At 67.0% G+C, this 55448-nt stretch carries 57 protein-coding genes (2 of these 57 running past the window's edge); 36 read left to right on the forward strand and 21 right to left on the reverse strand.

Going from position 1 to position 55448, the window contains the following annotated elements:
• A protein-coding gene (locus PPZ50_RS13805) for a DUF1345 domain-containing protein (RefSeq protein ID WP_066689447.1) crosses the window boundary here: on the forward strand, positions 1 to 216 show its end. 423 nt of this gene lie to the left of the window's left edge; the window shows 216 of its 639 coding nt (coding positions 424–639); its start codon lies beyond the left edge, outside the window; it ends in the stop codon at positions 214 to 216.
• Positions 217 to 346: 130 nt separating this feature from the next.
• Here PPZ50_RS13805 and ispG read toward each other — a convergent pair whose 3' ends face one another.
• Positions 347 to 1471 carry a flavodoxin-dependent (E)-4-hydroxy-3-methylbut-2-enyl-diphosphate synthase gene (gene ispG, locus PPZ50_RS13810; protein WP_066689448.1) on the reverse strand — a complete coding sequence of 375 codons (1125 nt, stop codon included), beginning with the start codon at positions 1469 to 1471 and terminating at the stop codon, positions 347 to 349.
• An 84-nt stretch (positions 1472 to 1555) separates the two neighbouring features.
• Here ispG and PPZ50_RS13815 point away from each other — a divergent pair, with 84 nt between their 5' ends.
• The 16 genes from PPZ50_RS13815 (at position 1556) to PPZ50_RS13890 (ending at position 17369) form a co-directional block, all read left to right on the forward strand.
• Positions 1556 to 2734 carry an acyltransferase family protein gene (locus PPZ50_RS13815; protein WP_164523837.1) on the forward strand — a complete coding sequence of 393 codons (1179 nt, stop codon included), beginning with the start codon at positions 1556 to 1558 and terminating at the stop codon, positions 2732 to 2734.
• A gap of 19 nt (positions 2735 to 2753) precedes the next feature.
• On the forward strand, positions 2754 to 3698 hold the full coding sequence (locus PPZ50_RS13820) for an isoaspartyl peptidase/L-asparaginase family protein (RefSeq protein ID WP_066689509.1): 945 nt from the start codon (positions 2754 to 2756) through the stop codon (positions 3696 to 3698).
• Positions 3695 to 4090, forward strand: a complete 396-nt coding sequence (gene gloA2 / locus PPZ50_RS13825) for an SMU1112c/YaeR family gloxylase I-like metalloprotein (RefSeq protein WP_066689450.1) — start codon at positions 3695 to 3697, stop codon at positions 4088 to 4090. Before PPZ50_RS13820 ends, gloA2 begins: the two co-directional genes overlap by 4 nt.
• Before the next feature lie 45 nt (positions 4091 to 4135).
• Complete coding sequence (locus PPZ50_RS13830; protein WP_066689451.1) at positions 4136 to 4978, forward strand: S1/P1 nuclease; 843 nt, start codon at positions 4136 to 4138, stop codon at positions 4976 to 4978.
• A 97-nt stretch (positions 4979 to 5075) separates the two neighbouring features.
• The gene (locus PPZ50_RS13835; protein WP_066689452.1) at positions 5076 to 5372 is read left to right on the forward strand and encodes a hypothetical protein; all 297 of its coding nucleotides are present in this window, start codon (positions 5076 to 5078) and stop codon (positions 5370 to 5372) included.
• Positions 5373 to 5453: 81 nt separating this feature from the next.
• Positions 5454 to 7139 (forward strand): GGDEF domain-containing protein, encoded by a 1686-nt coding sequence (locus tag PPZ50_RS13840; RefSeq protein ID WP_272815328.1) that lies wholly within the window; start codon positions 5454 to 5456, stop codon positions 7137 to 7139.
• A gap of 63 nt (positions 7140 to 7202) precedes the next feature.
• The gene (locus PPZ50_RS13845; RefSeq protein ID WP_066689454.1) at positions 7203 to 8894 is read left to right on the forward strand and encodes a long-chain-fatty-acid--CoA ligase; all 1692 of its coding nucleotides are present in this window, start codon (positions 7203 to 7205) and stop codon (positions 8892 to 8894) included.
• A gap of 342 nt (positions 8895 to 9236) precedes the next feature.
• Positions 9237 to 10544 (forward strand): tRNA (N6-isopentenyl adenosine(37)-C2)-methylthiotransferase MiaB, encoded by a 1308-nt coding sequence (miaB, locus tag PPZ50_RS13850; protein ID WP_126013210.1) that lies wholly within the window; start codon positions 9237 to 9239, stop codon positions 10542 to 10544.
• The gene (locus PPZ50_RS13855; RefSeq protein WP_066689455.1) at positions 10541 to 11113 is read left to right on the forward strand and encodes a hemerythrin domain-containing protein; all 573 of its coding nucleotides are present in this window, start codon (positions 10541 to 10543) and stop codon (positions 11111 to 11113) included. The genes miaB and PPZ50_RS13855 overlap by 4 nt, the downstream gene beginning before the upstream one ends.
• Before the next feature lie 107 nt (positions 11114 to 11220).
• Positions 11221 to 12279, forward strand: a complete 1059-nt coding sequence (locus PPZ50_RS13860) for an NAD(P)-dependent alcohol dehydrogenase (protein WP_066689456.1) — start codon at positions 11221 to 11223, stop codon at positions 12277 to 12279.
• 223 nt (positions 12280 to 12502) lie between these two features.
• Positions 12503 to 13504, forward strand: a complete 1002-nt coding sequence (locus PPZ50_RS13865; RefSeq protein WP_066689457.1) for a PhoH family protein — start codon at positions 12503 to 12505, stop codon at positions 13502 to 13504.
• A gap of 51 nt (positions 13505 to 13555) precedes the next feature.
• Positions 13556 to 13828: a type II toxin-antitoxin system VapB family antitoxin gene (locus PPZ50_RS13870; protein WP_066689458.1), complete on the forward strand. Its 273-nt coding sequence runs from the start codon at positions 13556 to 13558 to the stop codon at positions 13826 to 13828.
• The gene (locus PPZ50_RS13875) at positions 13812 to 14207 is read left to right on the forward strand and encodes a type II toxin-antitoxin system VapC family toxin (RefSeq protein WP_066689459.1); all 396 of its coding nucleotides are present in this window, start codon (positions 13812 to 13814) and stop codon (positions 14205 to 14207) included. The genes PPZ50_RS13870 and PPZ50_RS13875 overlap by 17 nt, the downstream gene beginning before the upstream one ends.
• A complete protein-coding gene (gene ybeY / locus PPZ50_RS13880) occupies positions 14204 to 14716 on the forward strand; it encodes an rRNA maturation RNase YbeY (protein ID WP_066689460.1) in 513 nt (170 codons plus the stop codon). Before PPZ50_RS13875 ends, ybeY begins: the two co-directional genes overlap by 4 nt.
• A 10-nt stretch (positions 14717 to 14726) precedes the next feature.
• Positions 14727 to 15635, forward strand: a complete 909-nt coding sequence (locus tag PPZ50_RS13885; RefSeq protein ID WP_066689461.1) for a hemolysin family protein — start codon at positions 14727 to 14729, stop codon at positions 15633 to 15635.
• 390 nt (positions 15636 to 16025) lie between these two features.
• Entirely contained in the window at positions 16026 to 17369 is a 1344-nt protein-coding gene (locus PPZ50_RS13890) for a PQQ-dependent sugar dehydrogenase (protein WP_066689462.1), read from the forward strand.
• 70 nt (positions 17370 to 17439) lie between these two features.
• Here the strand turns inward: PPZ50_RS13890 and PPZ50_RS13895 are convergent, their stop codons facing one another.
• Together PPZ50_RS13895 and PPZ50_RS13900 are read right to left on the reverse strand one after the other, a co-directional pair.
• A complete protein-coding gene (locus PPZ50_RS13895) occupies positions 17440 to 17742 on the reverse strand; it encodes a polyhydroxyalkanoic acid system family protein (protein WP_066689463.1) in 303 nt (100 codons plus the stop codon).
• Between the two features lie 23 nt (positions 17743 to 17765).
• Positions 17766 to 18098, reverse strand: coding sequence for an SMR family transporter (locus PPZ50_RS13900; protein WP_066689464.1), 333 nt, complete (start codon positions 18096 to 18098; stop codon positions 17766 to 17768).
• 445 nt (positions 18099 to 18543) lie between these two features.
• Here PPZ50_RS13900 and lnt point away from each other — a divergent pair, with 445 nt between their 5' ends.
• The 4 genes from lnt (at position 18544) to PPZ50_RS13920 (ending at position 23586) form a co-directional block, all read left to right on the forward strand.
• On the forward strand, positions 18544 to 20118 hold the full coding sequence (lnt, locus tag PPZ50_RS13905) for an apolipoprotein N-acyltransferase (RefSeq protein ID WP_272815329.1): 1575 nt from the start codon (positions 18544 to 18546) through the stop codon (positions 20116 to 20118).
• 75 nt (positions 20119 to 20193) lie between these two features.
• Positions 20194 to 21405, forward strand: coding sequence for a methionine adenosyltransferase (metK, locus tag PPZ50_RS13910; protein WP_066689466.1), 1212 nt, complete (start codon positions 20194 to 20196; stop codon positions 21403 to 21405).
• A gap of 88 nt (positions 21406 to 21493) precedes the next feature.
• Positions 21494 to 22315: a hypothetical protein gene (locus PPZ50_RS13915; protein WP_157092696.1), complete on the forward strand. Its 822-nt coding sequence runs from the start codon at positions 21494 to 21496 to the stop codon at positions 22313 to 22315.
• A 209-nt stretch (positions 22316 to 22524) separates the two neighbouring features.
• Positions 22525 to 23586 (forward strand): hypothetical protein, encoded by a 1062-nt coding sequence (locus PPZ50_RS13920; protein ID WP_157092697.1) that lies wholly within the window; start codon positions 22525 to 22527, stop codon positions 23584 to 23586.
• A 215-nt stretch (positions 23587 to 23801) separates the two neighbouring features.
• Here PPZ50_RS13920 and PPZ50_RS13925 read toward each other — a convergent pair whose 3' ends face one another.
• Complete coding sequence (locus PPZ50_RS13925) at positions 23802 to 24386, reverse strand: phosphatase PAP2 family protein (protein ID WP_066689469.1); 585 nt, start codon at positions 24384 to 24386, stop codon at positions 23802 to 23804.
• Positions 24387 to 24456: 70 nt separating this feature from the next.
• Between PPZ50_RS13925 and trmB the strand changes: the two genes are divergently transcribed.
• A complete protein-coding gene (trmB, locus tag PPZ50_RS13930; protein WP_066689470.1) occupies positions 24457 to 25137 on the forward strand; it encodes a tRNA (guanosine(46)-N7)-methyltransferase TrmB in 681 nt (226 codons plus the stop codon).
• Between the two features lie 6 nt (positions 25138 to 25143).
• On the opposite strand, the gene PPZ50_RS13935 is transcribed toward trmB, so the two are convergent.
• From PPZ50_RS13935 to PPZ50_RS13945, 3 genes are read right to left on the reverse strand one after another with little or no spacing between them, the layout of a single operon-like run.
• Positions 25144 to 25299 (reverse strand): hypothetical protein, encoded by a 156-nt coding sequence (locus tag PPZ50_RS13935; RefSeq protein ID WP_164523833.1) that lies wholly within the window; start codon positions 25297 to 25299, stop codon positions 25144 to 25146.
• Between the two features lie 52 nt (positions 25300 to 25351).
• Positions 25352 to 26656 carry a nicotinate phosphoribosyltransferase gene (gene pncB, locus PPZ50_RS13940; RefSeq protein ID WP_066689471.1) on the reverse strand — a complete coding sequence of 435 codons (1305 nt, stop codon included), beginning with the start codon at positions 26654 to 26656 and terminating at the stop codon, positions 25352 to 25354.
• Positions 26650 to 27333: an NUDIX hydrolase gene (locus PPZ50_RS13945; RefSeq protein WP_066689472.1), complete on the reverse strand. Its 684-nt coding sequence runs from the start codon at positions 27331 to 27333 to the stop codon at positions 26650 to 26652. Before PPZ50_RS13945 ends, pncB begins: the two co-directional genes overlap by 7 nt.
• Before the next feature lie 55 nt (positions 27334 to 27388).
• Here PPZ50_RS13945 and PPZ50_RS13950 point away from each other — a divergent pair, with 55 nt between their 5' ends.
• Complete coding sequence (locus PPZ50_RS13950; protein ID WP_066689473.1) at positions 27389 to 27973, forward strand: cysteine hydrolase family protein; 585 nt, start codon at positions 27389 to 27391, stop codon at positions 27971 to 27973.
• Positions 27974 to 28079: 106 nt separating this feature from the next.
• Complete coding sequence (locus PPZ50_RS13955) at positions 28080 to 28709, forward strand: response regulator transcription factor (RefSeq protein ID WP_272815330.1); 630 nt, start codon at positions 28080 to 28082, stop codon at positions 28707 to 28709.
• 5 nt (positions 28710 to 28714) lie between these two features.
• Here the strand turns inward: PPZ50_RS13955 and PPZ50_RS13960 are convergent, their stop codons facing one another.
• Together PPZ50_RS13960 and PPZ50_RS13965 are read right to left on the reverse strand one after the other, a co-directional pair.
• A complete protein-coding gene (locus PPZ50_RS13960; protein WP_272815331.1) occupies positions 28715 to 31954 on the reverse strand; it encodes an ATP-binding protein in 3240 nt (1079 codons plus the stop codon).
• Positions 31955 to 32027: 73 nt separating this feature from the next.
• Positions 32028 to 33131 (reverse strand): GNAT family N-acetyltransferase, encoded by a 1104-nt coding sequence (locus tag PPZ50_RS13965; protein WP_066689476.1) that lies wholly within the window; start codon positions 33129 to 33131, stop codon positions 32028 to 32030.
• A gap of 118 nt (positions 33132 to 33249) precedes the next feature.
• Between PPZ50_RS13965 and PPZ50_RS13970 the strand changes: the two genes are divergently transcribed.
• From PPZ50_RS13970 to PPZ50_RS13985, 4 genes are all read left to right on the forward strand, one after another.
• On the forward strand, positions 33250 to 33711 hold the full coding sequence (locus PPZ50_RS13970; protein WP_066689477.1) for a DUF2721 domain-containing protein: 462 nt from the start codon (positions 33250 to 33252) through the stop codon (positions 33709 to 33711).
• Positions 33708 to 34109, forward strand: coding sequence for a DUF4345 domain-containing protein (locus tag PPZ50_RS13975; protein WP_066689478.1), 402 nt, complete (start codon positions 33708 to 33710; stop codon positions 34107 to 34109). The genes PPZ50_RS13970 and PPZ50_RS13975 overlap by 4 nt, the downstream gene beginning before the upstream one ends.
• A gap of 451 nt (positions 34110 to 34560) precedes the next feature.
• Complete coding sequence (locus PPZ50_RS13980; protein WP_066689479.1) at positions 34561 to 36459, forward strand: ribonucleoside-diphosphate reductase subunit alpha; 1899 nt, start codon at positions 34561 to 34563, stop codon at positions 36457 to 36459.
• A 140-nt stretch (positions 36460 to 36599) separates the two neighbouring features.
• Positions 36600 to 36842, forward strand: coding sequence for a hypothetical protein (locus tag PPZ50_RS13985; protein WP_066689480.1), 243 nt, complete (start codon positions 36600 to 36602; stop codon positions 36840 to 36842).
• Positions 36843 to 36931: 89 nt separating this feature from the next.
• Here PPZ50_RS13985 and PPZ50_RS13990 read toward each other — a convergent pair whose 3' ends face one another.
• The gene (locus PPZ50_RS13990) at positions 36932 to 37207 is read right to left on the reverse strand and encodes a DUF2171 domain-containing protein (RefSeq protein ID WP_066689481.1); all 276 of its coding nucleotides are present in this window, start codon (positions 37205 to 37207) and stop codon (positions 36932 to 36934) included.
• Positions 37208 to 37260: 53 nt separating this feature from the next.
• Between PPZ50_RS13990 and PPZ50_RS13995 the strand changes: the two genes are divergently transcribed.
• The gene (locus PPZ50_RS13995) at positions 37261 to 37461 is read left to right on the forward strand and encodes a hypothetical protein (RefSeq protein ID WP_066689482.1); all 201 of its coding nucleotides are present in this window, start codon (positions 37261 to 37263) and stop codon (positions 37459 to 37461) included.
• A gap of 133 nt (positions 37462 to 37594) precedes the next feature.
• A complete protein-coding gene (locus PPZ50_RS14000) occupies positions 37595 to 38644 on the forward strand; it encodes a ribonucleotide-diphosphate reductase subunit beta (protein ID WP_066689483.1) in 1050 nt (349 codons plus the stop codon).
• Between the two features lie 533 nt (positions 38645 to 39177).
• Here the strand turns inward: PPZ50_RS14000 and PPZ50_RS14005 are convergent.
• The gene (locus PPZ50_RS14005; protein WP_241215437.1) at positions 39178 to 39525 is read right to left on the reverse strand and encodes an HNH endonuclease; all 348 of its coding nucleotides are present in this window, start codon (positions 39523 to 39525) and stop codon (positions 39178 to 39180) included.
• 125 nt (positions 39526 to 39650) lie between these two features.
• Here PPZ50_RS14005 and PPZ50_RS14010 point away from each other — a divergent pair, with 125 nt between their 5' ends.
• Positions 39651 to 39962 (forward strand): hypothetical protein, encoded by a 312-nt coding sequence (locus PPZ50_RS14010; RefSeq protein ID WP_066689484.1) that lies wholly within the window; start codon positions 39651 to 39653, stop codon positions 39960 to 39962.
• A 682-nt stretch (positions 39963 to 40644) separates the two neighbouring features.
• Here the strand turns inward: PPZ50_RS14010 and PPZ50_RS14015 are convergent.
• On the reverse strand, positions 40645 to 41274 hold the full coding sequence (locus PPZ50_RS14015) for an outer membrane protein (RefSeq protein ID WP_272815332.1): 630 nt from the start codon (positions 41272 to 41274) through the stop codon (positions 40645 to 40647).
• A gap of 305 nt (positions 41275 to 41579) precedes the next feature.
• Here PPZ50_RS14015 and PPZ50_RS14020 point away from each other — a divergent pair, with 305 nt between their 5' ends.
• Positions 41580 to 42884: an NAD(P)/FAD-dependent oxidoreductase gene (locus PPZ50_RS14020; protein ID WP_272815333.1), complete on the forward strand. Its 1305-nt coding sequence runs from the start codon at positions 41580 to 41582 to the stop codon at positions 42882 to 42884.
• A 305-nt stretch (positions 42885 to 43189) separates the two neighbouring features.
• On the opposite strand, the gene PPZ50_RS14025 is transcribed toward PPZ50_RS14020, so the two are convergent.
• Positions 43190 to 43492 carry a hypothetical protein gene (locus PPZ50_RS14025; protein ID WP_066689487.1) on the reverse strand — a complete coding sequence of 101 codons (303 nt, stop codon included), beginning with the start codon at positions 43490 to 43492 and terminating at the stop codon, positions 43190 to 43192.
• Positions 43493 to 43503: 11 nt separating this feature from the next.
• Positions 43504 to 46353 carry a M16 family metallopeptidase gene (locus PPZ50_RS14030; RefSeq protein ID WP_272815334.1) on the reverse strand — a complete coding sequence of 950 codons (2850 nt, stop codon included), beginning with the start codon at positions 46351 to 46353 and terminating at the stop codon, positions 43504 to 43506.
• Positions 46354 to 46536: 183 nt separating this feature from the next.
• Between PPZ50_RS14030 and PPZ50_RS14035 the strand changes: the two genes are divergently transcribed.
• Positions 46537 to 46692, forward strand: coding sequence for a hypothetical protein (locus PPZ50_RS14035; RefSeq protein ID WP_157092699.1), 156 nt, complete (start codon positions 46537 to 46539; stop codon positions 46690 to 46692).
• Positions 46693 to 46766: 74 nt separating this feature from the next.
• Positions 46767 to 47228, forward strand: coding sequence for a hypothetical protein (locus PPZ50_RS14040; RefSeq protein ID WP_066689489.1), 462 nt, complete (start codon positions 46767 to 46769; stop codon positions 47226 to 47228).
• A 4-nt stretch (positions 47229 to 47232) separates the two neighbouring features.
• Here PPZ50_RS14040 and PPZ50_RS14045 read toward each other — a convergent pair whose 3' ends face one another.
• Positions 47233 to 48231 carry a hypothetical protein gene (locus tag PPZ50_RS14045; protein ID WP_272815335.1) on the reverse strand — a complete coding sequence of 333 codons (999 nt, stop codon included), beginning with the start codon at positions 48229 to 48231 and terminating at the stop codon, positions 47233 to 47235.
• Complete coding sequence (locus tag PPZ50_RS14050; RefSeq protein ID WP_272815336.1) at positions 48228 to 49004, reverse strand: glycosyltransferase family A protein; 777 nt, start codon at positions 49002 to 49004, stop codon at positions 48228 to 48230. Before PPZ50_RS14050 ends, PPZ50_RS14045 begins: the two co-directional genes overlap by 4 nt.
• A gap of 77 nt (positions 49005 to 49081) precedes the next feature.
• Between PPZ50_RS14050 and PPZ50_RS14055 the strand changes: the two genes are divergently transcribed.
• Both PPZ50_RS14055 and PPZ50_RS14060 read left to right on the forward strand, forming a co-directional pair.
• Entirely contained in the window at positions 49082 to 50137 is a 1056-nt protein-coding gene (locus PPZ50_RS14055; RefSeq protein ID WP_272815337.1) for a glycosyltransferase, read from the forward strand.
• Positions 50134 to 50904, forward strand: a complete 771-nt coding sequence (locus tag PPZ50_RS14060; RefSeq protein WP_272815338.1) for a glycosyltransferase family 2 protein — start codon at positions 50134 to 50136, stop codon at positions 50902 to 50904. Before PPZ50_RS14055 ends, PPZ50_RS14060 begins: the two co-directional genes overlap by 4 nt.
• Positions 50905 to 51174: 270 nt before the next feature.
• Here PPZ50_RS14060 and PPZ50_RS14065 read toward each other — a convergent pair whose 3' ends face one another.
• The 5 genes from PPZ50_RS14065 to PPZ50_RS14085 form a co-directional block, all read right to left on the reverse strand.
• Positions 51175 to 51657 carry a HEAT repeat domain-containing protein gene (locus PPZ50_RS14065; RefSeq protein ID WP_066689494.1) on the reverse strand — a complete coding sequence of 161 codons (483 nt, stop codon included), beginning with the start codon at positions 51655 to 51657 and terminating at the stop codon, positions 51175 to 51177.
• The gene (locus PPZ50_RS14070; RefSeq protein ID WP_066689495.1) at positions 51657 to 51854 is read right to left on the reverse strand and encodes a sulfurtransferase TusA family protein; all 198 of its coding nucleotides are present in this window, start codon (positions 51852 to 51854) and stop codon (positions 51657 to 51659) included. The genes PPZ50_RS14065 and PPZ50_RS14070 overlap by 1 nt, the downstream gene beginning before the upstream one ends.
• Positions 51851 to 53224, reverse strand: coding sequence for a ribosome biogenesis GTPase Der (gene der, locus PPZ50_RS14075; protein WP_066689496.1), 1374 nt, complete (start codon positions 53222 to 53224; stop codon positions 51851 to 51853). Before der ends, PPZ50_RS14070 begins: the two co-directional genes overlap by 4 nt.
• 181 nt (positions 53225 to 53405) lie before the next feature.
• A complete protein-coding gene (locus PPZ50_RS14080) occupies positions 53406 to 54737 on the reverse strand; it encodes an outer membrane protein assembly factor BamB family protein (protein ID WP_066689497.1) in 1332 nt (443 codons plus the stop codon).
• Between the two features lie 28 nt (positions 54738 to 54765).
• Positions 54766 to 55448, reverse strand: the 3' portion of a protein-coding gene (locus PPZ50_RS14085; protein WP_066689498.1) for a tetratricopeptide repeat protein. Its footprint extends 19 nt past the window's final position; only the last 683 of its 702 coding nucleotides appear in the window; its start codon lies off the right edge, out of view; its stop codon occupies positions 54766 to 54768.

Genomic DNA, 55448 nt, shown 5'->3' on the forward strand with positions numbered 1-55448 from the left:
AAGGACAGCGGCGGGATCGACATACCCGGCACGGACGAGCCGGATTACTGGGATTTCCTCTATTTCGCCTTCACGCTGGGCATGACGTTCCAGACGTCGGACGTGTCGATCACCTCGCGCACGATGCGCCGGACCGCGACCGGGCACTGCCTGATGGCGTTCGTCTTCAACCTGGGCGTGGTGGCGTTCAGCGTGAACGTTCTCGGCGGGTCGTAAGAACTTTCCGAACCCCCACCCCGTTTACTTCGAGCTTGTCGAGAAGCCCCGGCCAAAACGGGGGGGTCTCGACGGACGCTTCTCGACAGGCTCGAAGCTGCTCGAACCAAACGGATTACGGCAAGCAGCGTTACTCCGCCGCCTGCGGCACCGCCGCGCTCGCCGCGTCGATCTCCGCCGCCTTCGCCTCGACCAGCTTGACGATATGGTCGATCATGTCGGCATCCTGCACATGATGGTCGGTGACCCCCGACAGATAGACCATGTGCTTGCCGTTGCCGCCGCCGGTGATGCCGATATCGGTCTCGCGCGCCTCGCCGGGGCCGTTGACGACGCAGCCGAGCACCGACAGCGACATCGGCGTGCGGATATGCTGCAACCGTTCCTCCAGCGCCTGCACGGTGCGGATCACGTCGAAGCCCTGTCGCGCGCACGATGGGCACGACACGACGCGCACCCCGCGATTGCGGATGCCCAGCGCCTTCAGGATTTCGAACCCGACGCGTACTTCCTCTTCCGGCTCGGCCGACAGCGAGACGCGGATCGTGTCGCCGATCCCGAACCACAGCAGCGACCCGATGCCGATCGACGACTTGACCGTGCCGCCGACGAAGCCGCCCGCCTCGGTAATGCCCAGGTGCAGCGGGCAGTCGACCATCTCGGCCAGCTGCTGATACGCCGCGACCGCCAGGAACAGGTCGGATGCCTTCACCGCGACCTTGAACTCGTGGAAGTCGTGGTCCTGCAACAGCTTGATGTGGTCCATCGCCGATTCGACCAGCGCGTCGGGGCACGGCTCGCCATATTTTTCGAGCAGATGCTTTTCGAGGCTGCCGCCATTCACGCCGATGCGGATCGCGCAGCCATTGGCCTTCGCCGCGCGGACGACTTCGGCAACGCGCTCGTTCGACCCGATATTGCCCGGATTGATCCGCAGGCACGCGGCCCCCGCATCGGCGGCTTCCAGTGCGCGCTTGTAATGGAAATGGATGTCGGCGACGATCGGCACACGCGCGGCGCGGGTGATCAGCTTGAGGGCGGCGGTGCTTTCGACGTCGGGGCACGACACGCGGATGATGTCGGCACCCGCTTCTTCGCAGCGGCGGATCTGGTCGATCGTCGCCACCGCGTCCGACGTATCGGTATTGGTCATCGTCTGCACCGTGACCGGCGCGTCGCCACCCACGGGCACGTTGCCGACCATGATCTTGCGGCTCTGGCGGCGGTGGATATCGCGCCACGGGCGGATCGACATGAACAGTCTCGCTAACAATTGGGTTACTTGCGATCCGATATAGCCCCGCATTGCTTCACGCGAAAGTCGCGCCGGGAATCCATCGTGCCAATCGGGCCCAAGTCATTGTCGTCGCGTCATTACGGGCTGGACTGGCTCCGCATCGGTGCGTTCGGCGTGCTGATCCTCTATCATATCGCGATGGCGTTCAGCCCGTGGCACTGGGTCGTGACCACCGGCCACGCCTATACCGCGCTGATCGCGCCGATGGCGGCGGTGACGCCGTGGCGGCTGGGCCTGCTGTTCGCGGTATCGGGCTATGCCAGCGCGACGCTGGTCGCGCGCGCCGCGACGCCGCACGCCTTCGCCGCCGAACGGTCGCGCCGCCTGCTCGTCCCGCTCGCCTTCGGCATGCTGGCCATCGTGCCGCTCGAAATGTGGGTGCGGGTGCTGGAGGGCGGCTATCCGCACGGCTATCTCCGCTTCTGGCTGCTCGACGGCTGGCGGGTCGGCACCTTCTACGGCGTCGAATTTCCCAGCTGGGAACATCTTTGGTTCCTGGTCTATCTCTGGACCTATTCGATGCTGCTCGCCGCGTTCGTCGCGACGGCGGGCGCGGCGCGGCGGATGGATCGGCTGGCGGCGTGGCTGTCGCGCGGCAATCGGCTGCTGTGGGCGCCGATCGCGCTGATGGCGACGATCCGGCTGGCGGCGCTGTTCGTGGTGCCGGAGGGTCAGGGCCTGCTCCACGACATCGCGGGCCACTCGCAATATTTGCCGCTGTTCGCGCTCGGATATCTCGTCGCGCGGCGGCCGGCATTGTGGCGCGCGCTGCACCGCCATGCCGCCGGCGCCATCCTGCTGGCACTGGTTGCGGGCGCGGTCGTCGTGTCGGTCGAACTGCAATATCCCGGCGACGTCGTGCCGCCGCATCTCGCCATGGCGGCCAACCGCGCCGCCCGATCGGTCATGGCATGGGCGATGGTCGTCGCGCTGTTTCACCTCGCCGACCGCGCGTTCAACAGCGACCATCGCTGGCGCAGACCCCTTAGTCGTGCAGTATTCCCGGCCTATATCGTCCACCATCCAGTGATCGTACTGGTGACCTGGTTCACCCTGCCGCTGGCGCTCGATCCCTGGCGGGAGGCGGCCCTGCTGCTCGCCGCCACGCTGTTGGCCTGTGCCGCCGCCTATGGCGCCGCCCGCGCCTGGCCCGGGTTGGGCATGTTGCTGGGCGTTCCGGCACCGGTCGCAAAGGGTGGCAGGCGCCCCGCGATCTGCTAGGCCGCGCGCCATGCAGGACATGACGACACCGAACGACACCCCCCGCCCCTGGACGCTGCTGGTCCATGGTGGCGCCGGCATTCTGACGCGCGAGACGGTGAGCGCCGCAACCGACGCCGCCGCACGCGCCGGTCTCAACGCCGCACTCGCCGCGGGCGAAGCGGTGCTCGCCGCCGGCGGCACCGCGCTCGACGCCGTCGAGGCCGCGGTGCGCGTGCTGGAGGATGATCCGACCTTCAATTCCGGCCGCGGCGCGGTCTTCACCTTCGACGGCACGATCGAGCTGGACGCGGCGATCATGGACGGCCGCGACCGGTCGGCCGGCGCCGTCGCCGGCGTGACCCGAAGCCGCCACCCCGTCACCCTCGCCCGCGCGGTGAAGGACCACAGCCCGCACGTCCTGCTGGCCGGCAAGGGCGCCGACACCTTCGCCGCCGAACAGGGCGTCGAACCCGCCGATCCCGACTGGTTCATGACGCCGGAACGCCGCGCGCAACTGGACGCGATGAAGGCCAATCCCGACGGCTGGTTCGATGTCGACATGAAATACGGCACGGTCGGCGCGGTCGCGGTGGATGCGGAGGGCCATGTCGCCGCCGCGACCTCGACCGGCGGTGTGACCGGCAAGCGCTGGGGCCGGATCGGCGATTCCCCGCTGATTGGCGCTGGCACCTATGCCGACGACCGCGCCTGCGCCATGTCCGCCACCGGCTCCGGCGAGTTCTTCATTCGCGTCGGCGTCGGCCACGAGATCGCCGCGCGCATCCGCTTCGCCGGCGAATCGATCGGCCAAGCGGCCGACACGGTGCTGGCCGAGACGAAGGCGATGGGCGGCACCGGCGGCGTCATCGTCGTCGGCCCGGCCGGCGATGCGACGTGGAGCCTGACCACCCCCGGCATGTTCCGCGGCCGCGTGACCCAGGGCGGCGCGCGCACGGTCGCCGTCTATGGCGACGAAGGATGAGCGGCCTTACCGGCCTGCACCATGTCGCGATCATCGCCTCGGACTATGACCGGTCGAAGGCCTTTTACGTCGAGGCGCTGGGCTTCACGATCGTCCGCGAAGTGTGGCGTGCCGAGCGCCGTTCGTGGAAATGCGACCTGACTCTCGGCACCGTCCAGATCGAACTGTTCACCTTCCCCGCCGCCCCGCCGCGCCCATCATTTCCGGAAGCGATGGGCCTTCGCCACCTCGCCTTCACCGTCGCCGATATCGAGGCGGAGGTCGCGCGCCTCGCACGCCACGGCATCGCCTGCGAACCCGTCCGCGTCGACGAGCATACCGGACAGCGTTTCACCTTCTTCGCCGATCCCGACGGCCTGCCGCTCGAACTCTATGAAACATGTCGCGCATAATCCTGCGCGCTTGCGGCGGCGGGCGAAGCGAGTAATCCGGGCGGCATGATTCGCCGCCTGCTCCTCGCGCTCGCCTGCCTGTTCGCCACCTCGCCGGCCTATGCCTATTGGGAATTCGGGCATGAGAGCGTGGCGACGATCGCGCGGCTGAACGTTCGCCCGGGAACCCGCGCCGCGATCGAACGCATCCTGCGGCATCAGGCGCTGCTGGAGACACCGACCTGTCCGGCGCGCACCATCGAGGAAGCGAGCGTCTGGGCCGATTGCGTCAAGCCGCTCGGCGAACGCTTCAGCTATGCCTATTCGTGGCATTACCAGAATATCGATGTGTGCAAGCCGTTCGACCTGAAATCGGCGTGCAAGGACGGCAATTGCGTGTCGGCGCAGATCGAACGCAACGTGAAGCTGCTGAAGGACGCAAAGGTCCCGATGCGCGAAAAGGTGATGGCGCTCGCCTTCCTCGTCCATTTCGTCGGCGATCTCCACATGCCGCTCCACGCCGGCGATCGCGGCGACCTGGGCGGGAACCGGGTGAAGGCGGATTACGGCGTCTATGGTCCGGAACGCTTCAACCTCCATTCGATCTGGGACGGGCCGCTGGCCGAACGCGCCATCTCCACGCCGCCCTCGATCCTGCGCAGCTACACCGCTGCCGAACGTGCCCCCATCCAGGCCGGCACCGTCGAGGACTGGAGCCGCGACAGCTGGGAAGTCAGCCGCGACTATGCGTATGCCCCCGCGTTCGGCGGCGACGCCTGCGCGCCCAAGAGCGACGCGCGGGTGAAACTGGACGATGCCACTATCGCCCGGCTGGTGCCGATCGCGCAGGATCAGGTGAAGAAGGGCGGCCTGCGCCTCGCCCGCCTGCTCGACGAAGCGCTCGGCTGATCCCCTTGACGCGCGGCCATTGCGCCGCGCGCCGTCCCATGTCAGCTTGCCCCCCGTAGACGACCGCGACCACGCGGCGGAGCGACATGGGGGTAGGATGCGACTTTACGCGACGATCGCGGCGACGATGCTGCTGGCGGGCTGCGGCTTCGGCCCGGCCAAGGGCGGCGCCGAACTGCAGGTGACCGGCCCCAGCGAGGCGGTGGCGGCCTTTGTCCGGCAACAGGGTGCCCAGATCCCCAGCCGGGCTACCACCTTTCCGCAACCGGTCGGCAACGGCAAGGCGAGTGCACGGGTGATGCTGCCCCCCGGTGCCGGGGTGGCGACCACGCAGTCGGTCGTTCAGCAGGCCGCGACCGCCGGCCTGGCGATAGCGGTCGTCGCCCATCGCTGATCGATGGTCCGGGGCGGCCGACGCGACGAACCGAAGGCCGGGTTAACCATTTGTTGGCGCGGCGAATGCATAGCCGAAACAATGTTCTGGTCGGTTCGCCCGCTGTGGATTGCGCTGCTGTTGGCGATCGGATTCGCCTGCGCCGGTGACGCCCACGCGCAGGCCGGCACGATCGGCAATATCGGCCATACCATCCCCGTTTGCGTCAGCCGGGTACAGCCCGGCGACACGCCACAGGCGATGTTCGCGCAAGCGGGACGGTTCGACTGCACCACGCCGCAACTGTCGCTTGGCGCGGGCGATTTCTGGATATTGTCGGCACCGCTGCCGCGTCCTGCCGACGCCGATGCGCCGATCCGCGTGCGGCAGGTCAGTATGTGGCAGCGCCAGATGACGCTCTATGCCCCGGCCGCCGATGGCCGGATCGTCGGGCAGTTCGCCGACGAATTCGGCATCGGCCAGCGGCTGCGGCTGGGCGCGGTGGTCGAGCATCGCTTCGTACCTGCCGGCGCACCGTTCACCCGCCTGTTGTGGCGGATCGACGGCGCCTCCAACATGCGCGGCATCGTGCTCGGCCCGCGGCTGGCGACCGATGCGCAGAGCATCCGCTCCGACACGCTGCTCGCCGCGCTCTATTCGGCCTTTGCCGGGCTGGCATTGGGGCTGCTGGTCTACAATTTCGCGCTCTGGCGCGTGCTGCGCCACGATTTTCAGCTCGCCTATTGCGGCCTGCTCGCCTGTCTCCTGCTCTATGCACTCAGTTCGTCGGGGGCGATGGCGTGGCTGTTGCCGGACATGTCGAACAACCGGCGCATCCTGTTCAGCTATGTCATGCTGTGTGGCGGCATGGCCGCCGCGCTGACCTTCTGCGCCTGTTTCTTCGAAGCGCGGGTGCTCGATGGCTGGCCGCTGCGCGCGATGCGGATCGTCATACTCGCCTTTTGCGGCCTGGCGGTCGTGCTGATGGCGATCGGCGCCCCGCTGATGCCGATCCTCGACCGCATATTCTCGGTGATGATGCTGGCGTCACCGGTGGTGGTGCTGCTCGCCATGGTCCGCGCGGGGCGGCGGCGCAGCGCCTATCTGTCGCTGTTCGCGCTCAGCTGGGTCGCGCCGCTGGCGATGCTGGTCATGCGTGCCCTCTACAATCTGGGCGCGCTGCCGTGGAACTTCTGGATCGACAATTCGACCATCGTCGCGATGACCGCCGAAACGCTGCTGGCGAGCGTCGCCATCGCATACCGCATGCGGATGCTCAGCCACGAACGCGACGAGGCGATCCGCCAGGAAGCGATCAGCCGCGAGCTGGCCGATACCGATCCGCTGACCGGGCTGCTCAACCGCCGCGCCTTCCTCGCCCGCGCCGTGCCGTCCGATGGACCCCGCACGCTGATGCTGTTCGACATCGACCATTTCAAACAGGTCAACGACACGATCGGCCATGACGGCGGCGACGAGGTGCTGCGCCTGTTCGCCCGTACCCTGCGCTATCATGCCCTGCCCGGCGTACTGGTCGCGCGCATGGGCGGCGAGGAATTCGCGCTGCTGGGCGAGGAATCGATGCTGCCCGATGTCGACGTGATTCTCGCCAGCGTGCGCGCGGTACGCCTGCCGTTCGACCTGCGCATCACCAGCAGCATCGGCATCTGCCACGGGCCGCTGGGCGACGAAAACGACTGGAAGCGGCTCTACCGCATGGCCGACAAGGCATTGTTCCAGGCCAAGGCTGCCGGCCGCGACCGCGCCGGGCGGGCATTGGCTGCCTGACAGCAATTACTTGTAACGCAACTTGGCTTGCACCCTCCGCAACGCTTGCTTACACCTATGTAAATGAGCAGCGCCGCACCCGTCCTCGACCGCTATGCCCACCCCGTCGCCTGGGACACGCCGCTCCCGCCCATGTCGATGGTGACCCTGTTCGAGGAATCGGCGGCAAAGCGCGGCGATGCTCCGCTGATCGACTTTCTCGGCCGCCATTACAGCTATGCCGAAACGAAGAACGGCGCCGACCGCGTCGCCTGCGGTCTGGCGGCGATGGGCTATGGTCCGGGCGACCGCATCGGCCTGTTCCTGCCCAACGTACCGCATTATGTCGCGGCCTATTACGGCATCCTGAAACTCGGCGCGACCGTCGTGAACTTCTCGCCGCTCTACACCGCGCAGGAGCTGGCGGCGCAGGTCGAGGATTCGGGCACGAAGCTGCTATTCACCCTGTCGGCGTCCGCGCTGCTGCCGACCGCGCTGAAGGTGCTGGAGACCAGCTCGCTCGAACGGCTGATCGTCGGGTCGGTCGCGGGCGCCCTGCCGCCGGCGAAGTCGCTCTTCTACCGCTGGTTCCGGTCGCAGGAAGTGACGCCGCGCCCCGACGACCGCCGAGTTACCGCCTTTTCCGCGCTGATCGCCAATGACGGCGGCTGCGGTACGCCGACCATCGACCCGGAACGCGATCTCGCGCTCATCCAGTACACCGGCGGCACGACCGGCAGTCCCAAGGGCGCGATGCTCAGCCATGCCAATCTGTCGGCCAATGCGCGGCAGGTCGCATGGCTCGACCCCGACGGCCCGACGCCCGGCGAACGCATCATCGGCGCGCTCCCGATGTTCCACGTCTTCGCCAACACCTGTGTGCTCAACCGGACAGTTGTTACCGGAGGCGAGATCGTCATGCTCCCCCGCTTCGACGCCGGCCAGGTCCTGGCGGCGATCGCCCGCACCCGCGCCACCGCGTTGCCGGGCGTGCCGACCATGTACCGCGCGCTGCTCGACCATCCGCGCCTGCCGCAGACCAATTTCTCCTCGCTGCGCTTCTGTATTTCCGGCGGCGCGCCGATGCCACCGGAACTCAAGGAACGCTTCGAAGCCGCGACCAGGGCGACGCTCGTCGAAGGTTATGGCTTGTCCGAAAGTTCGGGCGTGGTGTCCTGCAACCCCTATGCCGGGCCGCAACAGGCGGGCAGCATCGGACAGCCGATCGCCCATACCCGCGTGCGGCTGGTCGACAAGGAAGACGCGACGCGCGCTGCGCCGGATGGTGAACCGGGTGAAATCGTCGTCGCGGGGCCGCAGATCATGTGCGGCTACTGGCACCGCCCCGATGCCGACGACACGACCTTCTGCATCGACGCCGACGGCACCAAATGGCTGCGCACCGGCGATGTCGGGACGATCGACGAAGACGGCTTCATCCGCATCGTCGACCGGCTGAAGGACATGATCGCGGTCGGCGGGTTCAAGGTGTTCCCGAGCGAGATCGAACGCGTCCTCTACCACCACCCCGCGATCCGCGAGGCGTTGGTCGTCGGCCTGCCCAACGACTATCGCGGCGAAAGCCCCCACGCCTATGTAACGTTGGCCGAGGATGCCGAGGTGACCGGCGAGGCGCTGAAGGCATGGCTCAACCCGCAGCTCGGCAAGCATGAGCGGGTGGACGAAGTCGTCGTCCGCCTGACCCTGCCCAAGACGATGATCGGCAAGCTCAGCCGCAAGGACCTGATCGCCGAGGTGATGGCGGAGCGCGCCTGATCCACCCGTCACCCCGGACTTGATCCGGGGTCCCGCTTCTTCCGTTTTCACGCGACGGCGCGAAGGCACAAAGAAGAATTGGTTCGCGCGGAGGCGCGGAGGGGTTGTGGAGCGGACGCTTGCAGTCTGTCTGGCGAAGCCTCGTTCCTGCCTCGCAGGAGATAGAGTGCCGCTGTCGCGGCAAGCGCAACCTCTCTGCGCCTCCGCGCCTCTGCGCGAAATCTAACTCCTTCTTCTCTTCGCGCCTTCGCGCCTTCGCGCCTTCGCGTGAACCAATCTTCTTCGACCGACCAAAACGCGCAACCCTTCCGACCGCGCGCCAAATCCGGTAAAGGCCCGCCGATGACCACCCCGAAAACCTTCCACGTCAAATCGTTCGGCTGCCAGATGAACGTCTATGACGGCGAACGCATGGCCGAGCTGATGGCGGCTGAGGGCATGACCGCGACCGACGACGCCAATGCCGCCGATCTGGTCGTGCTCAACACCTGCCACATCCGCGAAAAGGCGACCGAAAAGGTCTATTCGGACATTGGTCGCCTGCGCAAACACGGGTCCGACCCGATGATCGCCATCGCCGGCTGCGTCGCGCAGGCAGAAGGGGCGGAGATCGTCCGCCGCGCGAAGGTCGATGTGGTGGTCGGCCCGCAGGCCTATCACAACCTGCCGAAGCTGGTGGCGGACGCGGCGGCGGGCAAGCCCGCGCTCGACACCGACATGCCGGCCGAATCTAAATTCGGCCATTTGCCTGCCCGCCGCCGCAGCGGCCCGTCGGCGTTCCTGACGGTGCAGGAAGGCTGCGACAAATTCTGCACCTATTGCGTCGTGCCTTACACACGGGGGGCAGAAATCAGCCGCTCCTTCGCCCGGATCATCGATGAGGCGAAGGCGCTGGTCGATGGCGGCGCACGCGAGATCACGCTGCTGGGGCAGAACGTCAACGCCTGGACCGATACCGATGGTCGCGGCCTCGACGCGCTGATCCGCGAGCTGGACCGCCTGCCCGCGCTGGAGCGGATTCGCTACACCACCAGCCATCCCAACGACATGACGCAGGGCCTGATCGACGCGCACCGCGACGTCGAGAAACTGATGCCGTTCCTGCACCTGCCGGTACAGGCGGGCAGCGACCGGGTGCTCAAGGCGATGAACCGCAGCCACACCGCCGACAGCTATCTGCGCCTGCTCGACCGTGTCCGCGCCGCCCGGCCCGACATCGCGCTATCGGGCGACTTCATCGTCGGTTTCCCCGGCGAAACCGAAGCGGAGTTTCAGGAAACGCTGCGCCTCGTCGATGCGGTCGGCTATGCGCAGGCGTACAGTTTCAAATACTCGCCCCGCCCCGGCACCCCCGCCGCCGACATGGCGGGCGAGGTTCCGATGGAGGTGATGGACGACCGTCTGCAGCGCTTGCAGGCGTCGCTGCTGCGCGACCAGAAGGCGTTCAACGACGCGGCGGTCGGCCGCACCTGCACCGTGCTGGTCGAACGCGCCGGCCGCCACGCCGGACAGATGCTCGGCAAGTCGCCCTGGCTGCAATCGGTCCATTTCGACACCGACGCCCGCATCGGCGATATGGTCGAGGTGGAGATCGTCGCCGCCGGTCCGGTGTCGCTGTCCGCCGTCGAACGGATGCGGGCGGCGGCGTGAGCGACGCCCACGCGCTGGCGACGCGCGACGGCATCACCGACGACATCGCCTATCTCCGCGCCGCCTATCCCCGCGGCGACTGGGCGAAACACGTCAATTTCGGGCAGCTGTGCGACTTCTGGCTGCACGTGCATCAGTCGCTGCGGACCGAAGGCGGCGCAGTCGAGGGGATCATCGCCGATTTCCGCGAAGGCCGCCTCGACGCCCAGGCGTTTCCGCACCGCTTCGTGCCCGCGCTCAACCAGTTTCTGGGGCACCTCGACGGGCATCACCGGATCGAGGATGCGGTCTATTTCCCGAAGTTCCGCGCGCTCGACCCGCGCATGCAACGCGGTTTCGACCTGCTGGAGGCCGATCACCACGCGATCCACGACGCGCTCGAAACCACGCTCGGCAGCGCGCGCGGCCTGCTCGCCAGCCTGAGCGAACCGAACCGCGACGCTCGCGTGGTCGACACCCATGCCGACCATGCCGCGCTCTTGACCCGGCTGCTGCTGCGCCATCTGGCGGATGAAGAGGATCTGGTGATCCCCGCGATGCTCGAACATGGCGAACGTCGCGTCGGCTGAACGCTTCGCCACTTAAATCAGCAACTTGATATACTATATCGGCAACCAATTCGCCGGGCCGGCATTGCACGCGGCGGAATGCTCTCATTCACGGAAACACCAGCATCATGACGACCCCTGCCAAGGGCTATGCCGCCCAGTCGGCCGACAGCAAGCTCGCCCCCTTCTCGTTCGAACGCCGCGATCCGCAGCCGAACGACGTCGCGATCGACATCCGCTATTGCGGCGTCTGCCACAGCGACCTCCATACCGCGCGCAGCGAATGGCCCGGCACGCTCTACCCCTGCGTTCCGGGGCATGAGATCGTCGGCACGGTGACCGCCGTCGGCAGCGACGTGACCAGGTTCGTCGTCGGCGACACGGTCGGCGTCGGCTGCATGGTCGACAGTTGCGGCGAATGCCCGTCCTGCCATGACGGCGAGGAGCAATATTGCACCGGCACCGGCTTCGTCGGAACCTATAACGGTCCCGATCCGGTCATGGGCGGCCACACCTTCGGCGGCTATTCCGACCATATCGTCGTCGACCAGGACTTCGTGCTGAAGATCCGTCATGACGAGGCCGACCTCGCCGCCGTCGCGCCACTGCTGTGCGCCGGCATCACCACCTATTCGCCGCTCAAGCATTGGGGCGTCGGTCCGGGGCAGAAGGTCGGCATCGTCGGCCTGGGCGGTCTCGGCCATATGGGCGTCAAGATCGCGGCGGCGATGGGCGCCGAGGTCTATGTCTTCTCCACCTCGCCCAACAAGCGCGACGATGCGATCCGACTGGGTGCCAAGGACCTGATCGTGTCGAAGGACGCCGATGCGATGGGCGCGCATGCCGGCAGCTTCGACTTCATCCTGAACACCGTCGCCGCATCCCACGACCTCGACCAGTTCCTCGCCCTGCTCAAGCGCGACGGCACGATGACCCTGGTCGGCGTACCGGAAACGCCGCACCCCTCGCCCTCGGTCGGCAACCTCGTCTTCGGTCGTCGCTCGCTCGCCGGTTCGCTGATCGGCGGCATCGCCGAGACGCAGGAGATGCTCGATTTCTGCAACAAGCATGGCCTGACCGCCGATATCGAGATCATCGACATGGCGGAGATCGAAACCGGCTTCGACCGCATGGCGAAGAGCGACGTCAAATATCGCTTCGTCATCGACATGGCGACGCTGGGTTGACGCCCGTCGGGGGGATGTGCGGCGAACCGCGCTCCCCCCGTCATTTATCGCTGTCCCGCCGCCGCGCGCTCTGCCACATTGGCGCCGATGCAGTCGCACCGCGCCGTCTCTGGGCCAATGATCCGCCTTCGCGCGTTGATGGCTCGATGCGCGAGTTCCGCCACCTTCCTGCTCTCCCTGGCCGGGCGCATCCTGCGTGCCGGCCTTTTCGCGAAAGGATCGCATGAGCCGCAAGCCCGTCCCCGCCCAAGCCGGTCAGCGCGCCCGCGCCGAAATCAGCTTCGACAAGCCGCAGCTCCTCTCCCGCCTGTTCGGCGAATTCGACGCCAATTTGCTGGCGCTGGAGGAACGGCTGGGCGTCTATATCACCGCGCGCGGCGATCGGGTCGGGATCGAGGGATCGGCCGAGGCCGTGGCCCATGCGCGTGAGGTACTGAACGAACTCCACCGCCGCATCCTGCGCGGCGAAGAGGTCGATCCCGGCCTGATCGATGCGGTGATCGCCATGTCGTCGCAGCCCGCGCTCGACGGCATCTTCCGCGCCGAAAGCGGCCAGGGCGCACCGTCGATCATGATCCGCACGCGCAAGAAGACGATCGTGCCGCGCACCGTCGCGCAGGCCAGCTACATGCACCAGCTGCTGTCCAACGACATCATCTTTGCTCTCGGGCCGGCGGGCACCGGCAAGACCTATATCGCCGTCGCGCAGGCCGTGGCCCAGCTCATCACCGGCAGCGTCCAGCGCCTGATCCTGTCGCGCCCGGCGGTCGAGGCGGGCGAGAAACTGGGCTTCCTGCCGGGCGACATGAAGGAAAAGGTCGACCCCTATCTCCGCCCGCTCTACGACGCGCTGAACGACTGCCTGCCCGCCGAACAGGTCGAACGCCGCATCCTGTCGGGCGAGATCGAAATCGCGCCGATCGCCTTCATGCGCGGCCGGACGCTGGCCGACGCCTTCGTCATTCTCGACGAAGCGCAGAATACGACGCCCGCGCAGATGAAGATGTTCCTGACCCGCTTCGGCCAGAACAGCCGCATGGTGGTATGCGGCGATCCCAACCAGACCGACCTGCCCGGCGGCGTCCAGGCATCGGGCCTCGCCGACGCCACCCGCCGGCTGGAAGGGATCGAGGGCATCGCCTTCGCCCGCTTCGGCGCCGGCGACGTCGTCCGCCACCCGATCGTCGGGCGCATCGTCGAAGCCTATGAGGGCAAGGATGCTTGATGCGGAGTATATCCCGCATTAGGTTGCGGGATATACCGTTCGGAGGATGCCATGGCGTCGCTGTATATCAAGGACCCTGAAACCGCGGCAGCCGTAGCGCGCGTGGCCAAGCGTCTTGGTACTAGTAAAACGCAGGCCGTGCGCGATGCCATCCGCCGGGTCGAGGATGATCTCGACAAGGCGACACGCCGCCAGAACCTGCACGAATGGATGCGGGAATATCGCAAGAAAAATCCTCTTCCGCCTCCGACCGGACTGAAAGCGGACAAGGCGTTTTACGACTGGCTGTCCGGAGAGGAAGACGTCGTTGACCCTGTTCGTTGATGCGTCAGCACTAGTGGCGATGATCGCTGGCGAACCGGAGGGCGGATCGATGATGGATCGGGTAATGCATGACGCCGATCCGATTTGGTCCGCAATGACCGAATGGGAAACCGTTCTGGCGCTCTGCCGGTCCTATCGCTACCCCATCGAGCGCGCGCGTCAGGAGGTACGCGACACGGCCGCGGCGGCGGCATTACGGCGAGTTGACATCGGCACCGAAGAGTCAAAGGCCGCGCTAGACGCGTATGATCGCTACGGCAAGGGTCGCCACGAAGCGAAGCTCAACATGGGCGATTGCTTCGCCTATGCCTGCGCCCGTACCAACAACGCCGAATTGCTCTACAAGGGCGACGATTTCGCAAGGACCGACCTGAGATGATCGACATTGCCGTGCAGGCAGAGGCCGACTGGCCGCAGGACATCGCCTGGGAGGCACTCGCCACCCGCGCCGCCACCGCCGCCATTGGCCGGACGCCGCAGGGTGCATGGCTGACCGATCCCGCGTTGATCGAGATCGCGGTCCGCCTGACGTCGGATGACGAGGTCCACACGCTCAACCGGCAGTACCGGCAAAAGGACAAGCCGACCAACGTCCTGTCCTTTCCGATGATCCAGCCCGACCTGCTGTCGACCGTCACGCAGAACAGCGACGATGGCGAGGTGCTGCTGGGCGATATCGTGCTCGCCCACGGCGTCTGCGTGGGCGAAGCGGAGGAACGCGGCATTTCCGTCGCCGATCATGCCACGCATCTGATTGTCCATGGCTGCCTGCATTTGCTAGGCCATGACCATCAAAATGATGCCGAGGCGGAAGCCATGGAGGCGATCGAGCGTTCCACGCTCGCCGAACTCGGCCTGCACGACCCCTATCCCGTTACAGAGGACTGACACGACCATCATGGCCGACGTTTCGACCAGCACCGCGCCCGGCGACAGTAGCAGCTCCGAAGGGGGCATATGGCGGGGGCTGCGCTCGCTGATCTTCGGCACCGACGCCAGCGAGACGCTGCGCGAACGGATCGAGGAAGTGATCGCGGCGCATGAGGACGAAAACGATGCACCGGTCGCGGGCGACCTGTCGCCGATCGAGCGCAAGATGCTGCGCAACATCCTGCATTTCGGCGAACGCGATGCCGGCGACATGGGCGTGCCGCGCGCCGATATCGTCGCGCTGGAGGAGAACACGCCCTTCGCCGATGTCGTGAAGCTGTTCGCCGAAGCGGGACACAGCCGCCTGCCAGTCTATCGCGAAAAGCTCGATACCATCGTCGGCATGGTGCACGTAAAGGACGTGTTCGCGATCCTTGCCAAGGGCGAGGAGCCTCCCCCGACCGCGATCAGCCTGCTGCGGCAGCCGCTCTATGTGCCGCAGTCGATGGGCACGCTCGACCTGCTGGCGCAGATGCAGGCCAGCCGCACCCATCTCGCCATCGTGCTCGACGAATATTCGGGCACGGACGGCCTCATCACGATCGAGGATCTGGTCGAGGAGATCGTCGGCGCGATCGAGGACGAGCATGACGAGGCGCCGACCGACCTGTTCGTGCCGCTGGACGGCGGTGCGTGGGAGGCCGATGCGCGGGCGGAGCTGGAAGACGCCGCCGAACTGATCGACCCGCGCCTGGGCGAGGTCGAGGAAGATGTCGAGACGCTGGGCGGCCTCGCCTTCGTGCTCGCCGGCGAAGTGCCGAAACAGGGCACCTGCCTCGACCATCCCTCGGGATGGCGGATCGAGATCATCGCCGCCGACACCCGCCGCGTCCTGCGCCTGCGCCTCCACCCCCCGTTGCCGGCGGTCGAGGAATAGCCCGCCGCGCATCCTGCGCCGACCTTCCCCCCTTCCGTCACCCCGGGCTTGACCCGGGGTCCGCTTTTTCGCCGTCGGGGCCAACGACGCGGGCGCTTTCGGCCTGATCGCCGCAATCGATCACATCGCGCGAAACTACGCGTTCCGGTGCCATGATACGGTCGTATTCTTTGGGTACGGTTCCTGACGTAACAAGCCACTGGTTACAGCTGAAACCATGGCCTAAGGCGGGGACATCCCCCGCATAACGAATCGGATGGAGCCGCGGGACGCGGCGCTGACGATGGTCGCGCCCTCCCTACTGCATCCGACGGGCCGCCGATGCTGCTCCCTTGGCATCGGCGGCCCTTTTCGCTTTGCCGCGCGGGGGCGCGCTTGTATCCACGCTCCATGCGCAAACATGCCGTCCGTTTCGGAATCGTCCTGCTGGTCCTTGTCGCCGGGCTGGTCTTCTATCTCACCCGCCCCGACCGGGCACAGCTGAGCGAAAACGCCGTCGCCGGCCGCGTGCCGCAGCTGTCGCAGGTCCGCAAGCAGACGATCCCCACCGTCCGCGTCGCCGAACCGACCGGGTGGCAGGACGGCCAGACCCCGACCGCCCCGGCGGGCCTGCAGGTCCAGGCGTTCGCCAAGGGCCTCGACCATCCGCGCTGGCTCTACCGCCTCGCCAATGGCGATGTGCTGGTCGCCGAAACCAACAGCCCCCCGCGCGAGGGCGGCGGCATCACCGGCTTCTTCATGCGCCTGTTCATGAAACAGGCCGGCGCCGGCGCCCCGTCCGCCAACCGCATCACCCTGCTGCGTGACGCGAATGGCGACGGCGTGGCGGAGGGGCGCTCGACATTGCTCAGCGGGCTGAACTCGCCCTTCGGCATGGCGGTGGTCGGCGACTGGCTGTACGTCGCCAACACCGACGCGCTGGTCCGCTATCCCTTCCGCGTCGGGCAGACCCGGATCACCGCGGATGCGGAAAAAATCGTCGACCTGCCCGGCGGCGGCAATCACTGGGCGCGCAACGTCGTCGCCGATCCCGATGGCGAGTCGCTGTACGTCAGCGTCGGCTCGGCCTCCAACATCGCCGAAAACGGGCTGGAGATCGAAAAGAACCGCGCCGCCATCTGGCAGGTCGATCCGGAAAAGAAGAGCTTTCGCATCTACGCCACCGGCTTGCGCAACGCGAACGGCATGGCGTTCGAACCGCGGACGAAGGATTTGTGGGCGGTCGTCAACGAACGCGACATGCTCGGCTCCGACATGCCGCCCGATTACCTGACCAAGGTGGAGTTCGGCGGCAACTATGGTTGGCCGTGGCATTATTGGGGCGGTTATATCGACGACCGCGTCCAGCCGCAGCGCCCCGACCTGCGCCAGTATGTCGCCCGCCCCGACTATGCGCTCGGCGCCCATGTCGCGCCGCTCGGCCTCGCCTTTACCGGTGACATGCGATTGGGCGACCGTTTCGCCAATGGCGCGGCGATCGGCCTGCACGGATCGTGGAACCGCGTGCCTCCCTCGGGCTACAAGGTCGTGTACGTGCCCTTCGCCGCCGATGGCGGTTTCCCCGCGAAGGATGCGAAGCCGGTCGATCTGCTCACCGGCTTCCTCTCGGCCGATGGCAAGCAGGCGTTCGGCCGCCCGGTGGGCGTCATCGCCGACCGCACCGGCGCGATGCTGGTCGCCGACGATGTCGGCAACGTGATCTGGCGGGTCAGCCAGCCGCTGGCGACGCGCTGATCCGCACGCCGCCCTTCTCCCCAGGCGTCACCCCAGCGCAGGCTGGGGTGACGTCGGTGGCGTTAGGGACCTACTTCAACAACGCCGGCCCGTCGCGGCCCAGCTTCTCCTTGATCTTGTTCGCGAACATGGCCAGCATCGGCGGCAGGTCGAGCACCGCATGGACATGGGCGTCGTGCATCTCGCAACGTGCCTTGACCGTCTGCCCCATCCCGCTGACCGTGAAGTGCAGCGTGTCGCCGTCCCAGCGCTTGTCGTGCATCACGCCGCCGGGGATCATGTTCGCCAGCTTGTCGATGCCGCCATCGATCCGCTGCCGCACGCCCGCACGACCCAGTTTGTGGGGGATATCGACTTCGACCGGTTGGTTCATGGAAACTCCTCTTCGCGCCTTATTTAGTGCGCGACGCTCTTGGAAAACAGGTTCATCACGATCACGCCCGCGATGATGAGCGCCATGCCGAGCATCGCCGGGACGTCCAGCCGCTGCCCCTGCCAGCCCCAGGCGATGCCCGCGACCAGCACGATCCCGACCCCCGACCAGATCGCATAGGCGATCCCCGTCGGCATGGTCCGGAGCGCCAGCGACAGGCAGTAGAACGCCACCGCATAGCCCGCGACCGTCACCAGCGACGGCCCGATCCGGGTAAACCCCTGCGTCGCACGCATGGTCGAGGTGGCGATCACTTCGGCGACGATCGCGATGGCGAGCCAGGCATAGGCAGTCATGGGCTCGGGATAGCAGCTAAGCCCGCCGATGGCGCGTGGTTCTCGACAAGCTCGAACCGAACGGGGCTGAGTTCTGGCGCCCCCCCACCCCGATCCCGTTCGGTTCGAGCAGCTTCGAGCCTGTCGAGAAGCGTCCATCGAGAACGCCGCGCTCGGGGAAGTCCGGTCCCAACAGGCTCGAACTGAACGAGGCTGAGTTCTGGCGCCCCCCATCCCGATCCCGTTCGGTTCGAGCAGCTTCGAGCCTGTCGAGAAGCGTCTGTCGAGAACGCCCCGTTCGGGGCAGTCCGGTCCCAACAGGCTCGAACCGAACGAGGCTGAGTTCTGCCGCCCCCACCCCGATCCCGTTCGGTTCGAGCAGCTTCGAGCCTGTCGAGAAGCGTCCGTCGAGAACACCGCGTTCCGGGCACCCCATTCTCGACAGGCTCGAACCAAACGGAACACGATGGAACCGCCCCTTGCACCCACCCCCGCAAGCCGGATATGCACCCGCGTGCCCGCTCTCCTCGCCCTGCTCGCCGGCCTGACCTCGGCCCTTGGTTTCGCGCCGCTCCAATGGTGGCCGGTCACGCTCGCCGCGCTGGCGCTGTGGCTGTGGGTCGTCCATCAGGCGCCGACGCTGAAGGCGGCGCTGTGGCGCTCCTGGCTGTTCGGCGTCGCCCATTTCACCATCGGCAACAACTGGATCCAGCACGCCTTCGACTTCCAGGACCGGATGCCGCCGGCCCTCGGCTATGTCGCGGTCGTCGGCCTCGCGCTCTACCTCGCCATCTACCCGATGCTGGCGGGTGGCATCGCGTGGAAGCTGGGCCGGCGCAGCGGGCGCCCCGACCTCGCCTATGTCGCCATCGCCGCAGCGGCATGGATCGCGACCGAATATGCGCGCGCCATCGTCTTCACCGGCTATGCGTGGAACCCGATCGGCGTGATCTGGGTCCCGACCCCGCTGCGGGGGCTGGCGACGATCACCGGTACCTACACCCTGTCGGGCCTGACCGTGTTGCTCAGCGGTACGATCCTGCTCGCCCCGACACGCGTCCGACGTACCGGCGTGCTGGCGGTATTCGCGCTGCTGATGGGCTGGTTCCTGTGGCGGGGCGATACCCCCGCCCGGATCGCCGCCACCCCCGATGCCCCGCGCGTCCGCGTCGTCCAGCCGAACTTCCCGCAGGAAGCGGTCCGCAGCCCCGGCTACGACCAGCGCCTGCTCGAAAGGCAGATCGAGCTCTCCGGCACCCCCGGCCGCGCCCCGCGCCTGATCGTCTGGCCCGAAGGCACGGTGAACTATTATCTCGAGGACGGCTACCCGCCCGAATGGTATGACGCGCCGCCCGCGCTGCTGCGCGCGCGCATCGCCAGCATCCTCGGCCCCCGCGACGTCGCGCTGGTCGGCGGTACCGCACTGAACTTCGACCCGCGCAGCCAGCTGACCGGCGCGGGCAATTCGGTGTTCGCCCTCACCCCCGACACCCGCATCGCCGGCCGCTATGACAAGGCGCATCTGGTCCCCGGCGGCGAATACCTCCCGCTGCGATCGATCCTCCAGCCGCTCGGCCTGTCACGCCTCGTCATGGGCGACATCGACTTCGCCCCCGGCCCCGGCCCCGCCACCCTCACCCTGCCCGGCTTCGGCCAGGTCGGCATGCAGATCTGCTACGAGATCATCTTTTCAGGCCAAGTCGTCGACCGCGCCCATCGTCCCGCCTTCCTGTTCAATCCGTCGAACGACGCCTGGTTCGGCACCTGGGGGCCGCCGCAGCACCTCGCCCAAGCCCGTCTCCGCGCGACCGAGGAAGGGCTGCCGATCCTGCGCGCCACCCCCACCGGCATCTCGGCGGTGATCGACGCCAGCGGTGCGCTGGTCGCGACCATCCCGGCGGGCCGCGCCGACGCGATCGAGGTGCCGCTGCCTGCCCCCCACGCCCCCACACTGTTCGCGCGGGTCGGCAACTGGATGGCGCTGCTGGCGATAGTTTTGCTGTGCGGCCTTGCGATTGCCATCCGCCGCCGCGCGCGCTAGGGCACCGACATAAGGAAAGCTTTATATGCGGCATGGCAACGGCCGCGTGCTTTCCCTCTAGCCTAGAGGAAGTCCATGCGTTCCAATTATCTCTTCACCTCGGAATCGGTTTCCGAAGGCCATCCCGACAAGGTCGCGGACCAGATTTCCGATTCGATCGTCGACCTGTTCCTGTCGAAGGACCCCGAAGCGCGCATCGCCTGCGAAACGCTGACCACGACCCAGCTCGTCGTCCTCGCCGGTGAAATCCGCTGCAAGGGCGTGTTCGAAAACGACCAGTGGGCCGAGGGCGCCGAGGCCGAGATCGAACGCACCGTGCGCGAAACCGTGAAGAAGATCGGCTATGAACAGTCGGGCTTCCACTGGGAAACCTTCCGCTTCGAAAACAACCTGCATGCGCAGTCGGCGCATATCGCGCAGGGCGTCGACGCATCGGGGAACAAGGACGAAGGCGCCGGCGATCAGGGCATCATGTTCGGCTTCGCCTGCGACGAAACGCCGGACCTGATGCCGGCCACGCTCGACTACAGCCACAAGATCCTCGCCAAGATGGCCGCCGACCGCCATTCGGGCGCCGCGCCGTTCCTCGAACCCGATGCCAAGAGCCAGGTCACGCTGCGCTTCGAAAACGGCAAGCCGGTCGCCGCGACCGCGATCGTCGTCTCGACCCAGCATGCCGCCGGCTACGACAATGGCGACAAGGAAGCCGAGCTGCACAATTACGTGAAGTCGGTCGTCGCCGACGTGCTGCCCGCCGACCTGCTGTCGGACGCGACCGAATACCACATCAACCCGACCGGCAGCTTCGAAATCGGCGGCCCGGACGGTGATGCGGGCCTGACCGGCCGCAAGATCATCGTCGACACCTATGGCGGCGCCGCCCCGCACGGCGGCGGCGCGTTCAGCGGCAAGGACCCGACCAAGGTCGACCGTTCGGCGGCCTACATCACCCGCTACCTCGCGAAGAACATCGTCGCCGCCGGCCTCGCCAAGCGCTGCACGATCCAGCTCGCCTATGCGATCGGCGTGTCGAAGCCGCTGTCGCTCTATGTCGACACGCACGGCACCGGCACCGTCGCCGACGACGCGATCGAAACCGCGATCGCCGGCATCGAGAAGCTGGGCGGCCTGACCCCGCGCGGCATCCGCACGCATCTCGGCCTCAACAAGCCGATCTATCGCCCGACCGCCGCTTACGGCCATTTCGGCCGCAAGCCCGAAGGCGACCTGTTCCCGTGGGAAAAAACCGATCTGGTCGACGACCTGAAGGCCGCGCTCGCCGCCTGATTTCCGGTCGACACCGTTCGAAAAAAGGGGGAGGTTCGCCGGCGACGGCGGGCCTCCCTTTTTCATGACCGCCGCATGGGAGGACAGGATGCGAACCGCGACGGCACTCTTGGCGATGATCCTGGCCGCGCCGGCCGTGGCGCAGACCGCGCCCGCCCAAACCCTGTCGGCGGAGGAACGCGCGGCGCTGGACCGCACTACCGAACGCGGCCGCCTGCTCGCCGCCTATGATCGGGTCGCATGGCTCGGCACCGACGATGTGCAACGGCGCCTGCCCGACTGGCGGCAGAAGCTCGGCGGCTGGATCGTCGAGGGGCCGGCGACCGCACCGATCCTGACCTTCCACGACCGGTCGCAACCGCCCCGCGCGCTCTACACCGCGCGCCTGGTCGGCGGAAAGCTCGCCGATGCGAAGCTCGTCCCGGCCGACGCGGCGGCCCTGTCCCCGTCGCAGCTCAGCCTGATCGCCGCCCGCGACAGCGCGGCCAAGGCGATGGGCGCCGCCGCCCTGCGCCCCTGCGGCCCGGCCTTCAACACCGTGGTCGTTCCACCCGCCACCGCCAGCGACGTGACCGCAGTCTATTTCCTGTCCGCCCAGACCAAGGCCGACGACATGCCGATCGGCGGCCATTACCGCGTCGATGTCGCGCCCGACGGCCGTGCCACCGCGCCCCATGCCTTCTCAAAGGGCTGCATGACGCTGCCCCCGCCCTCCGCGAAGCAGCGCGTCGTCGGCGGCGTCGTATCCACCCTCACCGGGCCGCTCCCCAACGAAGCGCACAGCTTCGTCGTGGAGGCGTATCAACGGCGGCTGTTCGTCATCACGCCGCTCAGCGGTAATCGCATGTTTGCGCTTAAGCCCGGCGCTCCGGCCGTGCTCATCCCCTCACCCGCCACCAAAGCAAGATGAGCACCGAAGCCCGCCGCCTAGTTCGCAACCACCTACCCGTCACCCCGGGCTTGACCCGGGGTCCCGCTTCTTCATCCCCGGCCGGCGTACCGCGCGCACCCGCGCAAAAGCCGCCCCAGCGCCACAACCGCCTCGACATCCCACCCAAAAGTAGGAAAGGTTCGCCCACGACAGACGGCCCGACGAACGGCCGCCCAGGGGGGGATGACATGCGGATATGGATGGCTGCACTGGCAGCGGGGATGATTGTCGCGACACCGGTCGCCGCGCAGCAAAGCGGCACGGCGATCAACGCGAAGCCGGGCAAGCCCTATCGCTTCAAGCATAGCGGCATCACGACCCCCGCCCAGCTGGACGGCATCGCCCGCGTCGGCGTCCGGCAATTCGGCGATCAGGAACTCGACGTCTTCGCCAAATACGAAAATGGCGAGGACATGATTACCGTCTATGTCTATCGCTCGCTCACCGGCAGCGTGCCGGTGTGGTTCGACCGCGCCCGCGCCTCGGTCGAACAGCGCCGCGAATTGTTCGGCAACGTCGCGCCGGTCGTGCCCACCGCCTTCACGCCGCCGGGACAGTCGACCGTCAGCGGCCTGATGGCCGGCTGGACGTTGAACAAGCCGCCCTATCGCGGCACCGCGCTTGCCATCCTGCCGGTCGGCGAATGGCTGGTGAAGGTGCGCTACAGTTCCAGCAAGATGGACGGTGCGGCGGTCGCGGCGCGCATCCCGGCGATCCTCGACGCGCTCGCATGGCCGCGGACGATCCCCGCCGCGCCCGCCGCCGCACCCGTCGCGGCGTGCGCCACCCCGCTCGTCTTCGATGCCGCCGCAACCACGGTGACCGATCCCAAGGCGATTCAATCCGCCGCGCTCACCGGCGGCCTGATCGCGGCGGCGGCGGACGGCAAGGGCACGCCGCCTGCCACGGCGCCGCTCTGGTGCCGCGATCCGGCCCCCGCCCCGTTCGGCGCGGCCTATCGCGAAAATGCCGAACCGGAGGGCTATCTGCTCGCGATCAGCGACAGCGGACGCGGCATCGCGGTCCAACCCGATGTGATCGCGCGCGAACTGGGACAGGCGGAGGGCAAGCAGGTCCGCCAATGGTCGGTCGCCGGCTACGAACCCGGATCGGTTGCGACCCACACGCCGATGACCGGCCTGCCTTCGCCCGAAACGCTGATCGGCGTGCTCGACCGGCCCGTCCTCGCCAGGACGACGACCTGGGGCAAGAAGCGCGACGTCGCGGTGAACCCCGACGTGTTCAAATAGGGCGAAGCGCTTTCCTACACCGGACGGCGCTGCCATGCTCGCCGATGCCCTTTGACATCGTCGGCTCCCCTACGTCACCCCGGACTTGATCCGGGGTCCCGCTTCTCGCGTCACCCCGCGAGCGAAGTGTCAACTTCGGCGCAGAAAGTTACGCCCAACCCACTGTAAGAAAACAAAATATAGGCTGACAAAAATTCGACGCCCCGCAACCTTTGTCAACTTCCAGCCTCCGGCATCACCCTTGCGACGATCGCCTCCGCCGCCCAGCCGATGACCGCCCCGGCCACCACGTCGATCGGGAAATGCGTGCCTCGCGGCACCTGGATCGCGGCGATGGTTGCAGCGGCGGCATGGACCGGCACCGCCGCCTGCGGATATTCCCGCGCCACCGCCCGCGCCACCGCGACCGCCCCGGCGGTATGGCCGGACGGAAAGGAATTGTGCGGGCCTTCGTCATGGTCGCCGGGCTTCGGCCGATGCGCCTCGCGACTGGCGAACAGCTTGGGTCGCGCCCGGTCGACATTATGCTTGATCGCCGATTTGGCCAGCGTCGCGAGCCCATGCGCCATCAGCATCCGTATGCCCGTCCGCGTCAGCCGGGCGTCCTGCGCGATCAGCCCGGCGGCGATGGTGGACAGGTTGATCGCGACCATCGGCGGCTGGTCGGCCACCTCGCTCAGCGTGCCCGCGACCTTGACCACCGGATGATGCCGCAGCTCGGCGGCCACGCCATGGCCGAGGTCGATATCGGCATCGACCAGTTGCTTCGCCCCGCGCTTGGCTTTCTTCTTCTTGCCCATGGCCCTCCAACCCCCGGCCCGCGCGGAAGCTCCTTGTCGACACGCCGCCCGGGCGGGTAGGAGCGCCGCGATGAACGATCCCACCACCATTCGCCGCCTCTATGGCCGTCGTCAGGGCCACAAGCTGCGCCAGGGCCAGGCCGCGCTGGTCGAGGAACTGCTGCCGCAGGTCTCCGTCCCCGATACCGGACCGCTCGATTCGCATGTGCTGTTCGGCGACGACCGCCCGGTCGAGGTGGAGATCGGCTTCGGCGCGGGCGAACATCTCGCCGGACAGGCCGGTGCCCGCCCGCATCACGGCTTTGTCGGCTGCGAACCGTTCCTGAACGGAGTGGTCGGCGCGCTGAACCATATCCGCGACGACGAACTCGCCAATGTCCGCCTGCACATGGGCGACGCGCTGGAGGTGATCGAACGCTTCCCGGATGGCAGCCTCGAGCGCGTCTATCTGCTCCACCCCGATCCCTGGCCCAAGGCGCGCCATGCCAAGCGCCGCATGATGAACCATGGGCCCATGGACCTGATCGCACGCAAGCTGCGGCCGGGCGGCGAGTTCCGCCTCGGCACCGACGACCCGACCTATTGCCGCTGGGCGATGATGATCATGGACCAGCGCCGCGACTTCGTGTGGCAGGCACAAACCGCCGCCGACTTCCTGACCCGCCCCGCCGACTGGCCGGAAACCCGCTACGAACGCAAAGCCCGGCGGCAGGGCCACGAAGTCTGGTATTTCCGCTACGTCCGGGTCTGACGCCGCTCAGGTCAGCGCCGACTTGCGCGGCGGGTCGTCTTCGGCGGGCGTGTGCGGTTGCTCGCGGTCCAGCGTGTCGCTCGGGCGGCGGGCGTCGCCGTCGCGCTGGTGATCGACCGACAGGTTGGCATCGCCATCGGTCGGGGTCTTGGGATCGGGCATCGTCGCTCTCCTCGTTCCCTCAATGCCCGGGACGCGCGGGACGTTCCCCCCGCTATACCGCGACGGGGCTCGCCACCCGGCCGCCCTCGCCAAAGATGCGGAGGTAACGGGCGATATCTGACGGATCGCCGGTCGCCTTGGCCGGATTGTCCGACAGCTTGACCGCCGGACGCCCATTGGCGCTGATGACCTTGCATACCAGCGAGATCGGCTCCAGCCCCTCGCCCCCCAACGGGTCGCAGCCGCGGAAATCGTTGGTGAGGTTGGTGCCCCAGCCGAAGCTCATGCGCACGCGTCCGTGAAAATGTTGATAGGTCTTCAGGATGCTGTCGACGTCCATCCCGTCGGAAAAGATCAGCAGCTTGGACCGGGGATCGACGCCCTGTTCCTGCCACCAGCGCAATATCTGTTCGCCCCCCTCGATCGGTGGCATGCTGTCGGGGCGGAAGCCGGTCCAGTCCGCCAGCCAGTGTGGCGCGTTGCGCAGGAACGCGGTCGTCCCGAACGCATCGGGCAAGGCGATCAGCAGGTTGCCGCCATAATGCCGTCGCCATTCCTCCAGCACACGGTAGGGCGCGGCGGCGATCCCCGCATCGTCGTCGGACAGCGCCGCCTCCACCATCGGCAGTTCGTGCGCATTGGTGCCGATCGCCTCGACCCCCGCCTGCATCGCCAGCAGCACGTTGGAGGTGCCGACGAACCGGCTGCCCAGCCCCTCCTGCAACGCCTCGACGCACCAGCGCTGCCACAGGAAGCCGTGGCGCCGGCGGGTGCCGAAGTCCGACAGGACCAGATCGGGCAGCGTGCGCAGCCGCTCGACCTTGTCCCACAATCGCGCCTTCGCCCGGGCATAGGTCACGTCCAGCGCGAACCGGCCATGGTCGCGCAGCGCCGCCCGCGCGCGGAGTTCGTTCAGGATGGCAAGCGCCGGAATCTCCCACAGCGACGTTTCGGCCCAGGGACCGTCGAAATGCAGTTCATACTGGCCATCGCGCACCGACAGCTCATAGTCGGGCAGCCGAAACCGGCTGAGCCAGTCGATGAAACCCGGCGCGAACATCCGCTCGACGCCGTAGAAGCTGTTACCCGCCAGCCAGATCAGTTCCTGCTTGGAAAAACCGACCGTACGGGCATGGTCCAGCTGCGCGCGGAGTTCGCCTTCGTCGATGACCTCGGCCAACCGCACCGACTTGCTGCGATTGATCACGGCAAAGGTCGCGCGGACGTCCGGATGCACCTCGCGGATCATCTGCACCATCAGCAGCTTGTAGAAATCGGTGTCGAGCAGGCTGCGCACGACCGGGTCGAGCCGCCAGCCATGGTTCCATACCCGGGTCGCGATGTCGGTCATTACCATGGGGGGCCTTTTGGGATGTGGATATACAACTCGGCGGGGCGGAAGGCCCGTCCCGTTTCGAACGTTCCGGTCGGGTGGAGCACGCCGCGTTCCAGCATGCGGCGGCGGAAGGCGGGCTTGTTGAGGGGGCGGCCGAGCACCGCTTCGTGGACCGCCTGCAACTCGCGCAGGGTGAAGCGTTCGGGCAGCAGGGCAAAGGCGGCGTCGTCGATCGTGGCCCGCAACCGATCCAGCGTCAGCGCGACGATGCGATCATGGTCGAACGCCAGCCGCACGTCCCGCCGCCCCGCCGGATCGAGCGGCGCCCAGCATTGATCGTCGCGAAGCCGCACTGCCGCCATCCGCGCGGGATCGAGCAGGACACGGTAGGCGATGCTGATGATCCGCATCCGGGGATCGCGATCGACCGCGCCGAAGCAATGGACCTGTTCGGGCGAACCGCCGGACAAGCCGGCCTTGTCGTGCAGCACCCGCCCGGCCGCCGCCTCCAGCGATTCGTCGATGCCGACGAAACCCCCGGGAAGCGCCCAGTCGCCGGCGAAGGGCGGACGATCCCGCCGGGCCAGCAGGACGCCCAACGTGCCGTCGATCATCCCGAGCGCAACGCAGTCGACCGCTACCGATGGCCGATCATAGTCCGCCGGATCATAGCGATCGAGGAACCCCGCGTCTTCCATCCGCTTTACATATATCCGATTAGCGAATATGTAAAGCGGCAGGAGGACCGTTCCGATGCGTGATCTGATCATCGTGGTCGATACCCAGGCCGATTTCATGCTGCCCGATGGCGCCCTGCCCGTCCCCGGCGCAGAGGCGATCGTCGCACCGCTGGCCCGATGGCTTGCGCAACGAACCGAAGCGGATACGGCGGCGATCATCTTCACCTTCGACACGCATTATGCGGAAACCTATCCCGACAGTCCGGAAGCGAAGCTGTTCCCGATCCACTGCGTCAAGGGCACACCGGGGTGGCGCAACCTGCTCGACCCGCTGGCGGTGCCGGCGACGATCCCCTGCCGGACGCTGGAAAAGGGCGTGTTCGACATGTGGGCCGAAGACGGGCTGATGCTGCACGATCCGAGGAACGAACTGCCTCCCGTCCCGCGCGACACATTCTTCGCCGATCTGCGCGACCAAGGCGTCGGGCAGGCGATCGTCGTCGGCGTTGCGGCGGACTATTGCGTGCGCTGGGCGATCGACGGATTGGTCGATCGGGGATTTGCGGTGACCGTCCCGGCAGCACTGACGCGGGGCATCGATCGCCCGATCGAACAGGTACTTCGTGAAGATTTTGCAGGACGTCCGGTTGCGAACTAATGCATTCGGCGTACGGCCGTTACGGCAAGCCGTTGTTAGGGGCTGTTGCAATAGTGTAGGGTCACGCCCATCGCTGGTCGACCAGCACCCGGACAAGGGATTGTAAATGCCGCATATTCTGGTCGCAGACGATCATCCGATGTGCGCGACGGCGTTGGGAATGGCGGCGCGGGCGGTCGATCCGGGGATCACCAAGGACTGCGTGACGACCCTGGCGGAAGCCGAGGAACAGGTTCGGCGGACCGATTACGACCTGATCCTGCTCGACCTGATGCTGCCCGACGTACAGGGGTTCGCCGGTCTGGCGGTGTTGCGCGCGATCCGGCCGGCGGCGACCATCGCCATCGTTTCCGGTCGCGAGGAGCCGGCCATCGTCGCCCAGGCACAGGCGCTGGGTGCGAAGGGTTTCATTCCGAAATCCTCGTCGATCGACCAGATGGTCGGCGCGATCCGCGCGTTGCTGGACGGGCAGAGCTGGCTGCCGGAGGGCATTGCGGAGACGTCGCTCAGCGACCACCGCGTCGACCTGGCCGAACGTGTCGGCACCCTTTCGATCGCGCAGCTTCGCGTGCTCCGCGCGATCGTGAATGGGCATCAGAACAAGCAGATCGCCTATGACCTGCAACTGGCCGAACCGACGGTGAAATCGCACCTGTCGGCGATCTTTCGCAAACTGGGCGTCAGCAACCGGACGCAGGCGGTACTGGCGCTACAGGCGTTCGACGCGGAGAACTGATCCGTTCAGGCCGCCTCCTCCATGGCGGCGCGGGCGGCGTTGATCACGTCGCGCGCGCAATCGTCGATCCGTTCCATCAGCCGCGGATCGACCGTAGCATCGTCGTCGATCTTCTCGATCTCCGCCAGCGCGGCGATCAGCGGCGCCGCCCCCATGCTGGCCGCTGCCCCCTGAAAGGCATGCGCCTCCCGCCGGGCAAGGTTGTTGCGGCCATGGGCGAGCAACGTGCGCAACCGGTCCGGTACGCGGCGGGCATCCTCGATCAGCAACGACAGCAACGTGTTGCGCTGTTCCGCGCCCAGCACGTCGGTCAGCGCGCGGATACGCTGCGGATCGATCGGGCGGGCATCGGGTGTCCCGGCCGACGGTCGGCCGGGCGCGGCGGCCCGGTGATTGAGCAAGGTGCTGAGCTGCGCCATGTCGACCGGCTTGGTCAGCACGCCGTTCATGCCCGCCTGCGCAATGTCGGCGCGGCGTTCGGTCGACAGGTCGGCGGTGATCGCATGGATCGGGACGGTGGCCCCCGCCCCGCCCCATGCCCGGATCGCACGCGTCGCGGCCAGCCCGTCCATTACCGGCATCTGCACGTCCATCAGCACCAGGTCCACCGGATTGCCGACCGGCGCGGTGACATATTCGACCGCGCGCGCGCCGTTTTCGACCGAGACGACATGGTGCCCCAGTCGCCGGACGATTTCGGCCAGCAGATAGCGGTTGATGTCATTGTCCTCGACGACCAGCACCGTCATCGCATTGGTGGCCGCCGGCACCGACGACGCGCCGCCGTCGATCGACGCGCCGTCCGCATCGTCCGTCGTCGCCGTTGCCGGGGGCAGCGGAATGTCGAACCAGAAGCGTGATCCGGCGCCCGGCGCGCTGGCGACCTGAATCGCGCCCTGCATCGATTCGACCAGCATCCGGCTGATGCTGAGGCCGAGCCCGGTGCCGCCATAGCTGCGCGTCGTCGACGCATCGGCCTGTACGAACGGTTCGAAGATCGCGTCGAGGCGGTCGCCGCGGATGCCGACCCCGGTATCGGTGACCTGGAACCGCCAGCGGTCCCCGCCCTCGCGCGTGGCGGAAATGGCGATCGTTCCGGTGCGCGTGAACTTCACGGCATTGCCGACCAGATTGGTCAACACCCGCTGCAATCGCGCCGGATCGCCGATCACCCGGCCGGGGGCAGCGTCCAGCTCGATCGAGAGGGCATGTCGGCGCGCTTCGGCCGCGAAGAGTTCGGCGACGGTCTGCAACAGCTGACGGGGTTCGAAGGCGATCGCCTCCGGACTGCCATGCCCGCCCTCCAGCTTGGAGAAGGTCAGCACGTCGTCGACGATCGCCGACAGCGAGCGTCCGGCGGTTTCCAGCGAATCGAGATGCCGCATCCGTTCGGTGCGATCCGGCGTGTCGCGCAGCAGCTGGACCGCGGCGAGGATCGAGGTCAGCGGCGTCCGGATTTCATGGCTGATCGTAGCGGTGAAGGTTTCCTTCGCGGCCAGCGCCCGCTCCGCCTCCTCGCGCGCGGCGCGCAGGTCGGTGATCGCCGCGACATGTTCGGTAATGTCCTGGAACACGCCGAACAGCCCGACGATCCCCGCACCCGGCGCGGTTTCGGCTTGGCCACGCGACCGGACCCAGCGAATCTCCCCGTCCGCCCGGACGATGCGGGCATCGAATTCGAACGAACCGCCCTGCCCGATCGCCATGCCGATGCGGCTGCGTACCTTCACCCGGTCGTCGGGATGATAATGGTGGATCGCGCTGGCGATGCCGGGCTCCGGCGGCCCGTCCAGCCCGTGGATGCGAAAGACCTCGGGCGACCAGAACAGGCGCCAGTCGGCGAGGTTCAGCCGCCAATGGCCGATCCCGGCGGCACTTTCCGCCATCGCGAGCAAGCGCTGCTGTTCCTCCAGCTCATCGAACGAGGTGACGGCCCCGCCCTCGGCCGCGCGGCGCTCGGCAATGTCGCGGATCGAGCCGATCACCTCGGCACGCGCGGGATCGTCGCCGACCATCCGGAACGCGCCTTCCAGCCACAGATAATGGCCGTCGCGATGCAGCATGCGATAGCGGACGACGACGCTGGGCCCGGCCGGTTTCAGTCCCTCCAGCGCCCGCTGCACCCGGTCGCGGTCGTCCGGGTGGATCAGCTGGAACGGGCTCTGCCCCAGCAGTTGATCGGGCGGGTAGCCGAGCAGCTGTTGCGACCCCGACGACGCGTAACGGCGCAGGCCATCCGGCCCCAGGCGGATGATCAGGTCGGTCGAATGATCGGCCAGCAGCCGCAGATGCCGTTCATTCTCGCGGATTTCGGTGAGCGCGAGCCATTGTTCGTACACCAGCGCGGCGACGGGAAAGGCGGTCAGGGTAAACGCGGCGATGAAGAGCTGAAGATAGAGGATGCGGTCCGGTGCGGGCACCAGCAGCCGGGCGATCGGCCCGACCCCCTGCAACGTGCAGACGATCGCGATACTGCTGATCGCGATGGTCGATGCCGCCGCGCCGGCAAAGCGATACAGCAGCGCCGCGAACACACCACAGGGCAGCAGCAGGAACAGCACCGGATAGGTGTTGACGGTGAACAACAGCCCGGCGAGCCCGATGGTGACCGCCATTACCAGCACGATCGGCAACGACAGGATGCCGATCTCCTCCGACAGCCCCTGTCGCGTCGCCTTGAGCGCGGGCAGCAGCACGATCAGCCCCATGGCATTGGCCGCGAACCAGCGGATCACGTCGCGGGTCTCGACGGCGCCGGACAGGAGCAGCCGGAAATGCACGAACAGCGCTGTGACCAGGACCGCGCCGGCCAGCGCGATCAGGACGATGGTGACATAACCGCGCAACAGGCGCGGATCGGGATGGGCCACGCGTATCGCCGATGCGACGGCGGTGATACCGATCAGGTCGATCGCGCCATAGCCCATGATCGAGGCCGTGTCGGAATAATGGCACGCATTGGCAGTCACCAGCGCCACGCCGGTGACGGCCAGCAGCAAAGGCCAATGCCGCCGGGAATAGCGGATCAATATCGCGACCGCGATCGGATTCGCCACCCACATCAGTTCGGTGCCGCCGAACCATTGCCCGCCGCACAGCATCACGACCGCGAGGAAGTAGATCAGCAGGCCATAGCCGAGGATGCGCGGAACCATCCGCAGCGCATGGAGCGGTCGAACGGCGGGGACCGCCCCGGCGTGCGGCCGGGGCGTGATGGCGTCGGATGGTCCTGATTCGCCGGTCATGCGCAATGCTACTCAGGATCGCAGCGGGGGTCGATGCGGAGCGGCCCCATGCGATGCCGGACGGACGGCGGCGTCAACCGTCGCCCTCGCCCTCCGCATCGGCGACTGTCCGGTGCCCGCTGCCCGCCCAGCGCCGGGCGAACAGCCGCCCGAGCAGTGCCGGCAGGCCGGGGGGCAGGAAGAGCCAGTCGCGGATCGCCGGGCCGCGATCGGCACCGATGGTCCGCTTGTACCCGCTGTCGCCCGCGCCCCAGTCCACCCGGGTGATGCCGTCGGCCAGCGCGCGGACGAGGTTGCGGTAATAGAGCAGCCGTCCGGGCGAGTGCTTGGCGACGCGGGTGTCATAGCTGTTGGCGATCGCATATTTCAGCGTGCCGGCATTGAGGTCGAACGAGAATGCCACGGGTTCGCCGTCGATGCGCAGCAGCGCCGCCCAGAGCATGTCGGCCAAGACCGGATCGGCGACCAGCCGCCGCCAGAACCGGCCATGCCCACCGGTGGTGAACTTCGCATCCCGGCCATCGGTGCGCGTCGCGATCCAGCTCGCATCTTCGACGGCGGCGAGGGCATCGAAGGCGTCGAGCGTCCAGTCCGCGCCGGAGATGAAGGACCAGTCCGGCGTGCCGTGCGACGCCAGATGCTTTTCGTTGAACCGGTTCTTGCGCAGCGTCGAATTGCGTGGCCACGCACCGTCCGCCTGCTGTGCCGCCATGTCGAGCAGATAGCTGTCGGCGATGAAGCGCGGCAGGGCGCGCCAGCCCTTCGCCGCGGCGGCATCCTGCAATCCGGCGAGCAGGGGATCGTCGTCATAGACCGGGCCGAGCCGGAAGCCGCGCGTCGCCCGCCGTGCCCCGTCCAGCAGCGCGGCGAAGTCGGCGGCGTCCGCATCGGCCGCGACCGGGCCGCTGCGAAACGGCCAGTAGCAGCCCGGAACCTGTCCCAGTCCGACCGGCTTCGGGCCCAGCCCGACCAGCGGCAGCGCGATGACCGGGCGGCCGTCGCGTTCGACCACCAGCGTGCGGGCATCGCCGCCATAGCTTTCGACTGCCGCGACATACCATTGCCGGCGCAGGAAGCGGTGGGTTTCGGCGGCCTGGGCGGCGACCGTGTCGACCGCTTCGGCGATACCGTCGGCGACGCGGGTGTTCGGGGCATTGGCGGTGGCGGGCAACAGCATGGAAAGGGCAATGCCACGAACCTCTTACGATCCGGTAGCCGTAACCTGCGCGCATTTTGGACCATAGTGCGGATCTCGCGGCCTTGCCGCCATCGGAGGGGCGAGGCATACCGCCCCGGTGGAATTCGAACCCGTCCTGTCGACCGTCGCCAAGACGATCCAGACCGCCATCGCGCCGGTCTTCCTGCTCGCCGGGATCGGCGCGATCCTGAACGTCATGGTCGGGCGCCTGGCGCGGATCGTCGACCGGGCGCGCGACCTCGAAAAGCTGCATCCTAGCTCGACCGGCCCCGAACATGCCCGCCACGTGTTCGAACTGCGCCTGCTCGACCGGCGGATCCGCATCATCAACAATGCGGTGTTCCTGGTCGTGCTGTCGGCGGTCGCCAACTGTACCGTGGTCGCGATGCTGTTCATCGCCGAACTGCTCGACCTCGGCCTCGGCAAGGCGGTGGCGATCAGTTTCGTCCTGTCGATGGTGCTGCTGATCGGCGGACTGGTGTGGTTCCTGTTCGAAGTGCGCCTGTCGGTCCATGCGATCCGGGTGCGCGCCGAACTGCTGGAGCGCGAGCGGACGTGACGCCGGCGCGTGAGCGCACGCTGTTGCAGGCGGCGGTCGCGCTGGTATGCATCGTGCCGTTCGGCGCGTCGCTGACCGGCATCCTGCTTGGTGCCGCATGGCTGCAACCGGCACCCGCCACCGATCTGGATAGCCATTTCCGATACCTGTCCGGCCTGTTCCTCGGCATGGGGATCGCCTTCGCCAGCTGCGTGCCCGGCATCGAGCGCAAGACGGCACGGTTCCGGCTGTTGGGGATGATGGTCGTGCTGGGTGGGCTGGCACGGCTCTGGTCGCTCGTCATCCTTGGCCCGCCATCGACGGGCCATGCGGTCGGGCTGTGCATCGAGCTGATCGTCGTGCCGCTGCTGCTGGCTTGGCAGGCGCGCGTGGCGAGACGGCTCCGCTTGCCTGGTTGACCGCACCGCTTGGGGGAGCGGACCCGCCGGTGGCTGATGGCGCCGCGCCCTCTTCGGTGACATGGCCCGGAGCGTCCAGCCGACTCGTGGCACGGCGTCATCCCCGGCATCACCAGCGGTCCGGCTTTGCACGCCATGTCGCATCGAAAAAATAGCGTGCATGCCCCATTTGCCACTTGCATTTCGGGGAAGCGGCAGAGGTCCGCGCGTCGCGGCATGACGGCGTTCGGCCAAGCCCCGGTTCCGCGCCGACCGTAAAAATTTAGCCGCTTGCGCGTCCGCCAATTTCCTACAATTAGTAGTGCCCATGGCGGGACAACCGCTACACATGGTATTCAGTCGACCGGAGCCGGTGACGCTACTTTCGCGTTGCCGGGTGCCGTTCGGACCAGCGACAAGCCGATTTTTGGGGGCGACATGACGCCCCGGCCGAACACAGGAAAGCGGGACGATGACCTTTCAGGATAGTCAGGACGCCCAGATGAACGAACTGCAATTCGCCGATCCGGCACCCGCCGCCCCGGCCCCCGAGCGCAACAGCCGCACGGTCGACGCGCTGCTCCACGCGGTCGAGGTCGATCATTCGCGCGACGCGCTGCTGACCGATTTCGGCAAGGATACGCTGAAGGACCGCTACCTGCTGCCCGGCGAATCGTACCAGGACCTGTTCGTGCGCGTGGCGTCGGCCTATGCCGATGATGCCGAGCATGCCCAGCGGCTGTACGACTATATCTCGAAGCTTTGGTTCATGCCCGCCACGCCGGTCCTGTCGAACGGCGGCACCGGGCGCGGCCTGCCGATCAGCTGCTATCTGAACTCGGTCCCCGACAGCCTGGAAGGCATTGTCGAGACGTGGAACGAGAATGTGTGGCTGGCGTCGCGCGGCGGCGGCATCGGCACCTATTGGGGCAGCGTGCGTGGCATCGGTGAGCCGGTCGGGCTGAACGGCAAGACCAGCGGCATCATCCCGTTCGTCCGCGTGATGGATTCGCTGACGCTCGCCATTTCGCAGGGGTCGCTACGGCGTGGGTCGGCGGCCTGCTATCTCGACATCAGCCATCCGGAGATCGAGGAGTTCCTCGAAATCCGTAAGCCCAGCGGCGACTTCAACCGCAAGGCGCTGAACCTGCACCATGGCGTGCTGATCCCCGACGCGTTCATGGAAGCGGTGCGCGACGGTGCCGAATGGGAGCTGAAAAGCCCCAAGGACGGGTCGGTCCGTGGCAAGGTCGATGCGCGTTCGCTGTTCCAGAAGCTGGTCGAGACCCGCCTGGCGACCGGCGAGCCGTACATCGTGTTCAGCGACCATGTGAACAACACGATGCCGAAGCACCACCGCGATCTGGGCCTGAAGGTCTCCACGTCGAACCTGTGCAGCGAGATCACGCTGCCGACCGGCAAGGATCACCTCGGCAACGACCGCACCGCGGTGTGCTGCCTGTCGTCGCTGAACCTCGAAACCTGGGACGAATGGAACGGCGACAAGCGCTTCATCGAGGACGTGATGCGCTTCCTCGATAACGTCCTGACCGACTATATCGAGCGTGCGCCCGACGAAATGGCCCGCGCGCGCTATTCGGCGAGCCGCGAGCGGTCGGTCGGGCTGGGCGTGATGGGCTTCCACTCGTTCCTGCAGGCGCGCGGGCTGCCGTTCGAAGGGGCGATGGCGAAGGCGTGGAATCTGAAGATCTTCCGCCACGTCAATGCGCAGGTGAACGAGGCGTCGATGCACCTCGCCAACGAGCGTGGCCCCTGCCCCGACGCGGCCGACATGGGCGTGATGGAGCGGTTCAGCTGCAAGATGGCGATCGCGCCGACCGCGTCGATCAGCATCATCTGCGGCGGGACGAGCGCGTGCATCGAACCGATCCCCGCCAACATCTATACCCACAAGACGCTGTCGGGTTCGTGGTCGGTCAAGAACCCCTATCTCGAAAAGCTGCTGATCGCGAAGTCGAAGAACAGCGACGCGGTGTGGAACTCGATCCTCGAGCGCGGCGGATCGGTCCAGCATCTCGACTTCCTCAGCCAAGAAGAGAAGGACACGTACAAGACCAGCTTCGAGATCGACCAGCGCTGGCTGCTCGAGCTGGCAGGCGACCGTGCACCGTTCATCGATCAGGCGCAGTCGCTGAACCTGTTCATCCCCGCCGATGTCGAGAAGTGGGACCTGCTGATGCTCCACTATCGTGCGTGGGAGCTGGGCATCAAATCGCTCTATTACCTGCGGTCGAAGTCGGTGCAGCGCGCGGGGTTCGCCGGCGGGGTCGAGGCGGACAATACGTCGGAGCTGGCCAAGTTCGATCTGGGCGAGAGCACGGATTATGACGAGTGCCTGGCCTGTCAATAAGCGGGCGGCTTCGATTTGCGTGAGCAAATCGAACACTCGCCACGGCGGACAGCGGGGCGGCACAGCCGCCCCGTCTGACGGCGTGGCGGTACAGGATGCCACCGACCTTCCGAACCACGATCGACCAAGAGGAGCTACCGATGCCGATCCTGCTGTTCTTTGTGTTCGCCGTAATCCTTGGCCCGGTATTGGCATGGATGTACGCGCAGCCAAAGCAGGTCGAGGCGTTCGAGGCGCGTCGTCGCAAGATACTGGCGAGCGGGGGCAAGGACCCGATCAACGAACCGTTCGGCGCGCATCGCCCGTTCAAGACGAATGCGCTCTGGTTCGGCGGCATCGCCGGCATCGGCGGCGCGTTGATGGCATGGCTGCTGGGGGCGTGACGCCCGGCGTTGCCGCCGGATGCGGAGCGTTCGGTCGGCATCCGGCGGAACGGGTGGCGGCGCGCAGCCAGGCCGCGCGCCGCACGGCATCAGATCGCGCTGCCGTCCTCTTCGGTTTCGAAGGTCACCGCGACATCGGCGTTGGCGGACAGGCGGACGGTGTCGCCCTCGACCTCGGCGACGAGGCCGCCGTCGATATAATGGTGGTGGCCGGCATGGCTCGGTTCGGCGCCTTCGACCTCGGCACCGCTGTCCTTCTTGGTCAGCTTGATCCGGTCGCCTTCGACGCGGTCGACCGTGCCGACATGGACGCCGTCGGCGCCGATGACTTCGGCATGTTCCTTGATGTTGCTGAGATCGGCCATGATATTCCTCCGTTGGGGGCGGCGGTGAAACGCACGTCCGCGCCGTTGGTCGCATGACCGCGAACGTCCTCATCATGTTGTCGGTCGCGCTGGTATCGGGCGGGGTCGGGCTGTGGCTGCTGTTGCGTTTGAAGTCGCGCGCGACACAGCAGAGCCGCTATGCCCATGGCATGACGGGGATGATGGCGCTGGCGCTCGGCATCATCCTGACGATCTTCGGCATCGCGCAATGGTCGTGGAGCAGCGCGCCATGAACCGACCCGACCGTACCCCCGCGGAGGCGGGGGTCCAGAGCCGCAAGCGACGACGTTCGCGACCCTAGGCTCCCGCCTGCGCGGGAGCACCACAGAATTTCAAGACAAACCCAAGTTTCCCCGGAGTAACCCCATGTCGCTCACCGAAGCCCGCAAGCAGTACAAGCCGTTCGAATACCCCTGGGCGTTCGATTTCTGGAAGCGCCAGCAGCAGATCCACTGGATGCCCGAAGAGGTGCCGCTGGGCGAGGATTGCCGCGACTGGGCGCAGAAGCTGACCCCGCACGAGCGCAACTTGCTGACCCAGATCTTCCGCTTCTTCACCCAGGCGGACGTCGAGGTGCAGGACTGCTACCACGAAAAATATGGCCGCATCTTCAAGCCGACCGAGATCAAGATGATGCTCGCCGCCTTCTCCAACATGGAGACGGTGCACATCGCGGCGTACAGCCATCTGCTCGACACGATCGGCATGCCCGAGAGCGAATATGGCGCCTTCCTCGAATATAGCGAGATGAAGGACAAGCACGACTATCTGCAGAATTTCGGGGTCGATACCGACGAGGACATTGCCAAGACGCTGGCGATGTTCGGCGGCTTTACCGAAGGATTGCAGCTGTTCGCGTCGTTCGCGATGCTGATGAACTTCCCGCGCTTCAACAAGATGAAGGGCATGGGGCAGATCGTGTCGTGGTCGGTCCGCGACGAGAGCCTGCACTGCGAGGGCATCATCAAGCTGTTCCACGCCTTCTGCAAGGAACGCGACTGCATGACGCGTGCGGTGCGCGACGACATTGCCGACATGTGCCAGACGACGGTGCGGCTGGAGGATAATTTCATCGATCTCGCCTTTGAAATGGGGCCGGTCCACGGGATGACCGCGAAGGAGATCAAGAAGTACATCCGCTACATCGCCGACTGGCGGCTGGGGCAGCTGGGCATGAAGCCGATCTACCTGATCGACGAACACCCCCTGCCGTGGCTGGCACCGCTGCTGAACGGTGTCGAGCACGCCAACTTCTTCGAACAGCGCGCGACGGAGTATTCGAAGGCGGCGACGCGCGGCAATTGGAACGAGGTCTGGGACGGCTTCGACAAGCGCCAGAAGGCCAAGGTCGCGGCGCCGGCGAATGAGGAAGCGACCGGCATGGGTGATATGTTCGGGGGCGTGGCGGCAGAGTAAGCTGCGCCGGGGCCGCGCCGGGCAAGGGGCAGCGAACGCTGCCCCGAGCCTCAAGGCGCGGCCGGCCGGCGGCGCCGAAAGCGCCGTCCGACGGCATGGGCTTTGCCCATGCCGGCCGCCCAAAGTTCACTAAGTTCACACTCGCCACGCTGTTTGCGCTGTCGCATGATCCTTGGCGTCACGGTGCCCTGACGGGGCTCCCCAGAGCCATTCGACGGCATGCGCCCTGCCCGTATCCGCCGTCCAAAGTTCACTAAGTTCACACTCGTACGCTATTTGCGCGTGGTGCGGTTCTACCTGTCAAAGAGCCGGGGTCGCGACGACCCGGCAGCACGATGGCAAAGGGCGGACGTGTAGGACAGGGGGAAGCCGCAGGTGCTGCCCCCCTCTCCGTCATTCCCGCGTAGGCGGGAATCCATAGCCGCCGGCGGTCATGCTAGAGGCGCAAACGTTGCGTATATGGATCCCCGCCTGCGCGGGGATGACGAACGCTAGTAGCTGTAAGTCCCGAACTTCGGCCGATACAATGCTCCCTACCGCCGCCGCCGGACCGGCACGCGGAAGTCGGCGGGTTTGTCAGCGACCCATTTCACGAATTTCGCGACCGCCGGGACGGCCCGCAGCGCGTCGATGTCGGCGAGCGGGCCGGCGAGTTCGGCGTTGGTGGCGCTGGCGTGGATGGTGCGGTGGCAGATCGGGTGGACCGGCACCGTCTCGCGCCCGCCTTCGCTTTTGGGCACGCGATGGTGCCATTCGACCTGGCTACCGATCGGTCGGTCGCAGAGTGCGCAGGCGAGCGGCGCTTCGGTGCGGGCGGCAAGCGCCTCCGCCGCCGCCAGTCCCGCCTTGCGTTTTACCCGTCCCGCCATGGCGAACAACATCGGAAGCACGACATCAGTTCGCAAGGGTACTGGCCCCGCGCGCCCAAGGTGAACGCCAGATGAAGGAACCGCGTTCACCAAATACGGGTTGTACGTCGGCAAGTTCAGGAAAAGGGAGAACCCCCATGAACCGCACGACTTTGTTGATCGCCGCCGCCGCTACTGCGGTCATCGCGACGCCTTCGCTGGCTAAGGATCGCCGGACGGTCCCGGTCTATTCGGACTACAACCCCTATTATCTGGATTACAAGACCGACATTTCGGAGGCGAAGCGCGAGTTGCGCAAGGATCTGGCCCGCGCCGATGATGCCGCCGATCGCGAAGACGCCTGGGCGGAATATCGCCGCGAAATCGCCGACGCCAAGCATGACTTCCGCAAGGAAATGGCCGAGCGCGGCATGATCGTCCGCAACGGGCGGGTGACGGTCGAGGAATAACCGCGGCACAGCGGTCCTACGGGAAAAGGCCGTCGGGTTCACGCCCGGCGGCCTTTTCGTGCATACCAATGCCCTTACCGTAGACGACGCGCCTTTCCGCCTTTCGCCATCAGGTGCCTAGCATCTCGACCAGCCCCTTCGCCCTGCCCCCCTTGTTGATCCCTTCAAACCAGTGCATCCATCGCAGTCGTTTACCCCAGCACGCTGGCGACAATCGTTTTTTTGTAACGTTTTATATGGTAGTGGCGGACAAGCGTGCTGCGGCCGCATATTGTCGAGCCATGCTGGATTGTGGCCCTTTCCACACCAATAGGAACGCCCGACGACGCTACCGTACTGTGCGTGCGTTGATCGATTTGCATCGGTGGTGGACTTCAGATTTCCTAACGAAATCCAGGCACACGCCAGCAGAATCCAGCCCGGCAACTTCGGTAGAAGTTGGAACGGCTAAGAGCGCAGGAGGGCTAGCCGGCGGCGCTTCCGTTACGACAGTCTTTCCGCGCCTTACGCGCGGATAGCCCCATTCTGTATGGGGTACTAGAAGCTTCCCCGCCTCCGCGGGGATCATTGTTGCAACCGCCCAAAACAAAAGGCCCCGGACGAACCCGCCCGGAGCCTTTCGCGATACGCATTTACCGGGGCGGGTCCCGATACGCCGGACCCGCCCGAACTGGCACGATGCTTAGAAGTGGGTCGTCAGACCCAGCATCGGGCGGAAGCTGTGCGCCGAACCGAAGGTCGACACTTCACCGCGCAGGCGGACGCCCGAGTTGCCGGTGATGCCGCCGAGGCCGATGTCCTTCGGGCCGACTTCGAAACCGGCACCGTAGGTCATTTCGTGATAGTCGCGGCTGTCGTTGCCGAACCGGTCGAAATTGACCCAGCGATAGCCGACCTTGCCGTAGATCAGGCCCGAGTCACCCGCGCGGACGCCGAAGCGGCCGGCTGCGCCGTAATCCCAATCGATGTCGCCCGACACGCCCTTCGAGACGCTGCCTTCGGCACCGACGAACACCGGGCCCAGCGGCACGTTGAAGCCGACAATGCCTTCAACCAGCGCGCCGTTCAGCTTGTCGTTGCGCGGGACCAGCGGGATGCCGGCGTCGGTGCGCTCCGAATCGAACTGTTCCCAGCCGCCCATGATCGCGACATAGGGTTCGAAGCCGATGCCGCTGGTGCCGTCGGGCGCGGTCACGGCGGGGGCCGGTTCGGTGGTCGTCGTGTCCTGCGACGTGGTCGACATGTCCTGCGCGAAGGCGGGGGCTGCGACGAAGGCAGCCGCGGCTGCGGCGAAGGTGAAAAGCTTACGCATACAAAACCTCATCAGCGTTTACGGTCCCGGCATCGAACGCGCGCCGGTTTATCCGTGGCCCCTCTGAACCCGAAAACCGGGGAAGTGTTGCATCGCATTGCAACATGTGCGTCACGAAATCGGATACTGTTGCCCCAGGGCAACGGTATCTGTCGCCCACATGAACGAACCATGGCGGAGCCGCCCGGACCATGGTGACAATGTGGCAAGGGTCGCGCGGCGGCGGGGCAGCCCGGTCGCAACGATTGGCGCCGCGATGGGTTGGGAAGGACGATCCCACACGCGAATCGGAGGACGAACAGCGTATGCGACCCCGGATCATCATCGTCGGCGCCGGCTTCGGTGGCATCGCCGCGGCCCAGGCGCTACGCACGGCGGACGCCGAGATCGTGCTGATCGACCGCACCAACCATCACCTGTTCCAGCCCTTGCTGTATCAGGTGGCGGGCGCCGCGCTGTCCCCGGCGGACATCGCCACCGCCAATCGCGCGCTGCTGCGTCGCAACAGGAATACGCGGATATTGATGGCGGAGGCGAGCGGGGTCGATGCCGCTGCGCGCAAGCTTTGCCTGGCCGATGGGCGGCGGTTGCCGTTCGATTACCTGATCCTGGCGACCGGCGCGGCGTACAGCTTCTTCGGCAACGACCAGTGGCGCGAGCATGCCTATGTGCTGAAATCGATCGACGATGCGCTGGCGATCCGTGCGGCGTTGCTGAGTGCGTTCGAGCGCGCCGAGCAATGCGACGATCCGGCGGAGCGGCAGCGGCTGCTGACCTTCGCGGTGGTCGGCGGCGGGCCAACCGGGGTGGAACTGGCCGGGACGATCGCCGAGCTGGCGCGCACGACCCTGGCGCGCGACTTCGCCTCTATCGATCCGCGCCGGGCGCGGGTCGTGCTGTGCGAGATGGGCGACCGCATCCTGACCGCGTTCGATCCGCCGCTGTCGCAGTCGGCGCGCGAGATGCTCGAGTCGCTCGGCGTCGAAGTACGGACCGGCGAGGCGGTGAAAGCGATCGACGAACGCGGGCTGACCGTCGGCGACCAGCGGATCGATGCCGCCGCCGTGCTATGGGCGGCAGGGACCGAAGCGCGACCGGCCGCGAAGTGGCTGGCGGCGGATGCGGCGAAGAACGGCGCGGTGAAGGTGATGCCCGATTGTTCGATACCGGGCCATCCGACGATCTTCGCGATCGGCGACGTGGCGAGCTTCGATGCCGGCGACGGCCCCCTGCCCGGCCTGGCGCCGGTCGCCAAGCAGCAGGGGAAGTTCGTCGGGAAGCTGATCGCTGCGCGGGTCGCCGGACGGTCGGCGCCGGAGCGGTTCCGCTATCGCGACTATGGCACGATGGCGGTGATCGGCCGGTCGCGGGCGGTGGCGGAGATTGCCGGGCTGAAGCTCAAGGGCTTTATCGCGTGGCTGGCGTGGTCGCTGGTCCACCTGATGCTGCTGGTCGATTTTCGCAGCCGGGTGTCGGTGTACGTCCATTGGGCGTGGTCGTGGTTCACCTATGGCCGGGGCGCGCGGTTGCTGACCGGTTATGCGCCCGAGCCGGGGGAGAAGCCCAGGACGGCCGGGTTGCCGGAGATCGAGGCTGAGGCGGCGGAGTAGGCTTGGCCCGTTGCCGTCACCCCGGACTTGATCCGGGGTGACGGTGGGGTTGAGGCCAGGACCAACCTTGCAGATCACGTACCCCGCGCAGGCGGGGGTCTAGGGACACGGCCGTCGCCTGCGTCCGCGCCGCTTCGCGTACCCCCGCGCAGGCGGGGGTCCAGGGCCACAATCGTCGCGCTTCGTTACCCTGGATCCCCGCCTGCGCGGGGATACGGTTCGCGCGAGGGGGTATGCCCTCCCCAACGCAAAACGGCCCGCCCGCATCGTCTGCGGACGGGCCGTTTCTGTCACGTCACCGACGTTCAGCCGACGCGGTTGCCCGCCATCGGAAAGCTGCCGAACGCACCCGCCCCGACCGTGCCGGAGATGGTGTCGCCATCGACGGTCGCTTCGCAGTCAAGCGTCATCGGCATCGGTACGACGATCGCGACCTTCCACGACAGCTTGTCGCCATCGACCTTGCCGTCGGTGATCTCGGTCGACCCCATCGCGCCGGAATAGCTGCCGGTGAAGGTGCCGCCGTCGCTCTTGACGGTCAGCGTCGCCTGCTGGTCGCCCATCGGCGACTTGGTGATCGTGTTCCAGCTGCCATCGACATTCGCCATGTTCGCTCTCCTTACTTCGCCGCGACCGGGGCGGACGGCGGCGTTGCCGACACCACCTCCACCGGCAGGCCCAGCCCGTCAAGCTGCGGACGGACGACCTTCGCATCGCCGACCACCACATAGACGAAGCGATTGGGGTCGATTGCCGCGCGTGCCGCAGCGTCAAGCTGGGCCGTGGTCAGCGCACGATATTTTTGCGGCAGGGTCGCCTGGTAATCGTCCGGGCGGCCGAGGAAGTCGTTGGCCCGCATCGCGCCGAGTACCGCGCCGGAGGTTTCGTAGGTTCCGGCCAGCTGCCGCGTCTCGCCATCGATCGAGCGGCGGAATTCGACCGGCGTCACGCCGTTCGGTCCCAGGAAGCCGTTGATCTGTTCGCGCAGCGACGCGATCGCCGGGCCGGTCTTGTCGGCCTGCACCGGGGCATTGATGACATAGGGCACGGCGTTCTGCATCAGCTGGAACCCGCCGCGCGCGCCATAGGACCAGTGCTTCGCCTCACGCAGGTCCATGTTGATGCGGCTGAGGAAGCCCGAACCGAGCACGGTATTGGCGGTGGTCGCCGCCAGCGTGTCCGACTTGGCCTGTACCGGCGTCATCTGACCGGCGACGATCAGCGACTGTGGCGAATTGGGCCGGTCGACCAGCACGATCTTCGGCGTGGTGGTGGCGCGCTGTGCCGGGAAGCTCTTGGTGCCGGCGACTCCGGTCGCCTGCCAGTTGCCGAACGAGGCGTTCAGCGCCCGCTGCACTTCCGCCAGCGGACGGTCGGATACGACGAACACCTTCGCCTTGTCCGGGCGCAACCATGCACCCCGCCATGCGACCAGGTCCTCGCGCTTCATTGCCATGACCGCCGCCGGATCGCCGACGCCCGCCGCGAGCTTCGCATAGGGGCTGTCCGCGCCGTAGAGCAGCGGCGGCAGCGTCATGTCGGCCAGCCCCTGCGGGTTGGTGCGCTGCTGCCCGATCTGCGCCAGCACCTGCCCGCGCACCCGCTCCAGCTCGCTCGCGTCGAACGCCGGGTTGCGCAGCACGTCGGCGAACAGCATCGTCGCGCTGTTCAGATTGGCGCTGGGCGCTTCGAAGCCGATCGTCGTCTGATCGGCCGAATTGCCGCCGCTCATCTGCATACCGAGCTTTTCCTTGGCCTCCGCCATCGCGATCGAATCGCGGGTGGTGGTGCCTTCGTCGATCAGCGACAGAGTCATGCCCGCGGTGCCGAGCTTGCCGGCCACATCGGCGGCGGTGCCGGCGTCGAACACCATCGACACCTGCGTCACCGGCACGGCGGTGCGCTGGGCATAGACCAGCTCCATGCCGTTCGACAGGCGGCTGCGCGTGACCTTCGGGAATTGCAGCGCGGTGCCGGTGTCGGCGACGCCCGGCATTGCGCCGCGCGTGCCCTTGAACGGCGTTTCGGGGGCGGCCGGTGTCGCCGGCGCGGCGGCGACCGCCTTCGCCTCCTCATAGCCCTCGCGCTCGCCCTTCTCGACGATCAGCGTATAGGCCGGGCGCGACATCCATTTCTGCGCAGCGGCGCGGGCGCGGTCCGGCGTCATCGTCGCCAGCGCGTTAAGCTCCTTTTTATAGAAGCCCGGATCGTTCGAATACAGCTCGCCCGACGCCAGCGTCACCGCCTTGCCGCCGAAGCCGCCGACCGATTCCAGCCCGCCGATCGTGCTCGACACCTGCGTCGTGGCGACGCGCGCCACTTCGTCGGCACTCGGACCGGTGCGCAAATAATCGGCGATCATCTGGTCCAGCTTCGCCTCGACCAGCTTTTCATCGACGCCCGGCTTCACGATCGCACGGACGATCAGCATGCCGGCCTGTGCCAGCGACTGGACGCCGGCGGACACCTGCACCGCCAGCTTTTCCTTCTTCACCAGTTCGTTGTCGAGCCGCGACGAGGCGAGGCCGCCGAACGCGCTCATCGCGACGTCCAGCGCCGGGGCGTCGGGATCGTTCAGCCCCGGCACCGGCCAGACCTTCATGATCATCGTCGCGGCGACATTGTCCTTCATCACCTCGCGCACCGGCGCGGCGAGGGTCGGCACCTCGATCTTCGGCAGGACCGATTCCGGCCCACGTGCGATCTTGCCGAAATATTTCTCGACCAGCGGGCGCGCTTCCTTCGCGTCGATGTCGCCGGCCAGCACCAGCACCGCGTTGTTCGGGCCGTAATGGCCGCGGAACCAGTTCTTCACGTCCTCGAGGCTGGCGGCGTCGAGATCGGCCATCGAACCGATCACCGAATGGCGATAGGGGTGGCCGACCGGGAAGATGCCCTCGGTCATCTTGTAACGGACGAGGCCGTAAGGCTGGTTGTCGCCCTGGCGCTTTTCGTTCTGCACGACGCCGCGCTGTTCATCGAGCACGCCCTGCGTCACCGCGCCGAGCAGATAGCCCATGCGGTCCGATTCGAGGAACAGCGCGCGGTCGATCGCCGCCTTCGGCACGGTTTCGAAATAATTGGTGCGGTCGTAGCTGGTGGTGCCGTTCAGGTCGGTCGCACCGATCGAGCGTAGCGGGTCGAAAAAGTCGCCCGGCGCATTTTCCGACCCGTTGAACATCAGATGTTCGAACAGGTGCGCGAAGCCGGTCTTCCCCTCCGGCTCATGCTTCGACCCCACGTCATACCATACCGACACCGCGACGATCGGCGCCTTGCGATCGGTATGGGTGATGACGGTCAGGCCGTTGGGCAGCGTGAACTTTTCGTAGGGAATGTTGACCGGGGCGACCAGCGCCGACAGCGGCGCGGCCTTGACCGGGGGGGCGGCACGGGCGGGCGCCTGCGCCTGCGCCGTCCCGGCGAGCGCAGTGGAAGCGAGCAATACGGCAGCGACGGTACGGAACATGAAACCCCACCCATTATCGATAAACGGAATGACGGTGTATGGCGTGGGCGGGGGCCGTGCAAGTCAGTTCCATTGCCCGAACGGCACCATTGGCTTGCGGTCGTGTAACATATGATGTCCTCGGACCATTTCGGCTAATTGGCGGTTTTCACGATGCTTTCAGTGCTTATGTTGCATCGCGCCATGACTATTCCATTCGAAACCTTCCGCGCGATCCTTCCGCATTCCGACCGGTTCGACCGCCTGCTGGCGCTCGGCTGGGAAGATATCGGAGGCGTCGTCCTTGCCATGGGAGCCGTCGCGTTCATGACGGCACTGGGCGCGCTGCGTTCGCGCTGAGCGTTCCGCTTCGAACATTGCTGCGTAGCAACATTTCCTGAGACTGTTTTTCTCCGGGAACAAGGGTTTTGCGTATGATCCGATTGACTGCCGCCCTGCTGGGCGGGGCGCTGCTGGCCGGCTGTGGCAATTCGTCCGTGCCGGAAGCGCAGGCGACGATGAACAACACGGTCGACCTGCGCCACCTGGTCGAGACGGAAGTGGCGGGCAACGGCATCGAACGCTATCCACTGGAAGGCGTCGAGATCCCGACCCCGTCGGACCCGCAGTCGCGCTACGAAGTGCTGCGCCAGCGCCGCACCGCCGCCGGCACGATCATCGCGATCCTGCGCCAGCAGCGCGGCGACCGCTTCGTCTATGCCCGCACCGAGCTGGATTGCGAGCGCGACCTGTTCCATGTCGTCGGCGTGGCCGACACGCGGGCCCATGTCGAAACCAATGTCGCGCATGACGGGCCGCTGCGCCCGACGACCGGCCTGCCGCTGCGGCAGGAACTGTCGAGCTTCATCTGCCAGCGGGCGTCTGCGTCGGCCTGATCCCCTATTCGCCCGCCGGCGGTACCGCCGGCGTGGCGATGTCGGCCTCCAGCCGCGGATCGACCTCGGCAACGGGCAGCGTGCCGCGGCGCCGCTGGAAACTGGTCAGCAGAAAGAACAGCAGGTTGCTTCCCTGCGTCAGCGCGCCGCCGGCGAGCAGCAGCCCGGCCATCGCCGCGCGCGGGCCATCGACGATATGGCTCATCTCCAGCGCGGCCGACAGGAACAGCAGGTCGCGATTGGGCACGATCGGCAGGCGGCTGATGACCATCTGCACCGTCAGGAAGGTGACCCACACCCCCCAGGGTTCGGCGGGCAGCACCACCGCCCATTGCGTCGCCTGCAACAGCACGACGACCAGAATGCGCACGACATGGATGCCGAGCACGGCGGCGGCGACCCGCCAGCTGACCGACAATATCTGGCTGCGCAGGCGCAGGAGCAGCGGCGTCAGGAACCCCGCGACCAGCAGGGCGGCCAGTAGCATGCCGCCTGCCGAATGGAGCCAGTCGGCGATCCATTTCGCCCGCCCCGTCCCCATGAAGATGACCAGCAGGATTGAGGTGATCGCGGCGGAGGCGAGGGCCGAGAGGATCGCATTGTCCTTGATCGCCAGCAGCAGCGTCTTCGACGCGATCCCCAGCCGCTGCCGCGCCCAGACGAACAGATAGACCTCGCCCGAATAGCCGACGAACGCCGAGTTGAAGACCCGCTTGCGCACGAAGACCGACAGGCTGCCGGGCAAGGGTCGGCCGAGCAGCAGGCGGAAGATCCACACCTCCGACACCGGCAATGCCATGAACATCACGACGAACAGGATGTAGAACCATGGCGTGCGCGGGAGCGCGGCGGCGACGCTGGCCCAGCCGATCGCGCGGACCTTCAGCACCAGCCACAGCAGCACGCCGACGAAGAACAACGCGCGGAAGACCTTGCCCACCAACGCGGCGGTAGGCGTCTGCGACCAGTCGTGCAGCCGCTGCGCACGTTCCGACAAGGTCAAGCGAACACCCCGGCGGTGCGCGAATCGGCGACGAACGCCTCGAACGCGGCGCGCGTGTCGGGATCGAGGCGGAAGCGCGAATGGCGCCATACCCCGCCGGGCAGGACGCGGCGCAGCGCATATTCGATCGCGGCGGCGGGCGTGTTGCGCACCCGGCGTTCGAAATGGGTCCGCTCCCAGGTGTTGCCGCCGTGGAAGGCGCGGACGAACAGGCCCGGCGCGTCGAGCACGCCGATGTGCTCGATGGGCCAGTGGTGCAGGAAATCGGTATCCTCGCCCCGCCGCTTTTCGGGGTAGCGGGCGGTCGGGTCGGCGCGGTGGACGATGCTGCCCGGTACGCCCGGCTCCAGCGTGCCGACATAAGGATGGTCGAACCATTCGGGCGCATCGAGATGCATCAGCGTGCCGCGCAGGACGCAGGCGTCCTTGCCGCCGTCCAGCACCGCGACCTGCCGCACCAGCCGGTCGGGATGATACCAGTCGTCATCGTCCCATTGCGCGACGATCGAGCCCCGCGCGAGGTCCAGCGTGCGGTTGCGCAATCGACCCAGCGTCGTGTCGGGGGTCTTCGTCACCCGGTCGTAGATCAGCCGGTCGGCAGGGATATCGGCGAAGAGCGGCGTGTAATCCTGATCGCCATCGTCGACGACGACCAGTTCGCGGTTCGCCCAGCGTTGCCGCAGAAAACAGTCGACCGCGCGCCGCGCCAGCGCGGCACGGTTCGCGGTCACCATCACGCAGCTTACCCGCGCGCCGTCGTCGGACCAGTTCATCGCCAGCGCCTTAGCCGCAGTCGGGCACCTCGACAATCGGGTGGCGCGACCGGCCTCGCGCTGGTAGCCGGGCGGGAATGCGGATCGTCTTCGTCCTGACCTATCCCACCCATCACGGCGTCGCCGATGTGGGTGAATGGCTGCGCTGGGACAATCGCGACCGGCGCATGCCCGGGATCCTGACCGAACTGGGCGTCGAGACCGAGCTGTGGGGACTCGCACGCGAACCGCTGGATACCATGTCCGCGCTGCCGGGCATCGCCCCCTACCCCATCCGCCTGTTCGCGCCGTCCAACCCCGACGCCCGGACCCGCGACCAGCGCAGCGACGCGATGGTCGCCGCCGCGCGGATCGATCCGGCGACGCTGTTCGTGCTGATCGGCAGCAATGGCGGCGCCGGGTTCGACCTGTTCGACCGGGTGCTGCGGCCCGACCGGCGGCGCTTCGCGGTCATCATCGGTGGCGACTGGTGGAGCCGGATCATGCCGCATGCCGCGTTCCTGTTTCCGGAGTCGGCCGTGCAGGAGGCCAAGCTGATCCGGCCGGGCTGGCGCTTCTGGCGAAGGGCAATTCCGGAGGCGCGGATGCAGCGGCTGCCCAAGACGATCGATACCGACCGCTTCGCACCGCTGGTGGCGGACAAACGGTTCGACGTGATCGCGACCAGCCGCCTGACGCCCTACAAGAAGTTCGACGAGATCGCGGCGCTGGGCGACCGTCACCGGGTCGCGGTGATCGGCGACGGGCCGCAGGCGGCGGCGTTGCAGCGGCGCTTTCCGCAGGTGCACTGGCTGGGCCATGTACCGAACGGCGAGGTGCCGGCGATGCTGGCACAGGCGCGGCTGTTCTTTCATGCCGGGCGGCGCGACTATTTCCCGCGCGCGATCCCCGAAGCGATGGCGTGCGGCCTGCCGGTCGCGGCGTTCGACGACCGGATCGGGGCGGACGTGATCCCGGCCAGCTGCGGGCTGCTGGTCAAGGATAACGACTATCGTGACAAGGTCGACGCGCTGCTCGCCGATCCGGCAGCGCTGGCGGCGATGGGGGCGGCGGCGCGCGCCCATGTCGTCGCGACGCACGGGCGCCGGTCGTCGGAGGCCGCCTGTCGCCGGTTGATGGAGTTGGCCGCATGAGCCGCTGGACGTTCGTGATCGCCTATTACAACGAGGCGGACTTCCTGCCCGCCACGCTGGCGGCACTGGCGGCGCAGAGCGTGCCGTTCCGGCTGGTGCTGGTCGACAACGGATCGACCGACGGGTCGGACGCGATCGCCCGCGCCTTCACCGCGCCGGGGATCGAGGTCGTGCACCTGTCGGAGGCGCGGCCCGGCAAGATCCATGCGCTGGAAACGGCGATGGCCGAACTCACCACCGAATTCTGCGCGTTCGGCGATGCGGATACCTATTACCCGCCGCATTACCTGGCCGAGGCGGAACGCACGTTCGATGCCGATCCGCGAACGGTGGCGGTGATGGCGCTGGGCGTCGATGCATCAGGGCAAAGGCTGCGGCGGGCGCTCTATGCCGGGGTCGTGACGAAACTGCTGTCGAAACAGACGCATACCGGTGGTTACGGACAGGCGTTCCGCACGGCGGCGCTGGTACAGGCGGGCGGTTTCTCGGAGAAACTCTGGCCTTATGTGCTGCTGGATCATGAGATCATGCAGCGGGTCGCAAAGCTTGGCCGCGTCGTCTATCCCTATAATTTCTGGGCGAAACCTTCGCCACGCCGGTCGGACCGCCGGCGGGTACGCTGGACGCTGGGCGAGCGGCTCCTGTACCACGCCACGCCGTTCGCGGCGAAAGACTGGTTCTTCTACCGCTTCCTGGGGCCAAGGTTGAAGGCACGGGGGATTACCCATTTGAATTTGCGGGATAAACCCTGGGAAGCGAAGCCGTAAGGCGGTCCAAAGTTCACTAAGTTCACACTCGTGTATGGTTGGTGCGTCGTGCGGTTTGCGCCATGTGCGAGGCGCGATGTTCCGGCGATGTAAAAGAACCAGGCGGAGCATGGCATGTCCGGACGGTTGTAGGAAAGGCGAGATGGGTGGCGACTGTGCGCCGCGTCACCCAGCCAGATGCGTCGCCCCAGCGAAGGCTGGGGCCTCAAGCGGCTCTTGCTGCCGTGCTATAATGGGGAGATCCCAGCCTTCGCTGGGATGACGTTTGGGTCAGGTTCCCTTTCCTTGCTCACATGCGGCAATCGCGGCCGCCACCAGTCCATCTAGGTACGGGTCGTCCGACGGATCGGACCATGGTCGTAGTGCATCGACCAGCGACGGATCGGCGATGATTTCCGCCGCTTCGAAGACGTTGACGAGAGCCATCTCGGCGGACAAGGCCTGGCGGACGTGCGGTAGCGCCTTCGCCGGAGCGATTTGGGCGAGTCCACGCAACGCCTCGGCCCTGACGCGCGGCGAGCAATCCGTCGTAGCGGCCGCCAGCAGCGCATCGCGGATCGCCGGGGTATCGAGGTCGGCATTGCCCAAAATGAATGCGGCCCAATCCCGGTTCACCGCCTCTGCATCCGTCAGATAGTCGATGACCCGCCGCAGATTGTGCTCGCCAAACTCGCTGCCGGATAGTGGAACCGCTTCGTTCAACACGTCGATCAGGAAGCCGGACGTGGGCTGGTAGGAAGCGTCCTCCGTCATCACCGCGCCACCCGGAACACACCCTCGCCCACCACGTCCAGCCGCGCACCGACCGCCGTTGCCGCACTTGCCAATTCACCGGCCGCGCGGGGGTCGTCGGCTGCGATCTCCACCATCTGCGCCCCGTCGCGCAGCGCCCGGGCCAGCCGGATGGCGGGCCAGGGGCAGCGCATGCCGCGGGCGTCGATGCGGGTCACTTTGCGTGGTCGAAGGGGTTTTTCGGGGCGCGGAGGTTCAGGCGGACGGGGACTGCGCCGAAGCCGAATTCCTTGCGCAAGCCGTTAATGAGATAACGCTTGTAGCTTTCGGGCAGCTGGTCGACGCGGGTGCCGAACAGTACGAAGCTGGGCGGACGCGTCTTGTTCTGCGTGATGTAGCGCATCTTGATGCGCTTGCCGCCGGGCGCGGGCGGCGGGTTGGCCTCCAGCGCGCGGTCGAACCAGCGGTTAAGCTGTCCCGTCGACACGCGGCGGCCCCAGGCTTCGCGGGTTTCGAACGCCGCCTGCATCAGCACGTCCAGCCCCTTGCCGGTGGCGGCCGATACGGTCAGCAGCGGCACGCCCTTGGCCTGCGCCAGCCCTTCGTCGAGCGCGCCCTTCACGCCATTGAACAGCGACGATGCGTGTTCGGCGATGTCCCATTTGTTGAGCGCGATTACCAGCGCGCGGCCCTCTTGCAGCACGCGATCGGCGATCTTGATGTCCTGCAGTTCGAGGCCCCGCGTGCCGTCGAGAAGCAGCACGACGACCTCGGCAAAGTCGATCGCGTGGAGCGCGTCGGCGACCGAGAGCTTTTCGAGCTTTTCCTGCACCCGCGCCTTCTTGCGCATGCCGGCGGTGTCGATCAGCCGGACGGGGCGGACACGACCGTCGGGGGCGGTCCAGTTCCAGTCGACCGCGATCGAATCGCGGGTGATCCCCGCTTCGGGACCGGTGATGAGCCGGTCCTGCCCAAGGAAACGGTTGATCAGCGTCGACTTGCCCGCGTTGGGGCGGCCGACGATGGCGAGCTTCAGGACGGCGGTTTCGGGGTCGAACTCGCCTTCTTCCTCCGGCTCCGGCTCGTCCTCGCGCTCGATATAGGGGCGCAGCGCCTCGAACAGGTCGGCGACGCCCTCACCATGTTCGGCCGAGAGCTGCACCGGATCGCCAAAGCCCAGCGCCAGCGATTCGAGCACGCCGTTCTCGCCCGCGCGGCCCTCCGCCTTGTTCGCGACCAGCACGACGGTGCCGCCCGACGAGCGCAGCCAGCGGGCGATTTCCTCGTCCAGCGGCGTGATGCCGGCGCGGGCGTCGATCATGAACAGCGCGACATCGGCCATCTCGACCGCCGCCTGGGTCTGCATCCGCATCCGCCCCGGCAGGGTTGCGGCGTCTTCATCCTCGAACCCGGCGGTGTCGACAATGGTGAAGTCGAGGCCGAGCAAGGTCGCCTCCCCTTCCCGCCGGTCGCGGGTCACGCCCGGCTGGTCATCGACCAGCGCCAGCCGCTTGCCGACGAGGCGGTTGAACAGCGTCGACTTGCCGACATTGGGACGGCCGATGATGGCGACGACGGGTAAGGGCATGGGGATTCCTGGGGTGCCGGGTTGCCGCCGAGTGTAGGGGGTAAGGGAGGCCGGGTCGAGGGTGTTGGCTCCTCTCGTCGTTCCCGCGCAGGCGGGAACCCATAAACGCCGACGCAGCGTTTCCATCAGGAGCGCTGCGTCTATGGATCCCCGCCTGCGCGGGGATGACGAGTGGTTGGTGTTACTTCCAGGCGGTAAGCTGCCCGGCATCGTCGAGCAGGTACAGCATACCGTTCGCCACGATCGGCGACAGGTTATACCCCGCCTTCGACCGGGTTTCCTGCGTCGATGTGATCGAGCCGTCGGCGACCGAGGCCGATACCAGCTGCCCTTCCGAATTGGCGAGGATCAGGCGGTTGCCCGCCAGGATCGGGCCGACCCAGCTGATCGGGTTCTTGCGCTTCTTTTCGTTGCGGAAGCCGGGCAGCTGCTGGACCCAGCGCAGCTTGCCGCTGCCGCGCGAGATGCACAGCAGGCGCGCGTCGTCGGTCACGACGAAGATCCATTCGCCCGCGACCCACGGCGTCGAGATGCCGGCGAGATTCTGTTCCCACAGCCGCTGGCCCGACACGAGTTCGAGCGCGACCATGCGACCGCCCTGCCCGACCGCATAGACGCGACCATTGTCGATCACCGGTTCGGCGTCGATATCGGCCAGCGCCGACACCGAGGTCGAGGCGGAGGTGCGCGACAGGCTGTCGCCCCAGACCGACCGGCCATTTTCGTAGCGATAGGCGTTCAGCTCGCCCGACGAGAAGCCGGCGACGACCGTGCCCTGGGCCGAAGCGGGCGCAGCGACGCCGAACACGCCCTGCGATTCGATGCTGCCCGACTGAGTCCACACCACCTTGCCGTCGCTCTGGTCCAGCGCGAACAGCTGGTTGTCCTGGCTGACGACATAGACCTGCCCGTTGGCGAGCGAGGGGGCACCGCGTAAGGGGCCGCCGGGCTTGGCGCGCCACACTTCCTTGCCGTCGGCGGTGTTGAACGCGACGACATCGCCCAGACCATCGGTGGCGAAGGCACGCTCACCCTCCACCGACACGCCGCCGCCGAAGCGGGCACGCGGATTGTCGTCGCCGGGTACGGTCCGCGCGGTCCATACGGTCGCGCCGGTCGCGGCATCCATCGCGGTGACCACGCCTTCGACGTCGATCACGTACAGGCGACCACCGACGACCACCGGCGATGCGGCCAGCCGAGTGCGGGTATTGCCGCCCTCGATCCGCGCGCTCCACACCTGGCGCAACGTGTCGCCCAATGCGACATGACTCATCGATTTCGAGGCGTTGCCGCCGGGCTGCGACCAGTCGGCATTGGTTTCGGCGAGCGGCAGCACGACCTGCAGGTTCGCCAGCGCCGGATCGACCGTGGCGAGGTTTTCGGACGCGAGGATCGGCACGCGCTGTCCGACGACGGGCGTGCGCGCCGGGCCCTTGCCCTTGAGTGCGCCGCAACCGCCCAGCAGCGCCAACGCCGCAACCGCTGCCGAGAGTTTCAGATGCGTCTTCATGGGGAAAGGGTTCCGGTATCGAAGGGGGTTATTGCGCGGCGGCGGCGGGAGCGGCGGGCGCGGCATCGACGCCGAGCGACCCGGCCATCTGCACGGCACGCGCACGCAGGCTTTCGGGCACGCCATCGGTCTGCGCGATCAGGGCAAAGGTCTGTCCGGCCTGCTTGAGCTTGTTCTGGCGGAGATAGGCGACGGCCACCATCTCCCCCGCGCTGCCGAGCCACGGGCTGCCCTTGTCGGCGAGGCCGCGCAGCCGGTCGATGACCTGCTGCGGCTGCAACGAATCATATTCGACCGCGGTCTGGCGGACGAGCGCCATGTCGCGGAACGGCTGGGCCAGCGTCTCGTCGGCGGCGACCTTGCCGAAGGCGGCGGCCGCGCCCTTGGTATCGTTCTTCGACAGCAGCATGTCGGCCTGGGTCAGCAGGGCGGTGGCGCGCACGGCGTCCTTGTCGGAGGTCGTCAGCTTGCCGACGATCGCGTTCGCCTGCGCGACGCGGCCCTGTTCGATATCGTCGAGCGCGGTGGCGAGCTGTTCGCCCTGTTCGCCGGCCAGCGTGTTCTGGCGATGCTGCCACCAGGTCCAGCCGCCGAACGCAACGAGCGCGAGGAGGACCGCGCCGATGATCCACAGGCCGTAGCGCTTGCCGATGTTCGACATCTGCTCACGGCGCAGCTCTTCATCGACTTCGCGGATGAAGGCTTCGTTGT

Origin of the sequence: Sphingomonas hankookensis (genome assembly GCF_028551275.1) — a bacterium.
Classification (GTDB): Bacteria; Pseudomonadota; Alphaproteobacteria; order Sphingomonadales; family Sphingomonadaceae; genus Sphingomonas; species Sphingomonas hankookensis_A.

Excerpts from the sequence above, each read along its gene's own strand:
- PPZ50_RS13885 (WP_066689461.1), top strand. The coding sequence starts at position 14,727 with ATGGCCGACGTTTCGACCAGCACCGCGCCCGGCGACAGTAGCAGCTCC.
- PPZ50_RS14040 (WP_066689489.1), top strand. The coding sequence starts at position 46,767 with ATGATCCGATTGACTGCCGCCCTGCTGGGCGGGGCGCTGCTGGCCGGC.
- PPZ50_RS13955 (WP_272815330.1), top strand. The coding sequence starts at position 28,080 with ATGCCGCATATTCTGGTCGCAGACGATCATCCGATGTGCGCGACGGCG.
- PPZ50_RS13840 (WP_272815328.1), top strand. The coding sequence starts at position 5,454 with ATGTTCTGGTCGGTTCGCCCGCTGTGGATTGCGCTGCTGTTGGCGATC.
- PPZ50_RS13820 (WP_066689509.1), top strand. The coding sequence starts at position 2,754 with ATGACGACACCGAACGACACCCCCCGCCCCTGGACGCTGCTGGTCCAT.
- PPZ50_RS14015 (WP_272815332.1), bottom strand. The coding sequence starts at position 41,274 with ATGCGTAAGCTTTTCACCTTCGCCGCAGCCGCGGCTGCCTTCGTCGCA.
- PPZ50_RS13920 (WP_157092697.1), top strand. The coding sequence starts at position 22,525 with ATGCGGATATGGATGGCTGCACTGGCAGCGGGGATGATTGTCGCGACA.
- PPZ50_RS13925 (WP_066689469.1), bottom strand. The coding sequence starts at position 24,386 with ATGGGCAAGAAGAAGAAAGCCAAGCGCGGGGCGAAGCAACTGGTCGAT.
- miaB (WP_126013210.1), top strand. The coding sequence starts at position 9,237 with ATGACCACCCCGAAAACCTTCCACGTCAAATCGTTCGGCTGCCAGATG.
- PPZ50_RS13980 (WP_066689479.1), top strand. The coding sequence starts at position 34,561 with ATGACCTTTCAGGATAGTCAGGACGCCCAGATGAACGAACTGCAATTC.
- PPZ50_RS13935 (WP_164523833.1), bottom strand. The coding sequence starts at position 25,299 with ATGCCCGATCCCAAGACCCCGACCGATGGCGATGCCAACCTGTCGGTC.
- PPZ50_RS13950 (WP_066689473.1), top strand. The coding sequence starts at position 27,389 with ATGCGTGATCTGATCATCGTGGTCGATACCCAGGCCGATTTCATGCTG.
- PPZ50_RS14010 (WP_066689484.1), top strand. The coding sequence starts at position 39,651 with ATGAACCGCACGACTTTGTTGATCGCCGCCGCCGCTACTGCGGTCATC.
- PPZ50_RS13915 (WP_157092696.1), top strand. The coding sequence starts at position 21,494 with ATGCGAACCGCGACGGCACTCTTGGCGATGATCCTGGCCGCGCCGGCC.
- ispG (WP_066689448.1), bottom strand. The coding sequence starts at position 1,471 with ATGTCGATCCGCCCGTGGCGCGATATCCACCGCCGCCAGAGCCGCAAG.
- PPZ50_RS13835 (WP_066689452.1), top strand. The coding sequence starts at position 5,076 with ATGCGACTTTACGCGACGATCGCGGCGACGATGCTGCTGGCGGGCTGC.
- PPZ50_RS13845 (WP_066689454.1), top strand. The coding sequence starts at position 7,203 with ATGAGCAGCGCCGCACCCGTCCTCGACCGCTATGCCCACCCCGTCGCC.
- trmB (WP_066689470.1), top strand. The coding sequence starts at position 24,457 with ATGAACGATCCCACCACCATTCGCCGCCTCTATGGCCGTCGTCAGGGC.
- PPZ50_RS13945 (WP_066689472.1), bottom strand. The coding sequence starts at position 27,333 with ATGGAAGACGCGGGGTTCCTCGATCGCTATGATCCGGCGGACTATGAT.
- PPZ50_RS14030 (WP_272815334.1), bottom strand. The coding sequence starts at position 46,353 with ATGTTCCGTACCGTCGCTGCCGTATTGCTCGCTTCCACTGCGCTCGCC.
- PPZ50_RS14025 (WP_066689487.1), bottom strand. The coding sequence starts at position 43,492 with ATGGCGAATGTCGATGGCAGCTGGAACACGATCACCAAGTCGCCGATG.
- PPZ50_RS14080 (WP_066689497.1), bottom strand. The coding sequence starts at position 54,737 with ATGAAGACGCATCTGAAACTCTCGGCAGCGGTTGCGGCGTTGGCGCTG.
- PPZ50_RS13960 (WP_272815331.1), bottom strand. The coding sequence starts at position 31,954 with ATGACCGGCGAATCAGGACCATCCGACGCCATCACGCCCCGGCCGCAC.
- PPZ50_RS14005 (WP_241215437.1), bottom strand. The coding sequence starts at position 39,525 with ATGTTGTTCGCCATGGCGGGACGGGTAAAACGCAAGGCGGGACTGGCG.
- PPZ50_RS14035 (WP_157092699.1), top strand. The coding sequence starts at position 46,537 with ATGACTATTCCATTCGAAACCTTCCGCGCGATCCTTCCGCATTCCGAC.
- PPZ50_RS14065 (WP_066689494.1), bottom strand. The coding sequence starts at position 51,657 with ATGACGGAGGACGCTTCCTACCAGCCCACGTCCGGCTTCCTGATCGAC.
- PPZ50_RS14020 (WP_272815333.1), top strand. The coding sequence starts at position 41,580 with ATGCGACCCCGGATCATCATCGTCGGCGCCGGCTTCGGTGGCATCGCC.
- PPZ50_RS13985 (WP_066689480.1), top strand. The coding sequence starts at position 36,600 with ATGCCGATCCTGCTGTTCTTTGTGTTCGCCGTAATCCTTGGCCCGGTA.
- PPZ50_RS13865 (WP_066689457.1), top strand. The coding sequence starts at position 12,503 with ATGAGCCGCAAGCCCGTCCCCGCCCAAGCCGGTCAGCGCGCCCGCGCC.
- pncB (WP_066689471.1), bottom strand. The coding sequence starts at position 26,656 with ATGGTAATGACCGACATCGCGACCCGGGTATGGAACCATGGCTGGCGG.
- PPZ50_RS13895 (WP_066689463.1), bottom strand. The coding sequence starts at position 17,742 with ATGAACCAACCGGTCGAAGTCGATATCCCCCACAAACTGGGTCGTGCG.
- gloA2 (WP_066689450.1), top strand. The coding sequence starts at position 3,695 with ATGAGCGGCCTTACCGGCCTGCACCATGTCGCGATCATCGCCTCGGAC.
- lnt (WP_272815329.1), top strand. The coding sequence starts at position 18,544 with ATGGAACCGCCCCTTGCACCCACCCCCGCAAGCCGGATATGCACCCGC.
- metK (WP_066689466.1), top strand. The coding sequence starts at position 20,194 with ATGCGTTCCAATTATCTCTTCACCTCGGAATCGGTTTCCGAAGGCCAT.
- PPZ50_RS13965 (WP_066689476.1), bottom strand. The coding sequence starts at position 33,131 with ATGCTGTTGCCCGCCACCGCCAATGCCCCGAACACCCGCGTCGCCGAC.
- PPZ50_RS14000 (WP_066689483.1), top strand. The coding sequence starts at position 37,595 with ATGTCGCTCACCGAAGCCCGCAAGCAGTACAAGCCGTTCGAATACCCC.
- PPZ50_RS14050 (WP_272815336.1), bottom strand. The coding sequence starts at position 49,004 with ATGAACTGGTCCGACGACGGCGCGCGGGTAAGCTGCGTGATGGTGACC.
- PPZ50_RS13860 (WP_066689456.1), top strand. The coding sequence starts at position 11,221 with ATGACGACCCCTGCCAAGGGCTATGCCGCCCAGTCGGCCGACAGCAAG.
- PPZ50_RS13995 (WP_066689482.1), top strand. The coding sequence starts at position 37,261 with ATGACCGCGAACGTCCTCATCATGTTGTCGGTCGCGCTGGTATCGGGC.
- PPZ50_RS13900 (WP_066689464.1), bottom strand. The coding sequence starts at position 18,098 with ATGACTGCCTATGCCTGGCTCGCCATCGCGATCGTCGCCGAAGTGATC.
- ybeY (WP_066689460.1), top strand. The coding sequence starts at position 14,204 with ATGATCGACATTGCCGTGCAGGCAGAGGCCGACTGGCCGCAGGACATC.
- PPZ50_RS13830 (WP_066689451.1), top strand. The coding sequence starts at position 4,136 with ATGATTCGCCGCCTGCTCCTCGCGCTCGCCTGCCTGTTCGCCACCTCG.
- PPZ50_RS14055 (WP_272815337.1), top strand. The coding sequence starts at position 49,082 with ATGCGGATCGTCTTCGTCCTGACCTATCCCACCCATCACGGCGTCGCC.
- PPZ50_RS13990 (WP_066689481.1), bottom strand. The coding sequence starts at position 37,207 with ATGGCCGATCTCAGCAACATCAAGGAACATGCCGAAGTCATCGGCGCC.
- PPZ50_RS13870 (WP_066689458.1), top strand. The coding sequence starts at position 13,556 with ATGGCGTCGCTGTATATCAAGGACCCTGAAACCGCGGCAGCCGTAGCG.
- PPZ50_RS13890 (WP_066689462.1), top strand. The coding sequence starts at position 16,026 with ATGCGCAAACATGCCGTCCGTTTCGGAATCGTCCTGCTGGTCCTTGTC.
- PPZ50_RS14060 (WP_272815338.1), top strand. The coding sequence starts at position 50,134 with ATGAGCCGCTGGACGTTCGTGATCGCCTATTACAACGAGGCGGACTTC.
- der (WP_066689496.1), bottom strand. The coding sequence starts at position 53,224 with ATGCCCTTACCCGTCGTCGCCATCATCGGCCGTCCCAATGTCGGCAAG.